Origin of the sequence: Algoriphagus taiwanensis, from assembly GCF_036245645.1 — a bacterium.
Classification (GTDB): domain Bacteria; phylum Bacteroidota; class Bacteroidia; order Cytophagales; family Cyclobacteriaceae; genus Algoriphagus; species Algoriphagus taiwanensis.
The window spans coordinates 288,358-346,028 of sequence record NZ_BTPE01000004.1 but is presented as its reverse complement, the minus strand read 5'-3'; the positions used below and the strand labels follow the sequence as shown (position 1 = coordinate 346,028).

52 protein-coding genes and 1 tRNA gene (1 of these 53 running past the window's edge) are annotated in these 57,671 nt (G+C 44.6%); 21 read left to right on the top strand and 32 right to left on the bottom strand.

The features are described 5' to 3' along the window. Positions 1–160, top strand: partial view of a Dabb family protein gene (locus tag AAA938_RS07855; RefSeq protein ID WP_338228079.1) — the 3' portion only. The gene continues 233 nt to the left of window position 1, outside the view; 160 of the gene's 393 nt are visible here — the last part of the coding sequence; its start codon lies beyond the left edge, outside the window; its stop codon occupies positions 158–160. Positions 161–204: 44 nt separating this feature from the next. Further along, positions 205–1,524: a S41 family peptidase gene (locus AAA938_RS07850; protein WP_338228078.1), complete on the top strand. Its 1,320-nt coding sequence runs from the start codon at positions 205–207 to the stop codon at positions 1,522–1,524. Between the two features lie 38 nt (positions 1,525–1,562). On the opposite strand, the gene hisIE is transcribed toward AAA938_RS07850, so the two are convergent. From hisIE to AAA938_RS07820, 6 genes are all read right to left on the bottom strand, one after another. Further along, entirely contained in the window at positions 1,563–2,171 is a 609-nt protein-coding gene (gene hisIE, locus AAA938_RS07845; RefSeq protein ID WP_338228137.1) for a bifunctional phosphoribosyl-AMP cyclohydrolase/phosphoribosyl-ATP diphosphatase HisIE, read from the bottom strand. Positions 2,172–2,357: 186 nt separating this feature from the next. Continuing rightward, the gene (gene hisF / locus AAA938_RS07840; protein ID WP_338228077.1) at positions 2,358–3,113 is read right to left on the bottom strand and encodes an imidazole glycerol phosphate synthase subunit HisF; all 756 of its coding nucleotides are present in this window, start codon (positions 3,111–3,113) and stop codon (positions 2,358–2,360) included. 182 nt (positions 3,114–3,295) lie between these two features. After that, positions 3,296–4,009: a 1-(5-phosphoribosyl)-5-[(5-phosphoribosylamino)methylideneamino]imidazole-4-carboxamide isomerase gene (hisA, locus tag AAA938_RS07835; RefSeq protein WP_338228076.1), complete on the bottom strand. Its 714-nt coding sequence runs from the start codon at positions 4,007–4,009 to the stop codon at positions 3,296–3,298. 172 nt (positions 4,010–4,181) lie between these two features. Continuing rightward, the gene (gene hisH / locus AAA938_RS07830; protein WP_338228075.1) at positions 4,182–4,778 is read right to left on the bottom strand and encodes an imidazole glycerol phosphate synthase subunit HisH; all 597 of its coding nucleotides are present in this window, start codon (positions 4,776–4,778) and stop codon (positions 4,182–4,184) included. Positions 4,779–4,855: 77 nt separating this feature from the next. Then, on the bottom strand, positions 4,856–5,641 hold the full coding sequence (locus tag AAA938_RS07825) for a phenylalanine 4-monooxygenase (RefSeq protein ID WP_338228074.1): 786 nt from the start codon (positions 5,639–5,641) through the stop codon (positions 4,856–4,858). 257 nt (positions 5,642–5,898) lie between these two features. Next, on the bottom strand, positions 5,899–6,075 hold the full coding sequence (locus AAA938_RS07820; RefSeq protein ID WP_338228073.1) for a hypothetical protein: 177 nt from the start codon (positions 6,073–6,075) through the stop codon (positions 5,899–5,901). Between the two features lie 219 nt (positions 6,076–6,294). Here AAA938_RS07820 and AAA938_RS07815 point away from each other — a divergent pair, with 219 nt between their 5' ends. Both AAA938_RS07815 and AAA938_RS07810 read left to right on the top strand, forming a co-directional pair. After that, positions 6,295–6,549, top strand: coding sequence for a hypothetical protein (locus AAA938_RS07815; protein ID WP_338228072.1), 255 nt, complete (start codon positions 6,295–6,297; stop codon positions 6,547–6,549). A gap of 61 nt (positions 6,550–6,610) precedes the next feature. Continuing rightward, positions 6,611–7,777 carry a 6-bladed beta-propeller gene (locus AAA938_RS07810; RefSeq protein WP_338228071.1) on the top strand — a complete coding sequence of 389 codons (1,167 nt, stop codon included), beginning with the start codon at positions 6,611–6,613 and terminating at the stop codon, positions 7,775–7,777. 95 nt (positions 7,778–7,872) lie between these two features. Here AAA938_RS07810 and aroF read toward each other — a convergent pair whose 3' ends face one another. The 9 genes from aroF to AAA938_RS07765 form a co-directional block, all read right to left on the bottom strand. Continuing rightward, positions 7,873–8,892: a 3-deoxy-7-phosphoheptulonate synthase gene (gene aroF, locus AAA938_RS07805; RefSeq protein WP_338228070.1), complete on the bottom strand. Its 1,020-nt coding sequence runs from the start codon at positions 8,890–8,892 to the stop codon at positions 7,873–7,875. A gap of 147 nt (positions 8,893–9,039) precedes the next feature. After that, positions 9,040–9,813, bottom strand: coding sequence for a tryptophan synthase subunit alpha (trpA, locus tag AAA938_RS07800; RefSeq protein WP_338228069.1), 774 nt, complete (start codon positions 9,811–9,813; stop codon positions 9,040–9,042). 89 nt (positions 9,814–9,902) lie between these two features. Continuing rightward, entirely contained in the window at positions 9,903–11,081 is a 1,179-nt protein-coding gene (trpB, locus tag AAA938_RS07795) for a tryptophan synthase subunit beta (RefSeq protein WP_338228068.1), read from the bottom strand. A 21-nt stretch (positions 11,082–11,102) separates the two neighbouring features. Further along, a complete protein-coding gene (locus tag AAA938_RS07790; RefSeq protein WP_338228067.1) occupies positions 11,103–11,744 on the bottom strand; it encodes a phosphoribosylanthranilate isomerase in 642 nt (213 codons plus the stop codon). After that, positions 11,744–12,565, bottom strand: coding sequence for an indole-3-glycerol phosphate synthase TrpC (gene trpC / locus AAA938_RS07785; RefSeq protein ID WP_338228066.1), 822 nt, complete (start codon positions 12,563–12,565; stop codon positions 11,744–11,746). The genes AAA938_RS07790 and trpC overlap by 1 nt, the downstream gene beginning before the upstream one ends. A gap of 9 nt (positions 12,566–12,574) precedes the next feature. Continuing rightward, positions 12,575–13,585, bottom strand: a complete 1,011-nt coding sequence (gene trpD / locus AAA938_RS07780) for an anthranilate phosphoribosyltransferase (protein WP_338228065.1) — start codon at positions 13,583–13,585, stop codon at positions 12,575–12,577. Between the two features lie 29 nt (positions 13,586–13,614). Then, positions 13,615–14,181 (bottom strand): anthranilate synthase component II, encoded by a 567-nt coding sequence (locus AAA938_RS07775; RefSeq protein ID WP_338228064.1) that lies wholly within the window; start codon positions 14,179–14,181, stop codon positions 13,615–13,617. Positions 14,182–14,221: 40 nt separating this feature from the next. After that, the gene (locus AAA938_RS07770) at positions 14,222–14,617 is read right to left on the bottom strand and encodes a four helix bundle protein (RefSeq protein ID WP_338228063.1); all 396 of its coding nucleotides are present in this window, start codon (positions 14,615–14,617) and stop codon (positions 14,222–14,224) included. 34 nt (positions 14,618–14,651) lie between these two features. After that, positions 14,652–16,064, bottom strand: coding sequence for an anthranilate synthase component I family protein (locus tag AAA938_RS07765; RefSeq protein ID WP_338228062.1), 1,413 nt, complete (start codon positions 16,062–16,064; stop codon positions 14,652–14,654). A gap of 329 nt (positions 16,065–16,393) precedes the next feature. Between AAA938_RS07765 and AAA938_RS07760 the strand changes: the two genes are divergently transcribed. Both AAA938_RS07760 and AAA938_RS07755 read left to right on the top strand, forming a co-directional pair. Next, complete coding sequence (locus AAA938_RS07760; RefSeq protein WP_338228061.1) at positions 16,394–16,951, top strand: hypothetical protein; 558 nt, start codon at positions 16,394–16,396, stop codon at positions 16,949–16,951. A gap of 25 nt (positions 16,952–16,976) precedes the next feature. Further along, positions 16,977–17,210 (top strand): hypothetical protein, encoded by a 234-nt coding sequence (locus AAA938_RS07755; protein ID WP_338228060.1) that lies wholly within the window; start codon positions 16,977–16,979, stop codon positions 17,208–17,210. On the opposite strand, the gene AAA938_RS07750 is transcribed toward AAA938_RS07755, so the two are convergent. The 4 genes from AAA938_RS07750 to tsaD are packed head-to-tail and all read right to left on the bottom strand — an operon-like array spanning position 17,207 to position 19,968. Continuing rightward, on the bottom strand, positions 17,207–17,719 hold the full coding sequence (locus AAA938_RS07750) for an HNH endonuclease (protein ID WP_338228059.1): 513 nt from the start codon (positions 17,717–17,719) through the stop codon (positions 17,207–17,209). The two genes, AAA938_RS07755 and AAA938_RS07750, sit on opposite strands and share 4 nt — an antisense overlap. A gap of 3 nt (positions 17,720–17,722) precedes the next feature. Next, positions 17,723–18,520, bottom strand: a complete 798-nt coding sequence (locus AAA938_RS07745) for a hypothetical protein (RefSeq protein WP_338228058.1) — start codon at positions 18,518–18,520, stop codon at positions 17,723–17,725. After that, positions 18,483–18,953, bottom strand: a complete 471-nt coding sequence (gene smpB, locus AAA938_RS07740) for an SsrA-binding protein SmpB (RefSeq protein ID WP_338228057.1) — start codon at positions 18,951–18,953, stop codon at positions 18,483–18,485. The genes AAA938_RS07745 and smpB overlap by 38 nt, the downstream gene beginning before the upstream one ends. A gap of 1 nt (position 18,954) precedes the next feature. Then, positions 18,955–19,968 carry a tRNA (adenosine(37)-N6)-threonylcarbamoyltransferase complex transferase subunit TsaD gene (gene tsaD, locus AAA938_RS07735; protein WP_338228056.1) on the bottom strand — a complete coding sequence of 338 codons (1,014 nt, stop codon included), beginning with the start codon at positions 19,966–19,968 and terminating at the stop codon, positions 18,955–18,957. A 29-nt stretch (positions 19,969–19,997) separates the two neighbouring features. Between tsaD and AAA938_RS07730 the strand changes: the two genes are divergently transcribed. From AAA938_RS07730 to AAA938_RS07715, 4 genes are read left to right on the top strand one after another with little or no spacing between them, the layout of a single operon-like run. Beyond that, the gene (locus AAA938_RS07730; RefSeq protein ID WP_338228055.1) at positions 19,998–24,572 is read left to right on the top strand and encodes a translocation/assembly module TamB domain-containing protein; all 4,575 of its coding nucleotides are present in this window, start codon (positions 19,998–20,000) and stop codon (positions 24,570–24,572) included. A 41-nt stretch (positions 24,573–24,613) separates the two neighbouring features. Further along, the gene (locus tag AAA938_RS07725) at positions 24,614–25,912 is read left to right on the top strand and encodes a cryptochrome/photolyase family protein (protein WP_338228054.1); all 1,299 of its coding nucleotides are present in this window, start codon (positions 24,614–24,616) and stop codon (positions 25,910–25,912) included. Further along, positions 25,909–26,859, top strand: a complete 951-nt coding sequence (locus AAA938_RS07720; protein ID WP_338228053.1) for a Smr/MutS family protein — start codon at positions 25,909–25,911, stop codon at positions 26,857–26,859. Before AAA938_RS07725 ends, AAA938_RS07720 begins: the two co-directional genes overlap by 4 nt. A 3-nt stretch (positions 26,860–26,862) precedes the next feature. Further along, positions 26,863–27,696, top strand: coding sequence for a hypothetical protein (locus AAA938_RS07715; RefSeq protein WP_338228052.1), 834 nt, complete (start codon positions 26,863–26,865; stop codon positions 27,694–27,696). Here AAA938_RS07715 and AAA938_RS07710 read toward each other — a convergent pair whose 3' ends face one another. Then, positions 27,697–28,842 (bottom strand): cystathionine gamma-synthase, encoded by a 1,146-nt coding sequence (locus AAA938_RS07710; protein ID WP_338228051.1) that lies wholly within the window; start codon positions 28,840–28,842, stop codon positions 27,697–27,699. A gap of 216 nt (positions 28,843–29,058) precedes the next feature. Here AAA938_RS07710 and AAA938_RS07705 point away from each other — a divergent pair, with 216 nt between their 5' ends. After that, positions 29,059–29,754 (top strand): TVP38/TMEM64 family protein, encoded by a 696-nt coding sequence (locus tag AAA938_RS07705; protein ID WP_338228050.1) that lies wholly within the window; start codon positions 29,059–29,061, stop codon positions 29,752–29,754. On the opposite strand, the gene porU2 is transcribed toward AAA938_RS07705, so the two are convergent. Both porU2 and AAA938_RS07695 read right to left on the bottom strand, forming a co-directional pair. Next, positions 29,751–34,775: a putative type IX secretion system sortase PorU2 gene (gene porU2, locus AAA938_RS07700; protein WP_338228049.1), complete on the bottom strand. Its 5,025-nt coding sequence runs from the start codon at positions 34,773–34,775 to the stop codon at positions 29,751–29,753. The two genes, AAA938_RS07705 and porU2, sit on opposite strands and share 4 nt — an antisense overlap. After that, positions 34,772–35,890: a putative type IX sorting system protein PorV2 gene (locus AAA938_RS07695; protein ID WP_420915734.1), complete on the bottom strand. Its 1,119-nt coding sequence runs from the start codon at positions 35,888–35,890 to the stop codon at positions 34,772–34,774. Before AAA938_RS07695 ends, porU2 begins: the two co-directional genes overlap by 4 nt. A gap of 363 nt (positions 35,891–36,253) precedes the next feature. Here AAA938_RS07695 and AAA938_RS07690 point away from each other — a divergent pair, with 363 nt between their 5' ends. The 4 genes from AAA938_RS07690 (at position 36,254) to AAA938_RS07675 (ending at position 40,547) form a co-directional block, all read left to right on the top strand. Beyond that, a complete protein-coding gene (locus AAA938_RS07690) occupies positions 36,254–36,583 on the top strand; it encodes a PadR family transcriptional regulator (RefSeq protein WP_338223989.1) in 330 nt (109 codons plus the stop codon). Between the two features lie 30 nt (positions 36,584–36,613). Beyond that, positions 36,614–38,569 carry a PspC domain-containing protein gene (locus AAA938_RS07685; RefSeq protein WP_338228048.1) on the top strand — a complete coding sequence of 652 codons (1,956 nt, stop codon included), beginning with the start codon at positions 36,614–36,616 and terminating at the stop codon, positions 38,567–38,569. Between the two features lie 79 nt (positions 38,570–38,648). Continuing rightward, positions 38,649–40,046: an MBL fold metallo-hydrolase RNA specificity domain-containing protein gene (locus tag AAA938_RS07680; protein WP_338228047.1), complete on the top strand. Its 1,398-nt coding sequence runs from the start codon at positions 38,649–38,651 to the stop codon at positions 40,044–40,046. A 24-nt stretch (positions 40,047–40,070) separates the two neighbouring features. Next, positions 40,071–40,547: a carboxypeptidase regulatory-like domain-containing protein gene (locus AAA938_RS07675; RefSeq protein WP_338228046.1), complete on the top strand. Its 477-nt coding sequence runs from the start codon at positions 40,071–40,073 to the stop codon at positions 40,545–40,547. 50 nt (positions 40,548–40,597) lie between these two features. Here AAA938_RS07675 and AAA938_RS07670 read toward each other — a convergent pair whose 3' ends face one another. From AAA938_RS07670 to AAA938_RS07650, 5 genes are all read right to left on the bottom strand, one after another. Then, positions 40,598–43,132 (bottom strand): ATP-dependent Clp protease ATP-binding subunit, encoded by a 2,535-nt coding sequence (locus tag AAA938_RS07670; protein WP_338228045.1) that lies wholly within the window; start codon positions 43,130–43,132, stop codon positions 40,598–40,600. 81 nt (positions 43,133–43,213) lie between these two features. Continuing rightward, positions 43,214–43,837, bottom strand: coding sequence for a WbqC family protein (locus AAA938_RS07665; protein ID WP_338228044.1), 624 nt, complete (start codon positions 43,835–43,837; stop codon positions 43,214–43,216). A gap of 139 nt (positions 43,838–43,976) precedes the next feature. Next, on the bottom strand, positions 43,977–44,603 hold the full coding sequence (locus AAA938_RS07660) for an L-threonylcarbamoyladenylate synthase (protein ID WP_338228043.1): 627 nt from the start codon (positions 44,601–44,603) through the stop codon (positions 43,977–43,979). 5 nt (positions 44,604–44,608) lie between these two features. After that, a complete protein-coding gene (locus AAA938_RS07655) occupies positions 44,609–45,025 on the bottom strand; it encodes a (deoxy)nucleoside triphosphate pyrophosphohydrolase (protein WP_338228042.1) in 417 nt (138 codons plus the stop codon). 33 nt (positions 45,026–45,058) lie between these two features. Next, positions 45,059–46,159, bottom strand: coding sequence for a peroxiredoxin family protein (locus AAA938_RS07650; protein WP_338228041.1), 1,101 nt, complete (start codon positions 46,157–46,159; stop codon positions 45,059–45,061). Between the two features lie 220 nt (positions 46,160–46,379). Here AAA938_RS07650 and mltG point away from each other — a divergent pair, with 220 nt between their 5' ends. The 4 genes from mltG (at position 46,380) to AAA938_RS07630 (ending at position 48,996) form a co-directional block, all read left to right on the top strand. Then, positions 46,380–47,423 carry an endolytic transglycosylase MltG gene (mltG, locus tag AAA938_RS07645; protein ID WP_338228040.1) on the top strand — a complete coding sequence of 348 codons (1,044 nt, stop codon included), beginning with the start codon at positions 46,380–46,382 and terminating at the stop codon, positions 47,421–47,423. A gap of 1 nt (position 47,424) precedes the next feature. Further along, positions 47,425–47,829, top strand: a complete 405-nt coding sequence (locus AAA938_RS07640) for an acyl-CoA thioesterase (RefSeq protein ID WP_338228039.1) — start codon at positions 47,425–47,427, stop codon at positions 47,827–47,829. Positions 47,830–47,834: 5 nt separating this feature from the next. Next, positions 47,835–48,809 carry a YihY/virulence factor BrkB family protein gene (locus AAA938_RS07635; protein ID WP_338228038.1) on the top strand — a complete coding sequence of 325 codons (975 nt, stop codon included), beginning with the start codon at positions 47,835–47,837 and terminating at the stop codon, positions 48,807–48,809. A 102-nt stretch (positions 48,810–48,911) separates the two neighbouring features. Beyond that, positions 48,912–48,996, top strand: a tRNA-Ser gene (locus tag AAA938_RS07630). Between the two features lie 223 nt (positions 48,997–49,219). On the opposite strand, the gene AAA938_RS07625 is transcribed toward AAA938_RS07630, so the two are convergent. From AAA938_RS07625 to AAA938_RS07610, 4 genes are read right to left on the bottom strand one after another with little or no spacing between them, the layout of a single operon-like run. Further along, positions 49,220–49,780 (bottom strand): hypothetical protein, encoded by a 561-nt coding sequence (locus tag AAA938_RS07625; RefSeq protein ID WP_338228037.1) that lies wholly within the window; start codon positions 49,778–49,780, stop codon positions 49,220–49,222. 10 nt (positions 49,781–49,790) lie between these two features. Next, positions 49,791–50,438 carry a hypothetical protein gene (locus AAA938_RS07620; protein WP_338228036.1) on the bottom strand — a complete coding sequence of 216 codons (648 nt, stop codon included), beginning with the start codon at positions 50,436–50,438 and terminating at the stop codon, positions 49,791–49,793. Positions 50,439–50,450: 12 nt separating this feature from the next. Then, a complete protein-coding gene (locus AAA938_RS07615) occupies positions 50,451–51,749 on the bottom strand; it encodes a hypothetical protein (RefSeq protein ID WP_338228035.1) in 1,299 nt (432 codons plus the stop codon). A 22-nt stretch (positions 51,750–51,771) separates the two neighbouring features. Continuing rightward, on the bottom strand, positions 51,772–53,166 hold the full coding sequence (locus tag AAA938_RS07610; RefSeq protein WP_338228034.1) for an OmpA family protein: 1,395 nt from the start codon (positions 53,164–53,166) through the stop codon (positions 51,772–51,774). 70 nt (positions 53,167–53,236) lie between these two features. Here AAA938_RS07610 and AAA938_RS07605 point away from each other — a divergent pair, with 70 nt between their 5' ends. Both AAA938_RS07605 and AAA938_RS07600 read left to right on the top strand, forming a co-directional pair. After that, the gene (locus tag AAA938_RS07605) at positions 53,237–53,788 is read left to right on the top strand and encodes an RNA polymerase sigma factor (protein ID WP_338228033.1); all 552 of its coding nucleotides are present in this window, start codon (positions 53,237–53,239) and stop codon (positions 53,786–53,788) included. Further along, on the top strand, positions 53,781–54,497 hold the full coding sequence (locus AAA938_RS07600) for a tetratricopeptide repeat protein (protein ID WP_338228032.1): 717 nt from the start codon (positions 53,781–53,783) through the stop codon (positions 54,495–54,497). The genes AAA938_RS07605 and AAA938_RS07600 overlap by 8 nt, the downstream gene beginning before the upstream one ends. On the opposite strand, the gene AAA938_RS07595 is transcribed toward AAA938_RS07600, so the two are convergent. Beyond that, on the bottom strand, positions 54,477–57,536 hold the full coding sequence (locus AAA938_RS07595; RefSeq protein WP_338228031.1) for a CHAT domain-containing protein: 3,060 nt from the start codon (positions 57,534–57,536) through the stop codon (positions 54,477–54,479). The genes AAA938_RS07600 and AAA938_RS07595 overlap by 21 nt on opposite strands. Positions 57,537–57,671: the final 135 nt, after the last annotated feature.

Below are 57,671 nucleotides of genomic sequence, written 5' to 3'. Positions count from 1 at the left end.
AAGAGATGTAGTGGATCATAGTTTCCACGTTTCTTGTACGCTTTTTTTCGATTCTCTCGAGGCCCAGGCTGCCTATCAAACAGACCCTTTACATTTGGAGTTTATCCAAAAATATTCTGCAATGTGGAAGACAGTTAAGGTTTACGATATAGCCATCTAAACCTTTTTCACACTTTACTTCGTTAATCGAACAAATTACATCTTATGAAAAAGCTCAATTGGTTATTTGTATGGGTTTTGTTGGGGGTTTGGGCTTGTGATACCGAAGAAGCTCCGACACCGGTTGTTCCTGGACAGGAAGTAAAAAAGGCCATTGTGGATGTCATGCGAGAGTGGTATTTCTGGAATCTGGAATTACCCACTTCGGTTGATTTAGCCCAATATGAAAGCAATGAAGATCTTCTGGATGCCATTATTTTCAAGCCTCTGGATAGGTTTTCTTATTTGACTACTCAGCAAGCATTCAACAATTCTTTCGTAGGGCGCAATGCCGGTCATGGATTTGGATTTGCCTTCACTGCTGAGGAGAGGCTATTTGTTTCCTTTGTTTTCAAGGAAGCCCCTGCAGGAAAAGACGGCTGGGAAAGAGGTTGGGAAATCATCGAAATCAACGGAAAGCCAATCGCATCTTATAAAACCTCCTCAGGAGGGTATGACTTCCAGTTAGGTCCATCTGACCCGGGCATTTCCAATTCCTTTACCTTTCGACTTCCTGACGGAACTACAACTACCCGAACCAATGTGAAAGCAGAGTATCAGTCCAATTCAGTGTTGGACAGAAGGGTTTTCGAAGAAGGAGGAAAAAAAGTGGGCTATTGGGCTTATCAGAGCTTTCGGGCAACCGCCGGACTTTCTCCAACCCGTAGTCAGGAAGTGCAGAATTCCATGGAGTTTTTCCAAAATCAGGGCATAAATGAGCTTATTATCGATCTGAGATACAATGGAGGCGGTTCTGTAGCAGTTGCCGAGCAGATTCTCAATTATCTGATCCAAAGCTCCAATACCGGAAAAGTGATGTACACCAACAAGCTCAATTCCCTGAAGTTCAGCTTAAATGAAACCGAGAATTTCAACAAAATAGGAAATCTCGCACTCAATAGGGTCATTTTCATCACCTCAAGAGGGTCTGCCTCTGCGTCCGAATTGGTTATCAACAGCCTTGAACCCTACATGGAAGTGGTGCTGATCGGGGACAATACATTCGGGAAGCCTGTAGGCTCATTTCCGCTCTCCCGCTATAGCCGAACTTTAGAAACCAACAATGTCGAGTTAGTCCCCATCACTTTTGCAATCGCAAACTCCCAGGGAAAAGCCGAGTATTTTGAAGGTTTCCCCGCTAATTTCAGAGTGGGTGACAGTCCCGAATTCAATTGGGGAGATCCACGTGATCTTCGACTTGCAGCCGCCTTACAATATATCCAGGATGGTGGAGTCAGTGGAAGATGGGCCAATACATACTACAAGCCCGTTTGGGAAATGATTGACGGATTTAAAGGCTTGGAACAGGAGTTTCCTGCCTATTGAAAAAATATAGAGGCTCAAGCCCGGACAAAAATCCGGGCTTATTTTTTATGTCGCTGAATCAACACCTCCATCACTTCATCGAGTTCGTAACCTTTGGCTTCCAACAGGACGAGGTAGTGAAAAAGCAAATCGGCCGCCTCTCCCAAGAAAAGCTCCTTATTGTCATCCTTGGCTTCAATGACGATTTCTACCGCTTCCTCTCCTACTTTTTGGGCGACTTTATTGATTCCTTTGGCAAAAAGGGAAGCGGTATAGGATTTATCGGAAGGGTTGTTTTTACGGTCTTTGATGATCGCGCGAAGTTGGTCGATAAAGCCGGTTTTCGAAGCATTTTCCTCTCCCCAACAAGTATCGGTTCCAGTATGACAAACAGGGCCTCTTGGATTGGCTTGGATCAAAATGGAATCTCCGTCACAATCTTCCTTCATCGACACCAACTCCATAAAATTGCCAGAAGTCTCGCCTTTAGTCCAAAGTCGGTTTTTACTTCGGGAGAAAAAAGTCACCATCCCGGTTTCCTGCGTTTTAGCCAATGCCTCGGCATTCATAAATCCCTGCATCAGGACTTTTCCGCTTAAGGCATCCTGGACAATAGCCGGAACAAGGCCGTTCATTTTTGTAAAGTCGATGTTCATGGTAATTCGAATTTTTATTTCATTTTCTGAAAAAAGATAGCTGCGCAGATAATTTTAAGATATGGCTAAAGCCAATATTTTGTATTGCCGTCAGCTTAAAGCACAATTCAGCCCCCTTTTATATTTTATCTTTTTTTCTATCTCACGAAGTATATCTCCAGTCTTATCTCGCGAAGCATATCTTTCAATCAACCTCAATTACTTTCTAATACTAATCTCCTCTCCAATCAAATAAGACTTGAGTTTAGGGATTCCGATTTCCTTGAAGTGGAAAATACTCGCTGCCAAAGCTGCATCTGCTTTTCCAAAGGTAAACACATCCCTGAAATGGGGCATATTTCCCGCTCCTCCGGAAGCAATTACAGGAATGGACAAGGCTGAGGATATCTCCGCTGTCAATTCATTAGCAAAGCCTGACTTGGTCCCATCGTGGTCCATGGAAGTAAGCAAAATCTCACCCGCTCCTCGATCGGCCACTTCCTGAGCCCAAGCTTGAGTGCGGTGCAAAGTTGGTTTTCTTCCCCCATGCGTATGGACAAAATCTATCCCATCCACATTCCGGGTATCAATCGCGACCACGACACACTGCGAACCAAATTCCTTGGCCATTTCGTCGATCACTCCGGGATTTTTTACTGCCGCGGAATTGATGGAAATCTTGTCAGCACCTGCTGCCAAAAGGACCTTCACATCTTCCACAGTGGAAATACCTCCGCCCACGGTAAATGGAATATTGATCGCCTTGGCCACTTTGGTTACGAGTTCGGCGAGGGTTTTTCTTTTATCGACGGTGGCTGTGATATCCAAAAAGACCAATTCGTCCGCGCCCTCGTCCGAGTAGATTTTCGCCAACTCCACCGGATCCCCGGCGTCTCGAAGCTGGACAAAGTTGACTCCCTTGACGGTGCGTCCGTCTTTGATGTCAAGGCAGGGGATGATTCTTTTAGTCAGCATGATTTGATTTTCAAAACTTCATTATTCAATATTCGGAGTTCGATGGTGGAAGATTTACGATTTACGAATGACGATTTACGAGATTTCAAGAATCCTCAAACTTGAAATCCAAAGGTTAGGATTTCCTTTTTAATGATTGAAGTTCAGAATAACGTCGTAAATCAAAAATCCTAAATCGTAAATTAAAAGGCTGCCAATTCCTCCAGCGTCACTCTTCCCTCGTAGTAAGCTTTTCCCACAATCGCTCCGTAAACTCCGACTTTCTCTAGCTCTTCAAGGTCTTTTACCGAGGACACTCCTCCACTGGCAATCAATTTCAACTCAGGAATTTCCTGCAAAATCTCGCGATAAAGATCCACCGAAGGCCCTTGAAGCAAGCCGTCTTTGGCTACATCGGTGCAGATCACATAGCGGATTCCTTTTTCGAAATAGCTTTTGATAAAAGGAATCAACTCCACCGAAGTGGTCTCTTCCCATCCTCCGACGGCAATTTTCTTGTTTTTGGCATCGGCGCCCAAAATGATTTTCTCCGAACCGTACTTCGTGATCCATTCATCGAATAAACCCGGATTTTTTACTGCAATACTTCCTCCCGTCACTTGCTTGGCTCCAAGGGCAAAGGCTTTTTCGATCTCCTCATCGGCTTGAATTCCTCCTCCAAAATCCACCTGAAGACTCGTTCCAGCACAAATTCGTTCCAAAACAGCTCCATTGACGATTTTTTTAGCCTTGGCGCCATCGAGATCCACCAAGTGCAATCTTGTGATTCCAGCGCCTTCAAAACGCTTGGCCATTTCGAGTGGGTCGTCATGGTATTCTTTTTTGCTGCTGTAGTCACCCTGACTGAGGCGAACGCACTTGCCTCCGATAAGGTCGATTGCTGGGATTATGAACATTTTGGATTGGTGGATTGGGAAATTAGAAGATTTGGAAATATTGACGATTTACGAGGTACGATTTACGACCTCAATATTAACCTCAATCATTTTTATTAAGAACCAACCTTTGAAGAATAGGATTGAAGTTCCTAAAGGTCTCGTAAATCAAAAATCGTACATCGTAAATTGGTTAAATGTTTAAGAAGTTAGCAAGCAACTTCTCCCCGACCGTACTGCTTTTCTCTGGGTGGGCCTGAATCGCCCAGTAATTATCCCGATGGAGAATAGCGGTAAAGTCATGAATATAATGAGTGGTAGCAATGGTAGCCTCGCTCAATTCAGCGTAGTAGCTATGAACATAATACAGAAACTTCGGATTAGGCAGATCCTTTAGCAAGACATTGTCGGCCAAATTTTCAATTTCATTCCAACCGATGTGAGGCACTTTGAATTCCTGTGAATTCTCAGGAATAAAGCGTTTCACTTTCACCGGAAAGATCCCCAAGCACTCGGTATCGTTTTCTTCGGAATGCTCACAGAGCAACTGCAAACCCAAACATACTCCTAAAAAAGGCTGCTTGATATCCTTGATGACTTGGTCGAGTTGACGGGCTTTGAGGTAGGTCATCGCCGAACTCGCTTCTCCCTGACCGGGAAAGATCACCTTGTCCGCCGCGTGGATTTCCTCCGGATCATCCGTCAGCACCGCATCTGCACCCAATCGCTCCAAGGCGTAGAGCACCGATTGGACATTGCCGGCGTTGTATTTGATTACTGCTATTTTCATCTTTAGTATCAAGACGCTAGACACAAGAATTAAGACTTAGTGTCTACGTCTTATGTCTAGCGTCTAAAGTCTTATGTCTAGCTCTTAGCTTCTTTAGCTGAAAGCATCTCCTCCAAAACCTCCTCAATCTCAGGAAGGGAATTGAAAAGCTGCTCGTAGCTGTCGATCACCCAATATTTATCCTGGAAGCGATCTTTCCAGTACTCGGTACTCATGATGTGGCGCACGTCGTAGGGGAAATGTTTGGGTTCCTCAGAAAGCGAAAACTTCGTTTCTCCTGCCGAACTCAAAATCCCTGCTCCATACACTCTCAGTTCCCCCTCCTCGCGAATCAATCCAAACTCAATCGTAAACCAGTAAATCCGACTCAGCAACTGAATCGCCCAAGGGTCCTGAATGTGCTTAAGTGCGATTCCGCTCAGTTTTTCCAGGAAATCCACATAATGCTGATTGGTCAGCAAAGGCATGTGGGCAAAGGCATCGTGAAACATATCCGGCTCCTCGAGGTAGTCCAGCTGTTCCATTTTTCGTAGCCAGGTGGAAGAAGGAAAACGCTTGTTGTTCATCAAACCGAAAAACAAATCGTCATCAATCAGGCCGGGAACTACCTGAACTGCCCATCCGGTAGTTTTCAAAAGGATCTCGTTTAGTTCCTCAAAGTTGGCAATGCGATCCGCGGTAAATTTCACCGTCTTCACCCCTTCCAAATAGGCCTTAGAGGCAGCTTTGGGAAGGTTGGGCATTTGCCTTTCGAAGAGAATCTTCCATACTTTAAAATCCTCCTCGGTGTATGCAGCGTAATCCTGCCTCATTTTTTTCAGTCTCGGGTCGGAAAAGACCCAGTCTTTGGCTTGGTTACTCATTTTCTATTTGGGTTTATAACTGTTCTTTTTACTTCTAAAACTAGAAAAGGCCTAAACCGGTTACGGAATAGGCCTTTTTATATCTTCAGCAAAAACCAAAGTCATCCCTATCCCTCATTGGAGGAAGTGATAAGAATGATGCACGTAGGTTCTTGGTGTCGGATTCATGCTTCGAATTTAAGCAGGGTTTTGGCTTAGTACAAAAGTTTTTTACAGAAGGTCAAAAGTTTTCCTTAAGCCAGACTTCTGTCCTAAAGTCATTGTTTTTGGCCTATACCTTTTCCAAATTTTTCATAAATCAAGTCTTGACTTTTGGGAGAGATCAATCCTTTGGGGATATTGAGATTCTCCTTTAAAAACCACCGGGAAAGGGTCTTGGCAGAAATCCCAAACTCTTGGGCGATTTCCTGACGGGACTTGGCTTTTCGGGACATGGGTAAAAAGTGTGAATCAGTTGGAAAATGTAAACTACATCCAATCATACAATATGGACAGTTACGAAACAAATCTAAATTGGTAAATGTTAGACTAATTTTAAGCTGATCTCAGAAGAAAAAAATTTAGAGCAATGCCCTCAAAACTAATTTGTCCGATTTTGTCCGATTTATTTAAAAAATAAGTCCACATTTTTGTCCTGAACCAAATAAAACACAATGAAAAACTTTCAATCAATTTCGGCAAAACTTGGGTTGGTTTTGGCCTTCCTTGGATTCTTCGGGTATCACTCCCTAGATGTGCAAGGCCAAGATGCAAAGATCTATGAAGCCTGTCCTGGAACAGAGATAGCCTTGCATTCTCAAGTTCAAACAGGAACATCCGTGAGTGTAGGAGAATTAGGTGTTCCCAAGTATAGGGCAATTTATACTTGCAAAGAAGGTGGTTGGTGTTGCCCTATGGAATACGCATAACTCTATCCACTAAAAAAATCCATGGCTTTCCGGCGAAAGCCATGGAAAAGTAAACATCTATATGAAAAAAACTATTTATCTAACCGCATTAACTTTACTAACCTTCTGTCAAACAAAAAAAGAGGAAACAATAACCCCATCTTTAATTACTTACTCTGTCAATCCTGCTAAAGGAATTGAAATTCCTTTAGCAGATATCGTGGCCAAGGCAGAAGTTATTCATCCGAAAGAGGATGAAATTATTGCCTATGCAAATAATCCAATTGTATTTGAGGATAAACTAATTGTGGTTGACTTTCAAAAACAAAAAAAAATTCAAGTGTTCAATACTAATGGCGATTTTCTTTTTGACATTCAAGCGACGGGAGAAGGACCAGGAAAATTTAGAACTCCAACTTTTATAAGAATAAATAATAATGGAGACCGACTATTAGTCTACTGCGCATTAACAAAAAAAATACTTCAGTTTGATTGGAAAGGTAATTTTTTAGAAGAGACCCAAGTAAATGAAATAGGTCTTATTGGTGATCTTATCGAAAAGGAAAATGAAATTATCTTCCTAAATGTGATGACTGTCGATTCTAAAAAAAGAATCGGAAAATTAAATCTACAGACCTATGCTGAAGACAAGAAAATCACATTTTTTGAAAACTATCCGGGAGAATTTATCAAAGTGTTAGAAGATAAAACCCAATACTTTTTTTCGACCGTTTCAAAAGACGAATTCTATTTTCTTGACATTTACTCCAATAATTTAGTGAAAATGGATTGGGAAGGAAATCACTCGATAATTCGATTTACTATTGAAAATAACCCATTGAAACTAGATCCCGAAAAGGTCCACAATCCCATGGATATATACGATCAAATTCATCTATCTGATGCCTATTATCTATACAATTACATTAATATAGGAAATAAGAAAATACTCTTACCCATAATTAAAGGTCCATCAATACACAGTACTATTTTGCTTGATACTGAAAAAAACAGTGTTGAATTAATTTCCAAATTTGAAAACGGACTTGACAACTTATTACCAAGTGATGGGATATCAGCCCCCGGAGATATCCACTCCAAAACAGCAATTGTTTCTTTAGATTCCGATTACGCCTATGAAAGAATCAAATCTATGGACCTAGATCAAAATGAATTTACTAAGGAGCTTAAAAAACTAAATACACCTGAGAATCAAAATCCGGTCTTTATTATCTATTATCTAAAATAATTTTTTCCTCATTTTAAATTAAAATGTTATAACTATCAGTTAGTCTGTCCTACTCCCAAAGAAGTAGGACACTTACTCAAATCTGTTACGTTTTATTACAGCAAATCGAACGTTTTTCTTTTAGCAAAAATCTCTCTGATCCAAGCGGCTAGTCTTGCACTCTGGGCAAAATCCAGTGTCTGCTGTCCGTCGGAAAAGGCTTTCTCGGGAACTTCATGGGATTCATAGATGATTCCATCCGCTCCAGCCATTACCCCTGCCAAGGCCATCTGAGGCACATAAGCCCGGATTCCAATACCGTGAGAAGGATCGACGATTACCGGAAGGTGGGATTTGGCTTTCAAAATCGGAATAGCATTCAGATCCAGCGTATTTCGGGAAGCGCGTTCGTAGGTTCGGATACCTCGTTCGCATAGGATCAGTTTTTCATTTCCTCCGGAAAACACATATTCAGCAGATTGAAGCAATTCTTCGATGGTACCAGAAATGCCTCGCTTGATCATCACAGCTTTATCCACTTTCCCTAGTTCGTCCAGAAGGTTGAAGTTTTGAGAGTTTCTCGCACCAACTTGGTAAATGTCCACGTAAGGGTACATTTCCTCGATTTGGGAAGTTTGCATCACCTCAGTGACGATCTTCACTCCTGCTTCAGAAGCGATGGAATGCCACAGTTTAAGACCGTCGATACCCATCCCTCGGAAAGCATAAGGAGATGTTCTTGGCTTGAAAACTCCACCGCGCATCATGGTAATCCCATTTTCCACGCAGTGATTGACCACTTTGCGGATTTGCTCTTCGGATTCGATCGAGCAAGGACCAGTGATGATGGCCATTTCTCCATCCTTGATAAATACTCCGTCCCCAAGATCGACGGAGGTAGGCTTGGCTTTCCACTTTTTTGACACCAGTTTGTATTCGTCCGAGACGATGTGGATATCCTGAATGCCGTCCATCTGACCGATGCGGCGTATGTCAAATTCATTTTTACCGATACCGATGATGTAGTCGCCGAGTTGGGTTTTGACCTCGGTGGTTTTGTAACCGCTCTCATTGACTTTGGAGATCAGTTTTTCTTTTTGGGAATCGGTGATATCGGGCTGAAGTTGGATAATCATAGTTAAGTACGATTTACGATTTTTGATTTACGAGGCATTTTTGGACTTCAATCTCTAAAACAAAAAGCAAAGCTTTTGGAGATAAGGATTGAGGGTCAACATGACCTCATAAATCGTAAATCAAAATTCTGAAATAGATAAGGTTTGTTATGCTTTAACACTTCTCAGGTAGTCCTGGATGTCCTGACTCAGGTTTGTAGAATCTTTTACTTTTTTGATAAAAGCCGAACCAATTATCGCTCCGTTGCTGTATTGAGAAGCGGTACTGAAGGTTTGGGCATCGGAAATACCAAAACCAATTAATCGGGGATTTTTGAGGTTCATGGCTTTCACCCGCTCGAAGTAGGCGATCTGCTCTTCTGAAATATCAGCCTTGGCTCCGGTGATCGAGTGGGAAGACACCATGTAAATAAATCCGTCGGTGTTTTCATCGATTTCGCGGATTCGCTTTTCGGAAGTCTGGGGAGAGATCAAAAAGGTATTGACCAATCCATAGGAGTCAAATAGGCTTTTGTATTCATCCAAGTACTGCTGCATCGGCAAGTCAGGCACGATGAGTCCATCCACTCCAACTTCCTTGCACTTTTTACAAAACTCCTCCATCCCAAACTGTATAATCGGATTCAGGTAGCCCATCAACACCACAGGAAGGTGTACTTTAGCCCGGAAACCCTTCAATTGTTCAAAGAGCTTCTTCATGCTCATGCCATTTTCCAGGGCAATCATATTGCTGTTTTGGATCGTAGGACCGTCAGCAATAGGATCAGAATACGGAATCCCGATTTCGATGATGTCCGCTCCCCCTGCCTCAATGGCCTCCATTACCGGAATGGTATCCTCCAGCTTGGGAAACCCAGCGGTAAAGTAGATCGAAAGCACCCGATCCTGTTTGGTATTAAATAAGTAGTGTATGCGATTCATTTCTCAGTTGTTTGATGCCCGATGTCCGATGACCGCTGTTTGACCTACTTAGGCCATCGGTCATCCGACATCCTACATCGGACTATAAATCAATAATTTCCCCACTTGATATATGTCTCCAGGTCCTTGTCTCCTCTTCCGGAGAGATTGATCACGATCACCTCGTCTTTTCGATATTCGATCATGTTCAGGGCATGGATGGCGTGGGCAGTCTCGATCGCAGGGATAATTCCTTCTGTTCGGCTGAGAAGAATCCCGGCTTTCATGGCGTCTTCATCTTCAACAGCTACAAACTCCGCTCTTCCAATGTCAAACAGGTGCGCATGAACCGGCCCGATTCCCGGATAGTCCAGACCAGCAGAAATGGAATGTGGCTCGACGACTTGTCCATCTTCGGTTTGCATGAGAATGGTCTTAGAACCATGCAAAATCCCTGGAGTCCCCAACACAGTAGTCGCAGCGGATTTCCCCGAACTGATACCCAAACCTGCCGCTTCTGCTGCGATTAGGCGCACTTCAGGCGTATTGTAATAGTGGTAAAAAGCTCCCGCAGCGTTAGAACCTCCACCCACACAGGCGATGACAGCGTCTGGATTTTCGCGACCTTCTTTTTCTTTTAATTGCCACTTCATCTCCTCTGAGATGACGGACTGAAATCTAGCGACCATCTCCGGATAGGGATGAGGACCTACTACTGAACCGATGATGTAATGGGTATCCACCGGATTATTGATCCAGGCACGCATAGCTTCATTGGTCGCGTCTTTGAGGGTCTTGGAGCCGGAAGTCGCTGGCACGACTTTGGCGCCGAGGATTCTCATTCGTTCCACATTGGGACGCTGACGCTGAATGTCCAACTCGCCCATGTAGACCGTGCAATCCATTCCCATCAGGGCACAAACCGTCGCAGTCGCTACCCCATGTTGGCCGGCACCCGTTTCGGCGATAATGCGTTTTTTGCCCAGTCTTTTGGCCAAAAGAATCTGCCCTACGGTATTATTGACTTTATGCGCACCGGTATGGCAAAGGTCCTCCCGCTTAAGGTAGATTTTCGCCCCGAATTGCTCGGAAAGACGAGTGGCAAAATAAAGCGGAGTCGGGCGGCCTACGAAGTCCCTGAGCAAAGTCTGAAACTCCTGCTGAAACTCCGGACTGGCTACGATCTCCTCATAATTTTCTCTCAGCTCTTCGATATTCGGATGAAGCATCTCGGGGATATATGCCCCTCCAAACTTCCCGTAAAAGCCTTTTTCATCTACACGTATCATCGGTTCCTAGATATAAGGTTATTAGTTTTGAGTGCCTGCATGAATCAGGCGACTTTTAAAATTCTTCAGTTTTTCAATGTTTTTTAGACCGGGAGCCTCCTCAAATTTGGAGTTGATATCCACGCCTTGGAGTTGGGGGATTTGCTTTCGCAAAGCCAAAACCTCATCGGCACTTTCTTCATCCAGTCCTCCACTCAGCAGAAAGCCTTTGTCGAAGGGATAGGTTTTGAGAATTTCCCAGTCAAACTTTCTTCCCGAGCCTCCATGCGCTGCAGTGGCTGTATCGAAAAGAAACTTGCTCACATAAGGCAGGTAATCTTCCAGACTTTGCCAATCAATCTCTGCTCCGACAGAGATCACTTTCCAGAGTTCCGCTTCGGTTTTTTTAGCCAGACTTTTCACTATATCAGGCGACTCACTTCCATGTAGCTGAATGGCAGAAAGGCCAAATTGGTCCACTTTTCTCAGGATTTCAGCTTCTGTTTCATTGACAAAAACCCCGACTTTTTTCACCGGAAGCTCCTTCAAGTCAGCCGCTTTTTCATCTGTCACATAGCGGGGCGATTTGGGATAAAAGATCAATCCCATCCAATCCGGATTCACTTCCGAAATCAAACTTCGGATATTTTCCGGCTCTCGCATGCCACAGACTTTGATTTCCATCAGGCTTGGCTTAGCTCGGATTCCAAGGCTTTCAGCTTTCCAAATTCCTTGATGAAATTATAAGCGGCCTGCTCAGGACGGCTGGATTTCATGAAGTTTTCCCCGATCAGGAAACCATCAAAACCCGCTTTTTTCAACTCAACCAAGGTTTTTGGTTCGGATATCCCGCTTTCTGATACCTTCACAAAGGTCGAGGGAATACGATCTACCAAACCTAAAGAAGTATCGATTGAAACCTCAAAGGTCTTTAGGTTACGGTTATTCACTCCTACCAAATCCAGGGCATCACAAAGACTTCGGTCAAGTTCTTCCCCGTCGTGGACCTCCATAAGTACTTCCAGCCCGAGACTTTTGGCGAAGTAGGCCAAAGACTTCAATTTCTCCGGTTCCAAAGCTGCCGCAATCAGCAAAATACAATCGGCACCGATAGATTTTGCTTCGATGATTTGGTATTCGTCCACCACAAAATCCTTACGGAGGATTGGGCAGAAATTGAATTTTCGGGCAATTTTCAGATCCTCATTGGTACCTCCGAAGTATTCCTTATCAGTCAGGATGGAAAGCGCAGATGCCCCAGCCTGCATGTATCCGATACTGACTTGCTCCACGGAAGCCGAAGCATTGATCCAACCCTTGGACGGGGACTTCCGCTTGAATTCGGCGATTATTCCTGACTTTTCCGGATGACTTACATATTTTTTCATGGACACCACCGGCCCGGAGAAGTAGATGCTTTTTTCCAGCAGTTTGACAGGAATTAGACTCTTTTTCTCGTCTACTTCCTTGTATTTATCAGCAATGATTTTTTCCAGAATATTCATAAGTACTTTTTAAGCGAGTGAAACGGTCGTTTGTGGATTGACCAAACCATTAAATACTTTAAGTGCCTTGCCGCTAAGCAACACTTCCTCGGCTTCCAAAACCGCATCGGCAAAGCTCAATCCTTCTCGAGCTGTCACCAGAGCCGCCGCAGCATTAGCAATAACGACTTGGTTTTGAGCTTTTTCCCCTTTTCCCTTCAATATGTTTTCAAAGATTTTTGCTGACTCCTCCACTGTAGCGCCTCCTTTGATGCTTTCAGCAGAAAGCCTAGAAAGTCCGATAGTTTCAGGATTATATAATTTCTCACCCGAGTTTGAAATCATCTTAAACGGACCCGTGAGAGAAATCTCATCGTATCCATCCAGTGCGTGAAGGATTGAAAATTTTCCGTCGGTTTCTTGGTATAAATACCCGTACAAACGAGCCAATTCTAAGCTAAATACGCCGACCAGTTGCTTTCTTGGAAAGCTTGGATTTACCATAGGACCGAGCATATTGAAAAAGGTCTTCACGCCGAGTTCCTTTCGGATCGGCGCCACATTTTTCATGGCCGGATGGAAAAGTGGCGCATGCAGGAAGCAAAGTCCCGCTTCGTCCAGAGAGCGTCTTATTTCATCCAGATCATTGGTAAACTGATACCCAAAGTATTGGAGCAAATTGGAAGAACCACAAATCGAAGAAACCCCCGTATTTCCGTGTTTAGCTACATTTTGCCCTGCACCAGCTACGATAAAGGACGAAAGCGTGGAAATATTGAAGGTATCCTTACCGTCACCCCCGGTGCCGCAAAGGTCCATGGCATCGTATTCGTCGATTTCAACAGGAATACACAACTCCAGCATCGCCTCACGGAAGCCCCGAAGCTCCTCTACGGTAATGCTTCTCATCAGGTAAACCGTCATAAAAGCAGCAATTTGGCTCGTATTGTAGCCTCCGGTGGCGATATTTTTGAGCACTTCACGAGCCTGTTCTTGCGAAAGAGTCTGATGTGCGATCAATTGATTGAGAATTTCTTTCATGGGTGATAGTGGGTGGGTGAACTTCAAATTTAAGAATCTAACCAGTTTTGCATGATTTTGACACCATTTTCGGTCAAAATACTTTCCGGATGGAATTGAACTCCTCGGACATCAAACTGTTTGTGTCGGACGGCCATGATTTGTTTATCCGGAGTTCTGCCGATCACTTCCAAATCCGGGGAAGGAGTGGACTCATCGATCACCCAAGAGTGATATCGGCCGATTTTGAATGTATTCGGAACGTCTTTGAACAACAAATCATCCTGCACCGTCACCTCGGAAGCTACTCCGTGAAGTACTTCAGAAAGGTTGATCAGGCTACCGCCAAAAGCCTCTCCTATCGCCTGATGCCCCAGGCAAACTCCGAAAATGGATTTGGTCGAAGCATACTCCTTTAACAACTCAGGCATTATTCCCGCTTCTGACGGGATGCCAGGTCCAGGTGAAAGAAGGATTTTATCGTAGTTGGAGGCATCTTCAAGACTGATTTTGTCATTCCTAAAGACATCCATTTGCGCTCCAAACCCCAACTGCCGGACGATATAGACCAGGTTGTAGGTGAAGGAGTCGTAATTATCGAGTACCAGTATTTTCATATTTGAAATTTCAAGATTGTAAAATTGAAAGATTGAAAGATTACGCTCCTCCTTGCCTTTTTCGGTTCTTTTCGAAGTCTCGTAGATATTTGATCAGACCTTTTACCTCACTGGAGAAAAGGACCAAGTCATTGTAGTTAAATTCATAGACCTCCTTTTCAATTTTTCCGGCTCTCATCATTAGAAAAAGCTGACTTCTTAGTTCTCCTGCTGAACCTTTGGCTATTTTTAAGTATCGAATGAACTGTTTATTTCTATTGTATTCGAAACCTTCCGCGATGTTATTGGAAATTGAAATAGCTGCACCAACAAGCTGATCTTTAGCACGATAATCCTTCAACACCTTTTCGGAATCGACCAATTCGTAAATTCTGACTCCGATCTCAATGGCATGCTGCCATACCGGCAAATCTTCAAAGCGCTCGTACTTGGCCATAATTTTTCAATTTTTAAATCTTCCAATTTTTCAATTAAATATTCTCGGCCGCCCGCAAAGCAACTCTCAACGCCTCCAGCTTATTTGCCACTTCCTGCAACTCGGAAGGAATCGAGCTTTTGGCCACTACTCCTGCTCCAGCCTGGAATCTCAGGTGATTGTTTTCCGAGACAAAGGATCGGATTAAAATTGCATGATTAAAGTCTCCATTGAAACCCAGGTAGCCAATTGCACCTCCATAGAATTGACGGCTGACGTTTTCCAGTTCGTCAATGAGTTCCATCGCCCGGTATTTCGGCGCTCCGGAGAGGGTCCCTGCCGGAAAGGTGTCTGCTACCAACTGAAGCGGATTGGCTCCCTCAGCCAGTTGACCGGTGACTTTGGAAACCAAGTGAATCACATGAGAGTAGTATTGGATTTCTTTGAAGACCTCCACTTCTACCACATCAGAGGATCGAGAAAGGTCATTTCTAGCCAAATCCACCAGCATCACGTGCTCTGAGTTTTCTTTGGGATCGTCGAAAAGCTTTTTGGCCAATTCTGCATCCTCGACATCATTGCCCGTTCTACGGAAAGTTCCTGCAATTGGGAAGATGGTTGCTTTGCGGTTTTTGACCACAATCTGTGCCTCGGGCGAACTTCCAAAAACCTTGAAGGACCCATAATCAAAGTAGAAAAGATAGGGAGAAGGATTGACCGATCTGAGTGCCCGATACACATTGAATTCATCCCCTTTGAATTCGGTCGAAAACCTTCTTGAAAGCACAATTTGGAACACATCCCCCCGAAAGCAATACTCTCTGCCTTGATTGAGTATTTTCAAAAACTCCTCATCGGAATAGTTGGAAACTTCCTCTCCTACTCGCTTGAAGCTGTATGCAGGAATATTTTTATTGTTGAGCAAGGTTTCTATCTCAGCAAGGTATTCGGGATTGTTAGCCCCAGCCACCCGATGTTCGAAGAGATGGAGCTCATTTTTGTAGTGATCCACCACGATGATATTCTGGTACATCGCATAGTGCATCATCGGGATTTCATTGGGTGTGGTTTTGCTCAGTTTGATGTCTTCAAACCACCCCACCGTATCGTATTGGATATAGCCAAAAAGCCCGTTGGTACTGAACTTGAACTTGTCCGGAGTCGGGTCAAACTTGTTTCCAAAAGCCCTGAGGCAGTCCATCAGGCGCTTCTGTGCGGTCACAGGATAGCTCAATTCCTTGCCGTCCGGAAGCTTTTCGGTGACTTGTCCGGCATTGAAATCAAAAGTGGCAATGGGATTAAAGCAGATATAGGAATAGCTGTTTTCCTGACCGTGGTAATCGGAAGATTCCAAGAGGATCGGGTTGGCAAAGCGATCTCTAATCTGCAGATAAATGCTCACGGGAGTGATCGTGTCAGCCAGTCGCTTTCGGTAAGTGGTGAGAATAGGATACTTAATGTGGTTCATCAGTGGTTATTTTTTTTCATAAAAAAAGGCTTACCGGGAAATCCAGTAAGCCTTCTGTGATATGTGCTGCGCAAAATTTAGGCAACGGCTTTCTGAGCTTTCCCTTGGAAAGAGCTTGAATGCCACCACCAGTATTTGTTTGCGATTGTTTTCATAAGGATGCGACAAATTTAGAAAGGGATTGGAAAAGACAAAGCATCGTTTCGGGTTTTTCAAAAAAAATAATTTTTCGCTATCATTTTGATAAATGAGCGGATCAGAATAGGATTCAAAACAATTGAACCTCAACCAAATGATTTCGTTAAGGCTATCAACTAACAGCCACTCCCATGAAAACTCGTTCTCTTTTTCTGCTTTTCGGATTGATGATCCTTTCCTTACAAGCCAACTCTCAGTCTGCCGCTTCTTGGGAATTGCCCATGATTGAAGTGAAATTCCAAGAAAGCGGAGGTGAAAACACGTTGTTGAAAGTGGACCCTGGATTTCAATATGCGGATCTTCATCAAGGCAACAGGACTACCCGCATGTTTTATCATAAAAATTATGGGATAATCAAAAACGCCAGAATCATAGACCAAAACTCCAAGCAACAGATCGCAAGAGGAAAAGGAAGTTACTTTTGGGGAAATGCCAGATTTGAATTTGAAAGTGGAGAAGTTTTCAAATTAAAAAGAAAACGTAGCCAAAATGGACATGAAATCATAGGACCATATGGGCCACTTTTCCTTGTTGAAAACTTTGGGATCAAGCCCATTAAAACCCTAAACGAGCGGGACTTTATTGCCCAGTCATTTTTTGTTTTTGACCAGATTAAAACCACCCAAAAACCACCTTCAGATTTGATTTATCTTGCACAGCCTGTGACTATGCGAAGCAGAGGTAATTGATTTTATTACCTTTGGAAAAAAAAGAATGGCCAAGGCAATAGCACAGTATTTCAAGCGGGTATTTGACGATTATCAGGTTTTGGTCATGGTAAATCCCGGAGATTGGACGGGAACAGAACTGATTGTTCATCCGGATGGAAAAATAGAAAAAACGGCAATAGAAGCCGATGAGGAGATATTTGAAGACTTGGAGGCCGATGGGTTTCAATCCTGCAGTCCTTTGGAATTTCAGCTTTTATTAGCCAAAAGCCAGTCTTAAGCTTTGACCGAAGATACCGAAAGAAAAGGCAACCACTCCTCAGCCTGTCTTTCTGCATACTCCGCCAAAAAATAGGATAAGGAAGGTTTGAAAGGCTCGGTTTTCAAAACCATCCCCGCTTGCTCAGGTGTTTTGTCCCCCTTATTCACATTGCAGCGATTACAGGCAGTCACCAAATTGGTCCAAGAGGTTTTTCCCCCTTTGGAGCGGGGAATAATATGATCAATAGTCAGATGACGTCGGCTTCCACAATATTGGCATTCCCCGTTGTCTCTTCGAAAAAGATTATTTCTGTTCAGCAGTACCCCGCGATAAGGTACATTTTTGTACTGACTGAGACGGATTACTGCTGGGTATTCAAAACTTCTGCTCACCGTACGGATTTCCAAAAGCTGGTAGGTCGAGAGGACATTCGCTTTTTCCAGCAAAACCAAGACAATAGCCTTCTGAGGACTGACCACAGCCACCGGAGAATGATCCAAATTGAGAACTAACACCCGCTTATCCATACCTTAACTTACTACTGATCTCGCGTCAAAAACGACTTGTTCACTGCTATTGTTTCTCAGAAAATCTTCCCATTCGTCCATATCTGAGATTTTGAGTTTATTGTCCATCCACAGGATTTCCTCAGCCCCCAGAAAAAGCCCAAAGTGGGATTTTTGCTTTTCCAAATCCCTGAAAATAAATAGATCTCCCGGTACAGCCTGCTCGGGTGTCACACTTTTTCCCGGAATCTTCCCGGAAATCCAATTGTAGCCTGCTATCCCAAAAATCAGGGCGAATCCCTGCTCTTCGTCCAAACCAAAAAGACTCCGACCACCTGACTGGAAAGGCGCATTCAAGAAACGGGTACCGATCTCGAGAAGCTCTTCTCTGCTCGCCTTGTTGGCATGCGCGCGATAATTTCCCGTGAATCCGATATGGTCCTGCCAGTTGAACAATTCAAACTCGGAAAAATGAAGCCGGCTTCCGGGAAGCAGATAGAGGTTGGCTCCCAAATACTCAATCACCGCAATTGGACTGGTGACAATCTGAAAATCCTGATCCAAAAAGTTTTGGTATTCCGCACCGGTGATTTCCTTGATCAAAGGAGCCCAAACCCAGCCTCCCATGCCAGTGTCCTCATGGTAAATTCTGATCCAATTTCTGTCTGAAGTAAGGCCTACGATCTGATAACACTCCCCAAAAAGCAACTGAGTGACTAAAGCTGAATCAAAAGTGGGCTGCCTGTAAACCGGTAGAATGGTCTGCCTGCAAATCCCAAACGCATCAATCAAAGGCCATTCGTTGGAGCTCTCTTTTTGCATCTTTTTCCTTCAGGTCCTGTCTTTTATCATGGAGTTTCTTTCCTCGAGCCAAGGCAATTTCCAATTTGGCTTTGCCTCGGTCATTGATAAATATACGAACGGGAATGATTGCAAGGCCCTTTTCAGCCGACTTAGTTTCCAGCTTTTCCAATTCTTTTTTGTTCAGGAGGAGTTTTCTTTCTCTCACTGCCTCATGATTATAGCTTGCCGCCATGCTGTAGGGTGCGATATGCATTTGCCGGATATACAATTCCCCCTGATGAAATACACAGTAGGCTTCGGTCAAGGAGACCTTGCCCTCTCGGATGGATTTGATCTCAGTGCCTTTCAGCATCAATCCAGCCACATAGGTATCTATGAACTCAAATTCAAAGCTCGCCTTCTTGTTTTTGATGTTGACAGATTTCTCGAATCGATTGGGCTTTGATGACATATCAAAATTTCATTTTGGCAAGGGGAGTAATGTCCAATCCGACAAATTCTCCCTTGAGGTACTTGTAGTGGGCCGCCATGGCAATCATGGCCGCATTATCGGTGCAGTATTCGAATTTAGGCACAAAAAGTTTCCAACCCCGTTTTTTGGAAAGCTCTTCCAAAGCTGCTCGAAGTCCCGAATTGGCAGATACACCTCCTGCGATGGCAATCTCTTTCACCCCGGTCTGCTTGACAGCCTCTTTGAGCTTGACCAACAGCATTTCGATTAGGGTATATTGAATGCTGGCGCAAAGGTCAGCCAGATTTTTTTCGATAAAATCAGGATCTTGGGCCAGCTGATCTCTTAGAAAATAAAGGACTGCGGTTTTGATTCCCGAAAAAGAATAGTTCAAACCGGGCATTCTGGTAATAGGAAATGCGAAGGCCTTTGGATTTCCTTCTTTGGCATAGCTGTCAATCAAAGGACCGCCGGGATACGGAAGGCCAAGTAGCTTGGCTGTTTTGTCAAAAGCCTCTCCCACTGCATCATCCTGAGTTTGTCCGATCACTTCCATGTCGAGATGATCTCTGACCAAAACGAGCTGGGTATGTCCTCCGCTCACGGTAAGACAGAGAAAAGGAAAACCAGGCTTGGGATCATCAATAAAATGAGCCAACACATGGGCCTGCATATGGTTGATATCGATCAGAGGAATATTCAAAGATCGGGCAAAAGCCTTAGCAAAACTTACCCCCACCAGCAAAGCCCCCATCAATCCTGGCCCTCTGGTAAATGCCACAGCGGATAGCTGATCTTTGGAAATGCCCGAAGTAGAAATGGCCTCTTGGACGACAGGAATGAGGTTTTCTTGATGGGCTCTCGAGGCCAATTCGGGAACTACACCGCCATATTTTTCGTGGACTGATTGTGTGGCCACAATATTATTAAGTACTTTGCCATTTAAGATAATAGAGGCAGAAGTCTCGTCACACGAGGATTCAATTGCTAGTATAGAGATATCGTTGGTACCCATTGGAAAAGAGCCCGAAAGTTACGGATTTTTTGCACAAAGCCTTCCGCTTGCTGTCTTGGGTGATATTCTCTACCCTCTTGCTTTTTATTTTTCTAGCCTTGGCACTGCAGGTTACTTCTGTGCAAAACTGGGCTATCGACCGGGTTACTTCCTTCCTGAATTCAGATTCTGAATTTACCACCGAAATCGGCAAAATTAAGCTCAATTGGTGGGACGCCCTGGATCTGGAAGAGGTCAAAATCTACGATTCCAGAGACAGTCTCATGATCGGGGTGGATCGGGCCCATGCGGATTTTGCTCTTCTCAGCCTCCTTCCTCCCGGGGATATAGAAGTAGATTTAATTCGACTGGAAAAAGCCAAAATTCACCTATTCACCCATTCCGGAGATAGTATCATTAACATCAACCAGTGGGTCAATGAATTGAGTGAAAGATTTGGCTCCTCCAAACCGAGTTCTAAACCGATCAGCCTGAAATTCAAAACCATCGAACTCCGACAATCCGAATTTTTTCTGGTTGATTTCAATTCAGAACCCATTGAGCAAGGCTTGGATTATGCAAGGCTTCAATTTGATGAAATCACGGCCAATGCCGAAAACTTCACCTTAAATGGCTCTACCATTGGAATTGACATCAAAACGCTGACGGGCAAGGAGATCAATTCCGGACTTAATATCCGCGAGCTCAAAACCCAACTTACCTACGACCCTGCCTTTTTGGAGCTCGATAGACTTTCCCTGAAAACAGATAAAAGCAACATCCAAGACTTTCTGAGATTGGATCTGATCGGCCCTGAAGGATTTTCAGATTTTTTAAACCAAGTCAAAATCACCGCAAAGATGAACGAGACTAAGGTTCACCTTTCCGATTTGAGGCTTTTTGTTCCCGATTTTCCCGAAATAGAAGATGCTATTTTTCTGAGCGGAACTGTATTAGGCCCTGTATCAGAAATCAAATCCGATGAATTTTTACTTCGCCTGGGAGAAAAAACAGCCATTTTCGGTTCCTTCCTTCTGGATGGTTTACCTGATTTTGAAAAAACCTACCTCAATCTTTCGCTTAAAAATTCTGTAATCTCTTCCAGAGATCTGGCCCCTTATCTTCCCACGGATATCGAAAAACAAATCAACAAGTTTAATCTGATCCGATTCGACACGGATTTTCAAGGAGTGCCTACCCGTTTTGTCACCAATGGATCATTCAAAACCAGCATAGGTAACCTCGAGGGCAGGATCACCTACGACATGGTGAATAACCTACCCTACATTGTATCAAGAGTAAAAGTCCAGAATTTGGATTTGGGAATTTTGGCAGAAAACCGGGAGCTACTCCAAAAGGTAAGTTTGGAGGGAAATGTGGATTTGAAAGGCAATTCGATCGAAAATCTATTGGTGGACATGAAAGCCTCCATCAGTCAGCTTGGGGTCAACTCCTACAATTTTACGGGGATCCGTACCGACGCCACTTATGGATTAAATCTCTTCCGGGGAAATCTTGATATCGACGACCCCAACCTCATGGCGCAGATAGATGGGTACCTCAATCTCGAGGAAGGAGTGGATTCCATCAGACTGGTAGCCAACTTGGACACGCTGAATCTCGATCAGATCAATCTATCCGAAAAGCCTGCCTTCATTGCAGGAAAAATGGATATCAATACCAAGGGAGTCACTTTGGATGAGATTACCGGGATTGCCAAGTTTAACGATATGAAGTTTGGGTACGAGGACCGGTTACTGGATTTTGGAGGCGCTTATTTTCAGTCTCTTTTTGCAGGAGGAACCCGGACCATTTCTTTCAACTCTGACTATATGGTGGCCGCAGCCTCCGGGCAATTCAATCTGGGCCAAATGCTTCAGGATTTGGAAATCTTAGGGCAGCAATATTTGGCTATAGTATTGAATGAACCTCAACCCACCGCGGACTTAGAAAAGAACTTTTCCGAGCCTTATAATCTGGATCTCAATGTGCGGATGCCAGATATCAATCCTATTATCCAACTTTTCCAGCCGGATTTTAGCATTTCAAAGAATACGATTCTCGAAGGAGCCTTTTACCAAACCTCTGAAAATACGGTGTTTAACTTCTTCACAAGCATTGACACCTTATCCTACCAAGACAAGACGGCATTAGGAACCAATATTGACTTCAACACCTCCAAAATCATCAACAGCGAGGATATTTTGGCCTCTTTCTATATCTATTCCAAAGAGCAAAAGATAGGTGAACAATTGGCCTTCAATAATCTGGGATTCGAGGCGATCTGGAATCAAACCAATCTTGACCTGGAGTTTAGTCTGGATCAAGACTCTACCCAAAGTAAGGCAAGAATCGAGGCGGAGACCAAGTTCTCAAGCTCTGGCACAGAAATTCGTTTCAAACCCTCCCTTCTTCGGGTACTGAACAGAGATTGGGAATTTGATCCGACCAACCGGGTAGCGATAGCCCAGGGAGAAATCACCTTTGAAAACCTGAAAATTTTCAAAGATGAACAGCTATTGGGAGTGGAAGGAAAAATAAGCTCAGACCCTGAAGAAACCCTTCGGATCGATATCCAAAGTGTAAGTCTCGATCTGCTCAATACCGTGACACCCTATGAGTTTGAAGGCACTACCACGGGACAGCTACTTCTCTCCAATCTTCAGAATCAGGCAAATTTTAGAGGAAAAATTTCCATCGCCGATACAGAAATCAATCAGTTTCCAATTGGCAACCTCGAGGCCAGCGCTAGTTTGAGCGAGTCCGAATTAATCTTGGACTTGGTCAATGACATCAATGGAGTGGAGAAAATCACCGCCAATGGAACCATCGGTTTGGATAGCAAAAATCTCGATTTGGAGGCCCGCTTGGATGAGGCCAATCTGGTGATTTTTGAGCCCTTTTTATCTCAATACATCACCAACCTTGGAGGTAATATGACCGGAAATCTCCAACTCAGGGGGACCATGGATTTGCCGGAACTCATTGGTACAGGCAGGCTGAATCAGGCCAAATTCCGAGTCAACTATCTTAATACAAGCTATCAAATGGACGGAAGCGTCCTGTTCCAGCCCACCCTGATCAGCTTTAGGGATTTGGTGCTGAGGGATATCAATGGCAGCAGGGCTACTTTCACAGGGGGGATTAGACACAATGGCTTCAGTGACTTCAATCTCGATATCACTTCCCGTTTGAACAACTTTCAGGTCTTGAACACCACTGCCAGAGAAAGCGAAATGTTCTATGGAACAGCCTTTGCGACCGGTTCTTTGGAAGTGAAAGGAAGCACAAGCAACCTCAATATCAACGCCTCAGTCACCTCCCAACCCAATACCCGGGTCTTTATTCCTTTGGTCAGCAGCAATGATCAATATCAGGAAGACTTCATTCAGATCATCAATATCCAAGATACCGTCCGGATCAATGCACTGGCGGAAGATGTCAATAGACTGGATATCCAAAATGTAAGGATGAATTTCAACCTGGATGTGACCCCTGACGCTTATGTTGAAATCATCATTGATCCCAAAACGGGGGAAAGTATCCAAGGTAGAGGACGTGGAGTTTTGGCCATGAATGTGGACACCCAAGGCAACTTTGGTCTCTCTGGCAACTACGAAATCACGGAGGGACTTTACAATTTCTCTTTGTATAATGTGGTCAAAAAGCAGTTTATCATCCAGCCTGGCGGTAGAATCACCTGGTTTGGGGACCCTCTGGAAGGAATCATGAATCTGAGAGCGGTCTATGAAGAAAATGTAAATCTGCAACCTCTGGCAAGCACAACATCTCTGCAAGAAAACAGTCAAATGAGAAGGCGTTTTCCATTGAAAGTCCTGATGGATCTTGAGGGAGAGCTCCTATCCCCGGATATTCGGTTCAGTTTTGATTTTTCCGAATTCCCGTCTTCGGGGGACGTGCAGACCACCATTTCCGCATTTCAAAACCGGGTAGCAGCGGATGAGCAGGAAATGAACCGACAAGTGGTATCCGTAATTATCAGCCGCAGCTTCTCTCCCGAAGGTGAATTTACAGGGGTGGCAACCATTTCCTCCAGTCTCAGTAGCTTGGTCTCTTCCCAGCTGAACAACCTCATCGGTAGCTTGGACAAAAACCTTGAGATCAACATCGACTTGGCTACTCTGGACCAAAATGCATTGGAAAATTTCCAACTGAGCGTGGCCTACACGTTCTTGGATGGTCGACTTCGGGTATCAAGGGACGGGGGATTTACAGATAATCAGGGCAATGCCAATGCGGCCTCCATTATCGGAGACTGGCAGGCAGAATATCTGATCACAGAGGACGGAGTCTATCGTCTGAGAATCTTCAACCGAAACAACTTCAACACCTTTACCTCTCTCTCTTTGACTCAGAACGTCCTCACCTATGGAGCTTCTCTGACCCAAAACGTTTCATTCAACTCATTCTCCGAGCTGTTCAACATCATATTCAAGAAGAAAAACAGGAATAATTTGACCAATGACTCTGATGATTTCCTCAGAAGAGATTATCAGCCGGATGAAGACTGGAAGCCAATTGATTTGGAAAAACTTCCTCCCTTCAGCTCTCCTACCAAATCGGATTCTATCCGGGTCATCATTCCTTCAAAGGAAAATCTCTGAAACAATTCCTGCTTTAGATCTATTCTTCAGAAAAAAGAACGATGAAAAAAACCACCCTTTTTTGGTTTCGCCGAGACCTTAGACTGGAAGACAATACTGGACTCTTTTATGCCTTGCAGCAGGAAGAAAGTGTGCTTCCTCTTTTCATTTTTGACCGGAATATTCTGGATCTGTTGGAAGACAAAAAAGACGCAAGGGTAGAATTTATCCATAGAGAAATCCTGGATATCAAAGCGCAACTTGAGAAAAAAGGCAGTTCGATGCTCGTCCGATACGGAAAACCGGAAGAGATTTTCCCAGAACTTTTGGAGGAATACGACATCCAATCCGTCTATACCAACAGGGACTACGAACCCTACGCCAAAGAGAGGGATAAGCAAATCGAAAAGCTTTTGAAGGAAAAATCCGTCTCTTTCTTTGCCTTCAAGGATCAGGTCATCTTCGAGCCGGGTGAAATTCTCAACGGCTCCGGTGAATTCTACAAGGTATTTACTCCATTCAGCAAGACTTGGCTGGAAAAATTCAAGGAAAGTCAGGTGGAACCTCTGGGAGAACCAAAGTGGAAAAACCTCCAAAAGATCGATCCACTGAAGGAAATAACTTTGGGAGAAATGGGCTTTGAGAAATCAGAAATCGAAATCCCCTCTCGGGTAGCCGACAAGGATATTATCAGCCACTACGATCAAACTCGGAACTTCCCCGCCAAAGACGGAACTTCCCGCCTGGGAATTCATCTCCGTTTTGGCACGATCTCTATCCGAAAACTCGCCAAAATCGCCTTCAATCTCAACGAGACCTATCTCAATGAATTGATTTGGAGAGAGTTTTACATGATGATTTTGGGCTACAACCCGCAAGTAGTGGATCAGGCTTTCAAGCCTGCCTACGACCAAATCCCTTGGAGAAACAATGAGACGGAGTTTGAAGCATGGTGTGAAGGCAAGACAGGCTATCCCATAGTGGATGCCGGAATGCGGGAGCTCAATATCACCGGCTACATGCACAACCGGGTAAGGATGATCGTGGCTTCCTTCTTGACCAAGCATCTCCTGATCGACTGGAGATGGGGAGAAGCCTACTTTGCCAAAAAACTGCTCGACTTCGAACTGGCATCCAACAACGGTGGCTGGCAATGGGCAGCTGGGACAGGCACCGACGCCCAGCCTTACTTCCGGGTATTCAATCCCGAATCCCAAACGGAAAAGTTTGACAAAGACCTCAAATACATCAAAAAATGGGTACCGGAATTAGGAACTTCCTCCTATCCCAAACCGATTGTAGATCATAAATTTGCCCGACAAAGAGCAATAGACACGTATAAAAAAGCCCTAGATCAATGAATATTGGAGACCGAGTCAGGTTGCTTCACGGAAAAGAAGAAGGAGTAATCCGGAGAATTTCCTCAAGTGGAAAAATTGAAGTGGAAATCGAAGATGGATTTCTGATTCCCGCCCTCAAATCAGAGGTAGTCCTGATTGCCGCCACGGAAAAGAATTATTTCGGGGAAGTAGCCAATCCAGACCAGGACTCATTCACTCCCGCTCCAATCTCAGCCCCCAAGGATCAAGGGCTTTACTTGGCATTTTTACCCCTTAATGATCAAAATCTCAGTCTCTACCTGATCAACGACAGCAAGCAGACCTACCTCTCCCATGCTTCGGAAGTCTATGGGGATAATCACCGTACCCTATATACAGGCACGCTCAATTCTGGCGAAGCCAAAAAGATTGACGAGCGCCTTCTTAAGGAAATGGATGAATGGCCCGCCTTTCTGCTGCGTTTTATCCCGATCCAAAACCAACTGGAAAAAGCCATCCCGGCCTTTGAGCGACAGCTCAAAATGAAACCTACTCAGTTTTTTAAGCACCTGAGCAAGGCTCCCCTATTGGACAAAACAGTCTACCTCTTTGCTCTAGAGCAGACCACCAAAGAGCTGGACATTCGCAGCCTGAACTCCGAGCTCAGCCAAATCAACCCCAGTCCTGCACCCTCTTCGGTCCAAAAACCCTCCCGATCCATAGACCTGCATATCGAGGAACTTCACCCCCAGCCCGAAAAACTGAGTAATTCGGAGAAAATGCGGATTCAGCTGGAAGTTTTTGAAGCCAAACTCAATCAAGCCATCGCTTCGGGAATGGATGAGATCACCTTTATTCATGGCTTGGGAAATGGGGTTTTGAGAAAAGAAATTCACAAGCGACTGAGCCAATTAGGAAATATTAAGTACTTTCAGGACACCCAGAAAGATCAATGGGGCTATGGCGCCACCCTGGTGAGAATTTCCTAAAACATGTCCGTCAAAACATCGCCGGTTTTTCAATATTTTGAGCAACAGCATGCTGAGGCGAAGGCTCTTTTCCTTGCCTTGGGAAAGCAAATCAAGACCAAAAAAGCAGTAGAGCTACTCTCCAAACTGGAGTTTTTGGAGCTTTACTCCGACTTGATGGCGAAAATTCATTTTGAAAACGAGGACTTGGGTGTCAGCCTTTTTTCTCCCTTCAAGCGGCTGAAAAAAGCACTTAGAAAAATCCATCACCTCAAATTGGTCGAGAGAAATATCCAAAGCCGAGAAGGACAGCATCATCAGCGAATGGAAAGTTTCTCCACCTACATCTTAACGGAAAAGCGCAATGTCCAAAAAGAAGCCTTTGACTTAGCCATCGGAAGTACCTTAAAGATATGGGATGATTTTCTTGTCAAAACCCATCAAAGCAGCAAAGGGATCAAACCTCTGATGATTTCAACAGCTATTAATCAACTTGCCAATGAGGAACTGGGCTACTTGCAGGAGGATATTGAAGTTCCTTTAAAAACCCAGACCTTCCCGGAGCTTTTTGAAAGCCTGCGTAAAATCATAATGCTGGAAAACCTGCTGATTCACCTGGGATTCAACCCCATTTTTGTATCCCAGATTCATGGAGAAATCCAGGCATTGAAAGAAAGTCTGAAGCCTTGGTACGCCAATCACCTGACTCTGCAGGCTTTGTCCCATTTTTTGGCAGAAAAGGAAAACCCTTCCAAAAAATACCTGGAATGGGCCAAAGAGCTTAAAGCTGAAAAGAAAAGCCTGTCTTCCCAAATAGAAAAACAGGCTGTTCGCTTGATGGAGAAATTAGCCGTCTGATTAGATTTTGGCTAGGGCTTGAGCGATATCGCTCATCAAATCCTCGGCATCTTCCACCCCTACACTCAGCCGGATCAAGGAATCGACCAAGCCTACTTTTTCCCGCTCAGCTTTCGGAATCGAAGCATGAGTCATGCTCGCAGGGTGACCGCAGAGGGATTCTACCCCACCGAGAGATTCTGCCAATGAGAATAAATGAAGGTTTTCCATGACCTTTTTGGCATCTTCCAGACGGTTTCCTACCAAAGTGAAGGAAATCATTCCTCCAAAGGATCTCATTTGCCTTTTTGCCACCTCATGGTTAGGATGATCCTCAAAACCCGGCCAGTAGACCTTTTCCACTTTAGGGTGATTTTTTAGAAAGGCGGCAATGGTTTTCCCGTTTTGGGAATGTCTTTCCATTCTCAGATGGAGCGTTTTGATTCCTCTGAGCACCAAAAAGCAGTCCTGAGGACCGGGAGTGGCACCACAGGCATTTTGTAGAAATACCAATCGGGAGGCCAATTCATCGTCATTGACCACCAATGCTCCCATGACCACGTCAGAGTGTCCTCCCAGATACTTGGTCACGGAATGCATCACGATATCTGCACCCAAATCCAGTGGATTTTGAATAAAAGGAGAAGCGAAAGTATTATCGACTGCCAAGAGTAAACCATGCTTTTTGGAAAAGGCTGCCATGGCCTCCAAGTCAATGATATTCATCATGGGATTGGTGGGCGTTTCCACCCAAACCATTTTGGTTTTCTCGTTGACATAGGCCGAAAGCTGCTCAGGATCAGCCATCGATACGAAATGGAATTTGATCCCGTACTTTTCAAATACCTTGGTAAAAAGCCGGTAAGTGCCTCCATAGAGATCATTGGTGGAGATAATCTCATCACCGGGACTGAAAAGCTTAATGACAGAATCAATAGCTCCCAAGCCTGAGGAAAAGCAAATCCCGTGTTTCCCGTTTTCCAAAGCAGCCAAGCTGTCTTGAAGAGCAGTACGGGTAGGGTTGTGGGTACGGCTGTACTCATAGCCTAAATGATCTCCCGGAGACTTCTGCACATAGGTAGAGGTCTGGTAGATCGGGGTCATGATTGCCCCTGTGGAAGGGTCCGGACTTACTCCGGCGTGTATGGCTTTGGTACCAAATTTCATAAGTCTTTATTTGATTTTATTGGGTTTATATTAAGCCGGGAGAAAACCATCCGAGTTGCTTGAACATGTATCCCCTTGGGATTGCACTGGATCAATCAAGATTGCAAGTCTGAGCTGAGGGATAGTCGCCTGAAAATTAAATCAGGTGAAAATCCGATTTAGCATGCTAAACTTGCCAAGAATTCGATCAGACACCCCGGCAATAGGCCATCAAAGATGACAAAAAAGGTGAGCATTTTCAAGGTTTTGGGAAGGTACTTCAAGACCCACCCTCTCTCCGTGATTGGATGGGTTTGGGTAAGTATACTACCCGCCATTGGCTCTCTGATACTTCTTTCACAATACTACTTATTGGAGCAGATCCCTATCCATTCCCTCTCCAACCAGCTTTTTGCCTTGTCCGGGATTGCTCTTGTATTAGGATTGGCCCTACTCCCTACTACGTTGACAGCCACGGCAGTCGGCTTCTTTTGGGGCTGGCTGGGATTTCCGGTTCTCGTAGGAGGCTATATCCTGGCCAATTTTATCGGGTATGGATTGGGGAAATTATTGAATGAGGACTTTATGGAAATTCTTTACTTCCATCAGCCAAAGCTGGAAAAAGATATAGAAAAACGGCTCACCAATTCCCCAAGCCTGATTTTTTTCGTTCGATTGAGCCCGGTCATTCCTTTTGCTATTTCCAATTTTGTGTTTGCCTCTCTTCGGATTCCGCTAAGGAAGGTGATTACTTTTGGAATACCCGGTATGCTTCCTCGCACGTTTATCGCATTCGCAACCGGACTTATAGGAAATTCATTTTTGGGAGCTCAAGAGTCCATGAATCATCCTCTGCAATTCGGAATAGTTTTCTTGCTATTGATTATTAGCTTTTGGGGGATTTACCACACCTGGACTAAGGCAAAAGCCTAGCGCAGAAGGTACATTTTGCCATATCCCTTGGTAAATCCTCGATCACCTGCAGTAGGCCTATGCTCTACAAATTGGCCATTGATCCGTACCAAAACCCTATAAATATACACTCCGTTGGCCAGCTGATCTCCAAACTCATCACGCCCATCCCAGGCATATTCGGTAATGTTATTCCCAATCCGAATCGGACCCAATTCATCTTGCAGGATCTCCCTCACCACACGCCCTGTGACAGTCATAATCTGGATTTTGATCTCATCAGGCACCTCAGCACCTGTCACAGTGAAGACAAACCTCACCGAGGTACTGAAAGGATTGGGATAAGGATAGAAATTGGTAATGGTAGATTCATTGACCACCTCAAAAGTAATCTCATAAGGCTGAGCGGAGTCCTCATTGGTGATGCGCAGGGTATAGATTCCATCTTCCAAAGGCCCGGGCAGAAGGGACACTCTGAAATCCTCATTTTCTGAAGCCGGAGACCAAGTCAAATTGGGATTGGAGAAGTTGATGCGCTGAAACTGGCAACCTTCGCAGTTTTGCTTGAGGAAGATTTCCATTCCCACAGTATCTGATTTATAGATCAGGGTTTGGTCATTTTTCAGCAAAGCAGTGATTAGCACATTTGGGGAGACCAAATCCCCGTCCATAATATATATCCCATCAAAGTTCACATCCAAAAGCGAGGTGGAATTATCTGCCTCCACAATGAAGGTCTTACCCAAGTCAATGAGATTGTTTCTGAAAGTCTGCTCCTGAAGAATTCTGGGATTGGCAAAGACCTCCAGGGAGGTTTCCCCCGCCCGTCCCAAGCTATTGAAGTCTACCCCAAACTCCAGAGACTCCCCTGCCTTGAGCGCAGGGAATTTTTTGGTGAATTTCTCCACCCGCTTGGTCGTCATATTAGTCAATGTCCAATCCACCCGAATAGAGTCCAGAAAATCATAAACGGAGGCATTTTTGAAAATAAAATCCACTTGGGTCTGCTGACCTTCTCGAAGCGAAATAGGCTCACCGGGATTTTTCTGAATCAAAACCCCTTCAGGCACTCCATCATAATTGACCTGCCAGCGATCCAGCTGTGCCGGGGCGGTGGAGTTAGGATCATCCATTCGGTACTTCAGCCTGAGATAAGGATACTGCTGTGGATTGATGAAAGAAAGATCTATCTGTGGGTCACGAATCGAGCCAAGCAGAATTTCTTCTGTGCCATCCTCCTTCACACCCAAAACATCGAAGTAGGTATTCTCCTCATTGACCCAGGTCCTGGTATTGACATTCTGGAAAAACCGCTCCCAATTGGATGAAGGACCGATTCTTGGCGTCAAAATCACACCCTGAGTAATGTATCCTTCCAAGCCGGTCTCAAAGCTCAAAGTCTGCTGATTGGCTGGCACCTCAAAGGCCGCATTGCCCACAATCTCAATGGCCTCTCCTGCTCTCATTCCTTTTCGGCCGTAAAGAATATAGGGATCCCCATTTTTCAATGCTCTCAGTGTGGCCTCACTCGCCCCAAACTGACGGAGACTTTGATAAGCCCGATCCGGCCAATCTCCAAAATTGACATTCCCTACGGAAAAGATGATGACAAAATCCTGATCTTTTACCGCCCGTACGTAATCCTGCAAAATCGTATTGGCCGGGTCGGTAATCCAGGAATTACGAATGCTCTGAATCATCTGAGGCACTCTTCCGCATGCTCTACCGTCCAGAATATCAAAGCCGGGAATAGGAATTGCCAAGTAGGGAAGCAGGGATTTGTAATCAAAGGACACTAAGCCCAAGGAGCCATTGGGACAAAGCCGGCTATTGGCATTGTTGGCATTATCAATGATTTGCGGTATCTGATTCAGGTAAAATTGAGTATTTCTGAAACTCAGGGAATCCACTCCCGCTCCCACCGTAAACACCTCAATCTCGGCCGTCTGCTTGAGGTATTCCCAAGTTCTGGTAGCTTCCGGCAGGGCCAGATTATCCAGCTGATTGATCCTCAACTGATCTTCATTCCTTTGGGTCCAGCCATTTGGAGCGTTTGGAATAAAGGAGAAACTGGTCGTAGTCCATTCATCGGTCTCCCCGGCGGCAGGTTCCTGATACCTTGATCTCCAGAAATAAGTGGTAGAATCATTTCCTGCACTCAAGCGAACAGGCCACTCGGCGAGGCCTGATGTCGTCACCCTCAGTTCCTGCCTGAAAGGCGAATCGAACCTTGCAGTCGTATCCATTTGGAGGATAATGGTGCGGTTTTGGGTGAGTTTTCCTGGGGCCTGAGCTATCAGAGAGACTTCATTTTCTGAAACTATACCGAAGTCGGTGGGGAAAAGATGGAGGGTTCCACTGAGCGGTATAAATGATGTAAAGGAAATGGAATTGTTTAGGAAGGTCATTTCATCCACTTCCTGAGTGGTATTGACGGAGATGGAAAATTCATTTTCTCCTGCGGCTTCCAAGTCAAAATTGGGAATGGAAAAAACTAGAGTATCTATCCGCGATACTGAAGAAATCCTGACCGGATCAAATTCAAAAATAGTCCCATCGGGCAGCTTTCTGCTCACTTGATACTGAATCGAATCCGAGTTGGTGATGCCAATGTTTCTGAGTACAAAAGTCAACTTGAGACTATCTGAAATCGCCGAGAGCGGGCTATCGTCAAATGTCCCGATTTCCACCTCTTCTGTGTCCAAGGAATAATCCGGCTTATTGGCAGGAAAAAGCTTGGCGCCCGGGTCACCGAGTATTACCATTTGCTCCATGTGGGAGTAGCTCAGAGGAGCGGTGCCATAGCGCTGCACGTATCTGGATTCAGCAGCTTGCTTGATTTCACCGACTGTTCGCCAGATTTTGGAACTGTCTGCAAAAGCATAGGTATAGAACTCATCCGAATACCTCCTCAAAAACACATCTACTCCAATCGAAGAATTGGCCATGACGTGAGAGGCTCCTTTTTCCGGAGTGATTACCCAATCTTCACCTTGGGTGTATACTGTGCTGAAAGCAGATCCATAATCACATCCGTTGAAGAGCATCAAGGGGTATTTGCCTTTATTCGCATAGCCCAAGGTGGGGTCCGATACAAAGCCGATTTCGATATCAATGACTGTAGGCGCGCCGTGACCGAAAAAGGTCAGCATACTTTTTCCCGAATTTAAATCCCCGGTAATATCTATTACCTCCACGACTGAGTTGGACCTCTTCCGATAGGTTTTTACCTGTCCTCCCAAAAATGGTCCTTCTGCAACTGCCTTAAACCCATTGAGGAAATTGAAATATCGCTCCAGTTCAAACTCTGATAGCCCTCCACTGAGATGGACCAACTCCTTTTGCCAAGGCTCTGTCGCCCCTAAAAGGTCTTTTTCAATAGCCTTATTTAGGTAATCCTCCAATTGCTGAGAATTCTTGGCGGGAATTCTCCCAATGGCCAAGGCGGGAGAGAGTGGGTTTTGAGGGTCCAATCCCAATGTGTAAACATTATCGGAAAAAGGGAATCCACCCACAGGTACCAAATCCTGAAAAGGAAATGCTTGGGGAGCTTTTCTGTAAAAAACATTCTGCCCATTCAGCCTCGCCTGAGAGAAGATAGCCAAAGCTCTCCCCGCCAACAGCATATGTGTGGGCCGATGAACCGGATAGTAAGCTCTCAAAAACTCATAAAGAGCCACTGCAGACTGCTCGCCATAAGCGAACTGATCGTACAAATCCTCCATTCTTACCGTCAAGGTATCAAACCCACCTCCCTGGGCCGAGGCCCGGTGGATAGCATAGGACTTTAGCGGGTTGGAGTATTGAGCACTAGGCTTCTCTAGCTCGCGATGCCCAACCAGTATGTAGTCTGCCTTTTGCGCCAAATAATTCCTGAACCTAAGCGGCTTCATTTTCTCCACTTGAAAGACCCTCGATTCCTGCTGCAGATAGATTTTGCTTTCTTTGGTAAGGACTCCAGCCTGCAGTCTCTGGGTCGTCGAGGAGGAGGTGGAGAGGATTTTCTCAGGAGAAAAAATATCCGAAGCCTCTACGGCTACATAGGGTTCCTGCACAGAATTGAGGGTCAATTGGGCATTTCCTTCAGGAAAGAAAAGAACTTCTGAAGGAAAATTTCCTTGAGGGACTGTTCTTGTGTAGGTAATCTTTGCGTAGGCGATAGAGATATTGTCTGCTGCTTCTTGCCCGGAAGGGGTTATGCGGACAACCAAAGTTCCGTTGGAATTGAAATCAGAGCGATTAAGGCTCAGGGTGAGTTGGGGATAATTGAATCCCAAAAAGCTGGTAGAAGTAAGGTTTCGCTGGGAGGATGAGGTGGGCCCAGCAGTGATGACGGCAAGATGATTGTTTTCCGACCTGCCGACAAGACCAATTTCCAGCTGAGCATTGACTACTCCTGGCAAAGCCCCCAAATCAGAAAACACCAGCTCCCGAGTACTCCCCTTGGTGATGATTCCACTCATCCACCCCTGACCTAGATCATAGCTGGACAAGCGAAAGCCAAACTGATAGGCCTGACCCAAAGAATAATTTTCTGAAAATACTTGAAGTCTTTCTGTTTGGAAGACTGTCGCTTGAGGCCCGTTTTGAGTTGGAGCAGCTCTGAGGGACATTCTCTTTCCGGGTGTACCAGGGGTAATTGTGAGGAAAAATGCAGTGGAATCTGTGTACGTGTTGTAATAGGGGTTGGGAATTGACTCAAATTTGGTGTACAGCTTCTTATCCAATTCTGCATCATTTCTTCGGCCTACAAATTCGATGTAGTCCCCGCTTCCCAAATTCCCGTCTTCTTCACCTAGGATATAAATCCCCACTTCTTTTCCCCGATGATACATTCGGATGTTTCTGGGATCCGTGGAGTTCAGATTGATTCCGGCTGCAGATAAGACCTCAGGATTTATCCTATAGATCCCATCCTCGGCCACGGCTATTTTATAATAAGTCTGGGAATAGGAGTACCAAGGGGTCTCCTGTGCTTTGGATACAGGAAGAAAGCCAAAAACCAATAACAAAATGAACAGCGCTCTAAGTAGGTTTTTCATTCCCAAGCTTTAAATTTTTTTGATCCAGGCTGCAATTTCTCCAAACTCACCCGCAGACTGAAGATATGAGAATATGGACTTTCTGACACATCACCCAAATCCGATAGGGCATAATCGATCTGAAAGAGCTCACTGATCAGCACCCCTACCCCTACACTAGGAAGAAAATTCATGGATTCGTTCCCTTGAAAATCCTTGATGTATTGGAAATTACTCATCCCTCCTCGAAGAAATGCTGTATTCTTAAAACCCAACTCCAACCCAAACCGGGGATCTATACTCAGCGCATCACTTGAAATCAGGGTATTTCTAGCTCCGTCAAAGGTAGTTTCCAGGTCTAAAGCAGTCAGCAAGTGAAATGATTCTCCCAAATTCCAATCGTAGGCAATACTTGCAATTGCTTTGGGAAGGGTAATTTCCACCGTATTGACTGGGATTTCATTATTGGTTTGGGAATAAATATCTCTTACTTGGTCTGCATCGTGGGTCCAGGCATTGTAAGTGGTGGTGATATCCCGAATCATCAAACCCAATGTTAGCCTCTTCTGAATATAGAGTGCCCCCAAATCCAAACCAAAACCCCAAGCCTGAGCGAATTTGCCTACATTTCGGTGAATGACCTTGGCATTGGCTCCTACTTTCCACTTATCTGAAAAGTCCCGGGCAAAGCTCAAAAGAAGTGCATAATCAGCAGCATTGAAAAACTGGATATTGTCGTAATTCAAGGCCCCATTGGCATCGTAGAGAAATCGCGTATCCGGGATATCATCCACTCCGAAACGGATAAGAGAGACACCGATTTGGTTTTGGTCTCCGAGTGGAGTACTAAACCCCAAATAATCGTATTGGGCGATTCCGGCGAAATATTCGGCATGCATGAGCGAGGCTTCATACTGATGCCTAAGTCCGGTAAGTGCCGCAGGATTCCAATAGGAGGCGGTTACATCCCGGACTGCACCTACTTGTGCTCCGCCCATTCCCAAAGCCCTTGCACCTACACCGATACTCAAAAATTCATTGGAATACTTCGGAGTAAGGCTTTGTCCATAGACCTCCCACCCAAAAAAGATTGGGATTAAAGCAATGGAATAAATGAGAAGCCGAGTCCGGTTTATTTTCACAACTACAAAATAACTCAAATTCTAACCCCACAAGCAAGGCAGGATATTCATTTGTAGGAAATGTCCAGAATTGTCCATTTACGCACACTTAAATGTAGCAATCCTGAACAACAAGACAAGTGTAATTTTTCATATGTTAATTCCTGCGATTTTTTGAAAAAATTTCTTATTTCTCCGAAAAACAGCCTCCTGAGATTCCTTTCCAACTTTTTGAACCCAAGATGATATAAAAAACAGATGGCGACCGCAAGGAATTAGGCAATACAAGGTAGCTTGGAAAAGATTGGTATCATTTTTCAACAAGAATGAGGAAATGAAAAAAGTCTTTCGAAAAAAACACCAACTAACCGCTCACCCATGAATGTCGCCAACACACAGATTCAGATGCGCAAAGGACTCCTTGAGTATTGCGTCCTGCATATCATCTCCCGGGGGGAGGTCTATACCACAGACTTGATCGAAGAGCTGACTCAGGCTCAGATGATCGTAGTGGAAGGCACACTCTATCCCCTGCTCAATCGACTCAAAACCGCCGAACTGGTCAACTACCGTTGGGTGGAATCAGAGTCAGGACCGCCCAGAAAATACTATTCCATCACGGAGGAAGGAAGAAAATTTCTGGAAACGCTCTCCGAAACCTGGAAATCCCTGGTCAATTCCACCCTGGAAATCACCTCAAAAAATTGATCAGCGACTAATCACCACAACTCGAATCCCATGAAAAAGACGATAAGCATCAACATCAGCGGCATCCTCTTCCACATTGAAGAGGACGGGTACGATACCCTCAGAAAATATCTGGACGCCATCAACAGCCACTTCTCCGGCTATAAAGACAGCAAGGAAATCATTTCGGATATCGAAAACCGAATCGCGGAAATTTTCCTTTCCAACCTGAAAAACAACAAACAGGTCATCACCGCCGAAAATGTGGACAAACTCATTGAAAAAATGGGGACGATCGCAGATTTCTCTTCCATCGAAGAAGAAATGGCCGAAGACCAAGGCGAAGAAAAAACCGCTCAGGAGGATTTTTACAAATATGTGACCCCTCCCGGCACCACCGGAGGAGGATACAAAAAGCTCAAAAGGCTGGAAACCAAAAAAATCCTCGGTGGGGTTTGTGCCGGAATCGCCAACTATTTCACCGTCGATCCGCTTTGGATACGACTTATCGCTATCCTTTTGCTTTTCAGCGGAAATGTCAATTTCAATTTTGGGCTATTTGACATTCTTCCTTTTGACAATTTCCGATTCAATCTAGGCTTGGGCTTTTTCGCCATAGTAGCCTACATCGTGCTTTGGATAATTCTGCCCGTTTCCTATGAATTGGTAGAAGACAAAAACATCAAAAAGCTGTACAGAAACCCTGACGACAAGGTATTGGGAGGGGTATCTAGTGGTCTGGCTGCATATTTCGGTGTAGATGTACTCTACATGAGATTGGCCTTTGTGCTCCTCGCCTTTGCTGGCGGTTCGGGTATTTTGATTTATCTCATTCTTTGGATCATTACGCCGGTAGCAAGCTCCATCACCGAGCGAATCAAAATGAAAGGGGGAGAAATCACGCTGGACAGCATAGATTCTACCCTCAAAGAAACCATCAACCCTGTCCCTCCTCAACCTGAGTCCACCGCAAGAAAAATCCTGATGGCTCCATTCCGGGTGCTTGGTAAGGTCATCGATGCTGTCGGTTCGGCTTTGGGTCCCTTGGGGAGATTTCTTGCCCACGTCATTCGGGTCGTGTTCGGATTGATTATTTTCTTCATCGGCCTTGCTTTGACCATTGCTCCATTGATTGCATTATTCGCCTACTTTGGAGTGAGTGATGCAGATTACCGAGTTTGGTTGGAAAACTTCCCCGTAGAACTCTTCACTGGCCTAGTTCCTGTTTGGTTGGTGGTAGCTTCCTTGGGACTGGTATTTATTCCCGGGATTATCATCTTGCTTTTAGGCCTGAGTGTGCTTGCGCAAAAGAATCTCATCGGTGGTCGATTTGGATTAGTGGCTTTGGGATTGTGGCTGCTTTGCATCGGTATCGCCGCATTCCAGATCCCTAAAATCGTGGTCCAATTCAAAGAAGAAAATACGCATGAAATCACTTCTGCACTTCCTGTGAGCGAAGGAACCTTGATCCTGAAAGCTCTGGATGTGGATGACGAGGACATTTTCAACAAGGCAAACTTGAAACTTGTGGGAAGTCCTGACTCTGCAGTTGTGCTAGTCCAGGAGAATACTTCAAGAGGAAAAACCAAAGCGGAAGCTTTGGAAAATGCCAAAAACCTGGTCTATTCTTATTCGGTACAAGACTCGGTGGTCACCTTTGATGAAGGATACGATCTGAGTCAGCTGGAAACCTTCCGAGATCAGCGATTGAACCTTACGCTGAAGATTCCATACGACCGTCCTTTCATTATGGAAAGATCACTTCTGGAAATCCTAAGAAGCACACTCTATGTCAATGGATATCGCTCCTCCGACGTGAGACCTGAGGCAGTATGGGTATTCAATGAAGCTGGATTGATCTGTCTGACTTGTCCAAATAAAGGAGACAACGACTCAGACTGGGATGATTGGGAAGAAGAAAAAGCCAAAACTGATTCTCTGACCCGAGCTACCTTGGACAGTGTAAGTAGAGCAAAATTCAAAGACTCCTATTTCATGAAGGACTAAACCCAACCTTAATCTTTGACAAAAAAAGGCACATTTCAGTGCCTTTTTTTGTACCTTCTGGAATAAAAAAGGAATTCAAATGGATGTCAAAGTCAAGTTTTTGGGAGGTTCAGGATCTGTCACAGGATCTAAATACCTGGTCGATCTGGGAGAGTTTGAGTTTCTGGTGGATTGTGGACTTTTCCAAGGCCCAAGAGACCTGAGAGAAAGAAACTGGGACAAATTCCCCATGCCTGTAGAAGCCTTGGAGGCAATCATCCTTACTCATGGGCATCTAGACCATGTGGGATACTTGCCGAAAATAGTCAAACAGGGATTCAAAGGCCCCATCTATTGTACCGAAGCCACAGCTGAATTGGCAAAAATCTTACTTCTTGATTCAGGTAAACTTCAGGAAGAAGAAGCCGAATTCGCCAAAAAGAAAGGGTATTCCCGTCACGAAGACCCGCAGCCTCTCTATACCGTAGAAGATGCTGAGGCAGTATTCCCTCTCTTGGTCCCGCAGTCTTTCGAAAAGACCTTTTCCATTTCAAAAAATGTCCAAGTCACCTACTATCATGCCGGACATATTCTAGGAGCAGCCATCGCAAAAGTGGTGATTCAAGGTGATTCTCAAAGTAAGAAATTGATCTTCTCGGGAGACTTGGGCAGATATCATGACCCTGTCCTATATCCTCCTACTTCCATTCCTAAAGCTGATGTACTTTGGATCGAGTCGACTTATGGAGACCGAAAAGCACCTCAAATAAGGCCGGAAGCTGAATTAGGATCAGCAATCAACGATACGTTTGACCGGGGAGGACTGGTCATAATTCCCTCCTTTGCCATTGGCCGAACTCAACTGGTCTTATACCACCTGTATCAGTTGATGGAGAAAAAGAAAATTCCGAAAGTCCCGATTTTTCTCGATAGCCCGATGGCAATTGATGCTACCAAATTGTATCTGGACTTTCATACAGATCATAGACTGACCGCCATGTTGGAGGAAAATGAGCATCCTTTCAAGCATCCTCAGCTTCATTACTTACAAAAACAACAACAATCCATGACGCTTAATGAATACCGAGGGAATGCAATTATCATTTCTGCAAGTGGAATGGCGACCGGAGGCAGGGTACTTCATCATCTTTTCCATCATCTCCCTTCTGAGAAAAATGGAGTAATTCTGGTCGGCTATCAGGCCGAAGGCACACGAGGGAGAAGATTATTGGATGGGGAGCCGGAGATCCGAATTTATGGTCAGGAGGTGCCAGTCAAGGCAAAAATCTACCAAATCGAAGGACTTTCAGCCCATGCAGACCAAGATGAACTGATGGAATGGGCAGAAGGATTCTGTGAAGTACCAAAGATGACCTTCATTGTCCATGGGGAAAAAGAAAGCGCCGAAGTGCTTTCCCAAAAACTGACCAACGAATTGGGCTGGCACACCTTAATCCCTCAATATCTTGAATCCGTGGTGCTATTTGAGGGTATTTGATTGAATATGACTTTCTCTTCAATTATGATGAGCTACAGACTATCCTCCTTTTTGCCACTCATTTTGGCAACGACCCTATTTTCGTTCCTATATTCCTGTAAGCCTTACCAACCCGAAGGTCAGGGCATTACCGGAACGATTACTTGGGTCGAAGGAAACCTGATGCCCAGAATATCCGAATCCGGAGATGACGCCCCAAAAAAACCTGAAGGCATACAAAGGAAACTGGAAGTGTATCCTTTGGTCAAAATCAGTGATATGAAAATGGAAGATGGGCTTTTTGTCTCTTTAGCAGTGAAACCCATTGCCCAAGTTGAAACAGATGCTAATGGAAAATATAGCCTTCAGCTTTCTCCCGGGAGGTATTCAGTCTTCACAGTAGAAGAAGGAGGTCTATTTGCCAATATTTTTGATGGAGAAGGAAATGCCATGCCGGTCACCGTGAAAGAAGGAGAATGGACCTTAGTGGATATCCAGATCAACTACAAGGCTGTATATTAAAAAAGCCCTGAAAACAGCGTCTTCAGGGCTTGATTTGGGAAGAAGGCAGTTTAATCTGCCTTTTCTTTTTTCTTTACCACTATGGTCAGCTCAGTTCCTTCACCTGAATAGTCCGCAGTAATTACGTCCCCTTCAGAAAGGTCACCTTTGAGGATTTCCTCGGCGATGGCATCCTCCAGATATTTTTGAATCGCACGGTTCAGCGGTCTGGCGCCGTATTGCTGATCGTAACCTTTCTCGGCCAAGAAGTCTTTGGCTTTATCGGTAAGTTCGATTTGATAACCCAATTCGGTGATTCTGTGGAATAATTTACCCAAGCTGATATCAATGATTTTGAAGATATCTTCTTTTCCAAGAGAATTAAACACAACCACATCATCCAATCGGTTGAGGAATTCAGGACTGAAAGCCTTTTTCAAAGCAGACTGAATGGTGGACTTCATGATTTCGTCCATATTCTCCTGCTTGGCACGGTTGGCAAATCCAATTCCTGCACCAAAGTCTTTCAAGTCTCTAACCCCGATATTGGAGGTCATGATAATGATCGTATTTCGGAAGTCAACTCTTCTGCCCAATCCGTCAGTCAAAATCCCATCATCCAACACCTGAAGAAGAATATTGAACACATCCGGGTGAGCTTTCTCGATTTCATCCAAAAGGACCACAGAGTAGGGCTTTCTTCTGACTTTTTCGGTCAATTGGCCACCTTCTTCATAGCCCACGTAGCCTGGAGGCGCTCCTACCAATCTGGATACGGAGAATTTCTCCATATACTCAGACATATCGATTCGGATGAGTGAGTCTTCTTTATCAAACAGGTAAGTGGCCAAAGTCTTAGCCAATTCAGTCTTACCCACCCCTGTTGGGCCTAGGAAAATAAACGAACCGATCGGCTTCTTGGGATCTTTCAAACCAACCCGTGTTCTCTGGATGGCTTTGGTCAGCTTTTTAATGGCCTCATCCTGACCAATTACTTTTCCTTTGAGCTCTTCACCCATGTTGAGGAGTTTATTTCCTTCATTTTGGGCGATTCTCTTGGCAGGAATACCGGTCATCATCGCGATTACTTCGGCAACGTTGTCTTCCTCTACGGTAAATCGTTTGGATTTACTTTCATCCTCCCACTTAGCTTTGGCGATTTCGAGTTGCTCCAACAGCTTCTTCTCCTTATCCCGGAGTTGAGCTGCTTCTTCGTATTTCTGGGATTTGACTACCCGGTTTTTCTCTGTCTTGATGTTTTCAACTTCTGCTTCAAGCTTGAGAATTTCTTCAGGTACATGAATGTTGTTGATATGCACCCGTGCACCCGCTTCATCAAGAATATCGATAGCCTTGTCTGGAAGGAATCGGTCGGAAATGTATCGATCCGAAAGCTTAACGCAAGCGTCAATTGCCTCCGGCGTGTAAATTACATTGTGGTGATCCTCGTACTTATCCTTGATGTTATTCAAGATCTGAATGGTCTCTTCAGGAGAGGTCGCATCGACCATCACCATCTGGAATCTTCGGGCAAGTGCTCCGTCTTTCTCAATGTATTGTCGGTATTCATCCAAGGTCGTAGCTCCGATACATTGGATTTCACCTCTTGCCAAAGCCGGCTTAAACATATTGGAAGCATCCAAAGAACCTGAGGCCCCACCCGCTCCTACGATAGTATGCAACTCATCGATGAAGAGGATGACATTGGGAGACTTCTCCAATTCATTCATAACCGCCTTCATTCGCTCTTCAAACTGTCCCCGATACTTGGTACCTGCCACCAATGAAGCGAGGTCCAAAGTAACCACGCGCTTATTGAAAAGCACCCGGGAGACTTTTTTCTGAACGATTCTCAAAGCTAGACCTTCTGCAATGGCAGTTTTACCGACACCTGGCTCACCGATCAGAATAGGATTATTTTTCTTTCTTCTGGAAAGGATCTGAGCTACTCGCTCGATTTCCTTCTCTCTACCAATGATGGGATCCAGTTTATCCTCTTCGGCCATTTTGGTTAAGTCCCTTCCGAAATTATCCAAAACCGGAGTTCTTGATTTTTCGGAACCGGGCTTAGACCCACTTCCTGACCCTGGACCTGAAGATCCAAACAATTTGGATCCATCGTCATCCCCATCCTCAGCCTCTGCCTTGGATCTTGGGGCAGCGCCCGGGTCAGATTGCATTTCCAGCATGTCTTTGATCGTGTCGTATCCTACTTCAAACTTGTTGAGGATTTGAGTGGCGATATTGTCTTCATCCCTAAGGATAGAAAGCAGCAAATGCTCAGTACCTATCAATTGGCTTTTGAAAATCTTAGCCTCGAGATAAGTTATCTTCAATACTTTCTCGGACTGCCGGGTCAGGGGAATATTTGCCATGTTCTTCACATTGTGGTTGGCAGTTCCCTTTACCGCTCGTTCAATTGCGTTGCGCAACTCGTCCAGAGGTACGCCCAATTTCTTAAGAATGGAAACAGCTACACCTTCTCCTTCACGAATCATCCCAAGCAAGAGGTGCTCTGTGCCGATGTAATCATGGCCCAATCGCAGGGCTTCCTCCCGGCTGAGAGAGATCACCTCTTTGACTCTATTTGAAAATTTTGCTTCCATTTAATTCCTTTCTGATTGTATAATAAATCTGTACGTATGTTACCGAATTTGTTTTAAAAACACAATCATTTTAACGATTGTTCATTCTTTTTTTGCGGAGCTTTTGAGAACATTTCCAGCCTCAGGTCCCATACAAAACAACAAATCCAGAATGCTCAGGTTGGGCTCAAAGTCCAAGCCAAAAAGCTGGGGATAGGCTATCGGCTGATAGAAATTTCTTTCCGAAAAAGGCCTTGAAGGCGCTATATGACGCCTTTGGTCTTCTATTTCAAGTGAAAGCGCAGAGGTATCACCCACCGATACTTTGACAGGCCACTGCAAAAGCTTAAGACATATTGTCAGCAATCTGGAATTGAATTCCCAAAGACTTTCCGGTTGATTTTCGAATACAGGTTGGAAATAAGGAAAGAAAAATTCAAAAAATGGCGCTTTGCCATAGGCACTTTGGATTCCCCTGAGGTGAACTGCCTGCCATTTTTGGGAATTGTCGATTTTGATTTGATCCAAAGGCAACCTAGGACGCCTTCCTTGAATGGGAATGCTAAGGGTCTCTACTTTGTTTGCCAGCAAAATCCGGGTTCTATTGTAATAGGACTGCCTTTGGTACTGGTCTTTGAGAAAAAGAAGAATCTCCTCAGCATCAATTATCGCACTGAACCATTCTAGTGTCGGCAGGTAATGAAGATCGACGGCAATTCTTTTCAAGGTTGAGGGATTGGTTAATAGTTTTTCGGTGTTCGTAGTGGGAAGTAGGATAGGGTTATTGGTTATCTTTTGTCAGGCTGAGCGAAGTCGAAGCCTTGTCTCTTGCTTCTTGTTTCTTGCTTCTTGTTCCTTTTCTCTATTAAAGAATTTCCTCCAAGTTTCCAAGTCCTTCACGAATCAGAACTACCTCGTCCCCGGTACAATCCAAAATGGTAGAGGGCACATTTGAACCATAGCCCCCGTCGATAACCACATCCACGAGGTTTTGATACTTCTCAAAAATCAATTCCGGATCGGTGCTGTACTCGATGATTTCATCCTCATCATGAATGGAGGTGGAAAGGATGGGTTGACCAAGTTCCTCCACAATAGCCCGGGGCACTCCATGGTTGGGAACCCGGATACCTACTGTTTTTTTGTTGCTATGAAGGATTTTTGGCACTTGGGAGCTGGCTTCCAAAATAAAGGTAAAGGGTCCTGGAAGGCCTTTTTTCATCATCTTGAAAACCGGCTTGGTGATCACCCGAGTGTACTGAGAAATATTGCTCAGGTCGGCACATACAAAGGAAAAGTTGTGCTTCTTAGGGTTGATGCCTTTGATTTTGCAGATCTTTTCCACGGCTTTTTGGTTGGTGATGTCGCATCCCAAGCCATACACGGTATCGGTTGGATAAATGATTATCCCGCCGTTTCGTAAGATATCCACAATTTGTCGGACTCGTCGAGGGTCCGGATTTTCTTCGTAAAGCCTGATAAACTCGGCCATGGTTGTTACCTTTCTTTTGAATCTACAAGCTTAACCCATTTTTCGATTAATTCGTGCACAATGGGTAAATCCGCCGGGGCCCAATCCAAAGAAATCAGGTCTTTTTTCCCCAACCAAATCATTTGATCATGCTCTGCCAGATGGAATTGCCCTCCTGTCCAATATGCCACCATGGGAATAAGTCGGATGGTTTTGCCGGGATAAGTAAAATCGGCTGGGCTCAATTTTTCGAAAATCTCAATCTCGATGGACAGCTCCTCCTGAATCTCCCTCTTCAGGCACTCCTCTGGACTTTCGTCTTCCTCCACTTTTCCACCGGGAAATTCCCATTTGCCCGGCAAATCCATGGTTTGAGACCTTCGGGTAGCGAGAACTTTCCCCTCCGAGAAAATGAGTGCACAAGTGACGGGGATGATTTTCATTTGTTCAAAAAACTAGCAAAAACCATCTTTTCATTACTTGTTTGCATTCAAAAGTTGAATCAACTGATCGGAATACCCTTCGTTTACCAACTCAATCTCACCCTTTTCATCAATTAGGTAAAAGGTGGGGTATCCTTTCACTCCATAAGTCATGGCTACTTCCTGAGCATCAATTAAAGCTGGAAAAGGTATTCCCACTCTAGCCTGATATTTTTCCATTTTTGTCTGCTCATCCACGGGATTGACATAAAGCGGAACGACATTTTCGCCAAATGAAAAAGACTGCTTTTTAAACTCATCGATTGCGATCTTACACCAGCCACAGTGGATCATAGAAAAATCCAAGAGCACTTTTTTCCCCTGAAAATCACTCAATTTTACCCATTTCCCCTGCATATCTTGAAGTTTGAAATCCGGTGCTGTATCACCCACTTTTAGGAGATTTGACACTATCGTTTTTTCATCTTCTACTTTTGAAATATAACCTTTTGGGAAAGTGGGCTGCAAAGGGTCTTCACCTTGATAAAAGGTATAATTAGAATAAAAAACTTCAATCAGCTGATTTCTTTTGCCGTCGTGATAAAGTCTCCGTGAAAGAAACTCTGGTAGGGAATTGGCAGGATTGATAAACAGATGATTTTCTAGATAAATTTTCTTCTCGGAAATCACCGTATCCATTTCCAACCAAACAAAATCCATCAGGGTTTTCCTGCTTATCACTGTATCTTTTCTGTAGGTAAATGGCTCTTGGACCAGCAAATGGATTGGGCTAAATGACCTGTAAGCATTTCCCCGAAGTAAGTCTGTTTGATTTTCCCATACAGTCACTTCCTTTTTTTTGTGATCTACTCCATAAGAAACGTTTTCTACAAACCAGAATTCTACATCCTCCTTTTTTCCAAAAAAGTCATACCCTAATTCCGCATTTGGATTCTTCTGAAAGAATGACTCACGAAAAATAGTATCGACATCCCCTAAGTTAGGATCTTCCCAAAGCATCATTTGATTAAACCCAATTTGTTTGGCCTCTAGGATTTTATCTTTGGAATTTTGAAATACTTCCTCTGGTGAATGGGTCTTTTCGCACCCAAAACCAAAAGCCGCAAGTGAGCAAATAAACAACTCTTTTTTCATACCTAATTTTTAAAATCAAATCATGATCACCCAAAATAATAGAACCCTTAGTATTTGTAAGTCAGAAAATGGAATATTCTACCTTAAAGCAAGAATTACAACTTCGGGAGACCAACTTTGAAATTAACCTATGGGCCGTAAATCAAAAATCCCAAATCGTAAATTCAAGGCAAGCCCAACTTTTTAATTCCCCCGGTTTTATTTCCTATTTTTGCCGCGTATGCAACTCGAAAAGCGTAAAAAATTACTTCTGATCGCCTTGGTTTCTATTTCCGTATTGGCGATTTCTATGACCTTTTATTTCTATCAGGTCTTCTATAGCCCAAACACCCTTCCTGAAAAGGATCAACCCTATTATCTGAAAATTCCAACCGGATCGGTTTTTAAAACGGTTGTCAATCAACTCTATGAGGATCAGGTGATCAATGACGCACTGAGCTTCAGTTTTGTGGCCAAAGTACTGGATTATCAGGATGCTGTCAAACCTGGACTCTACCAAATCGATCCAAAAATGAGCAACCTGCAACTCGTAAGGAGGCTTAGGTCTGGCGATCAGGTCCCGGTAAAGGTCACGTTCAATACCATCAGAACCAAGGAAGAACTGGCAGAAAAAATCACAGCCAATCTTGAGGTATCTCCAGAGCAGTTTCTGGAACTGGTGCAGGACTCGGTCTACATCCGAAAGTTTGATTTTGAGGAGGAGACCATTCTTTCCATGTTTATCCCCAACACCTATGAACTTTGGTGGAATACCAGTGCCGAAGGACTTTTTGACCGGATGTACAAGGAATATCAGTCATTTTGGACGGAAGAAAGAAAACAAAAAGCTCAAGCCATAGGCCTTACTCAAAAAGAGGTGAGCACGCTTGCCTCCATCGTACAGGCCGAAAGCCAAAAGGCGGACGAACGAGCCAAAATAGCTGGGGTATATCTCAACCGTATCAAAATCGGAATGGCGCTGCAAGCGGACCCTACATTGGTCTATGCCACCGGGGATTTTACGCTGAAGCGGATTCTGAACATCCACAAAGAAATCGACAGTCCTTACAATACCTATAAGTACACGGGACTACCTCCGGGACCGATTAATCTACCGGATATCAACTCCTTAAATGCAGTCCTCAATGCAGAAAAACACCAATACATGTATTTCTGCGCCAAGGAGGATTTTTCTGGTTATCATGCTTTCGCGGTCACTTACAATGAACACCTGGCCAATGCCCGCCGATATCAGGCCGCATTGAATGCAGCAAAAATATTTTAGCATGTTCCAAGCCGAAACCCAAATCCGAGTCCGCTACGCAGAAACTGACCAAATGGGCTATGTCTACTACGGCAACTATGCCATGTACTTCGAAGTAGCCCGGGTAGAAGCCATGCGATCGGCTGGTTTCTCTTACCGCAAAATGGAAGAGGACGGGGTGATGATGCCGGTTTTGGAAAGCCATTTTCGCTACCTCAAACCCGGAAAGTACGATGAACTTTTGACCATCAAAACGACCATCCCCCAACTTCCAGGAGTCCGAATTCGCTTTGAATATCAGGTACTTAATGAAAATAAGGAACTGATTACAGAAGGCTGGACTACATTGGCTTTCCTGAAAAAAGATTCCCATCAGCCGACTCGACCACCGGGAATTTTGTTAGATTTATTGAAACGCTATTTTTAAGAAAGGTGGTCAAAGAGAAAATTTTCAAATACAGAATACGACTGCAGCTCAAAGCCAGAAAACTGAAAAAAATCCACTTTGGGCATCCGGACAAAAATCTTTATGATGTCACCCGTATTTTTATCCAACAACTCAAAAAAGATGATATCAACGAGCGAGCAGGGTCTATGGCATTCAGTTACACCTTGGCTTTGTTCCCTCTCCTCCTGTTTATTTTGAATCTGATTCCCTATATCCAGGATATTTATCCCTTGGTAACCACGGAAAATATCCTTGCCTTCGTCAAGGGAATTATTCCTTTGGGAATCTACCAAAACATTGAAACGACCCTGATGGATATCGTCTCCAAACCTCGTCAAAGTCTCCTGTCCTTCGGTTTCTTTTTTGCGCTCTTTGCATCTACTCAGGGTGTGGTATCCATGATGGATTCCTTTAATTCGGTCTATCGTACCAAAGAAAATCGAGGTTTTTTCGGAACTAGACTGATTGCAATCAGTATTGTTTTTGCCCTGGTGCTTACCATCATTGCTGCCAGTCTGGTGATGATTTTGGGTGAAATTCTGATCAACCGACTGGATGAGCTTCATGTATTCAACAGCAGCTTCATGTACTTTTTATTCAATAGCTTAAAGTTCTTTATCCTTTTGGCTGTTTTCTTTATCACCTCAGCCTTTATTTTCCGGTTTGCCCCTGCGGTGCACGATAAATGGAATTTTTTCTCCATCGGAGCCCAGCTTTCCGGTTTTTTGATCACACTAGGCTTTTATGGATTCATTTTTTACCTGGAAAACTTTGCCAGCTACAATAAACTGTATGGCTCGATAGGAACCCTGATTGCACTCATGCTTTGGCTTTACCTCACATCAGTGATTGTACTCGTAAGCTTTGAAGTCAATGTGAGTTTGGATTTGGCAGAAGAAAAGCAGAAACAAAGAGAAAGCCGAAGAAAAGTGCTTGCCGATGATCTACAAGAAAAATAAACAGGATATAATCAGGCACTTAGGAGAAAAAGAAAAAAAGGACTTGCCCGCAAAAGGTAAAGGATATACTTTTGCACACTCGATCGATAAAGGTCGTGAATTAGAGGAGTGGCAGAGTGGTCGATTGCGGCGGTCTTGAAAACCGTTGTACCGCGAGGTACCGGGGGTTCGAATCCCTCCTCCTCTGCATTTAAAAGCCAGACTTTTGTCTGGCTTTATTTGTTTCGAGGCCTTGGGTCCAACCCAGTAACCTAGCCTCTCGCTAAATCAGTCCACCGGACTTATTATTCCTGCTCGTTCCTCTCCTCCTCTGCAAAAAAGCCAGACTTTTGTCTGGCTTTATTTGCTTTTAACCCAATCTAAATCTTTTTACGAATCAAAAGTCTACCTCGAATCCTATATTTTTAGGATTAGTGAGACTTGAGCCAATGCCTGTAATACTTCTCCAGCATAGGCTGAAGTTCATCACGATCCCGTGTGTTGTAATGGTCAGCCATTATCGCCACTACATGGTCATCGCCGACCACTGTGATTCCAGACACCTTGCGGTTTTCCCGCTCCACCCAAGCTGCTTCCTTACCCAGTCCCTTTACCCTCAGTTCTTCCGGGACTTTTTCAAAATCACGCAAAATGCCAGCTGCCATGATTTTATAAGTAGAAGGGGTAGACATCATTTGAACCATAATCCCGAATTTTTGCCCGTCATTTTCTGCAAACATCAGGCAAGTCCCTTTGCTTACGTTCATGGAAGACATATCCATCAATTGATAGGAATCGGGTACTTCAAATATTTTTCTGAAGATGTCCTCATCCATCCCGGCACAGGCATCCCAATCTCCCAAGGCTTTGTTCTGATAGTCTATTGCTTGTTCGGGGAGGTTTTCAGAAGTGGTATTTTCCGTACCTGACCCGCAGGCCATAAGGGACAAGCTGAATATGACGATTGAAAGTTTTAAAATTTCTGATTTCATGGCTTGTAGATTAATCGATTTGAATAAAATAGGTGGAAGGCTGTGAGTTGCCGCGATCATTTGGCCCTTGGAGCGTCACTTCCACTTCGTATTGAGATTTGGGGATTCGACCGACCTGCCTGCGAATAAAGCCCTGCTTTTCGGTCTTGGAAATGGGCTTTAGGTTGCCGCTGGACTTGCCGGAAGTAGTCCCGCCGGATTTGCCATCCTGAGGCGATTTGGGTGCGGGGAGATTTCCTCCCTTGGCTTCGGGGTCATCGATCCTACCCACCTGACGGCGAATGAACCCCTGCTTTTCCCAAGTATTAATCATGGATTCTTCCAAGCCTTGAGAAAAAAGATCCAGCTCGGAAAATCGCTGATTCAGTGTCACGGGTATACGTTCAGATTCAAAAACCACCTTTCCGCCCTGTTTTACTTTGTAAACCAACAGGCCTTGAACCTGTCTGTCACCCAATTGGCGCAGCACATCCCGGTCTAGATTCAGAACTGGCTTTTGACTCCGGATCTCTTCCAGAATCCGATCAGCATCCCCCTCTCCTGACCGGACGGATAAGGATTCTTTTTTTGCCAAGGCAAAAGGTGCTTGGGCATATCCAAGGTTTATTCCCAGGATAAAAATGAGCCCTGATAGATGAATTGATAGGTATTTTTTCATAGTAGAAATAGGTTAGTCGACTAATTCAAGGGTGTAGGTATAGCGAAATCTGACGTGATCTTTGTCATCATACATTTCTCCTTCTCCACGGACATAGCGCTTGCCGCCAGCTGTTTCCAGCCAGAATGTTTCATCCGAATTCGGCAGGCGCTTTCGTCCTCCACTCGCGTTGGGATAGTCAGCTGCTTGAGTCTGAGCGGATAAGTATTTGATGATTTCAGCCAAGTTGCTGGATCGATCTGCCCACATGTCCGCAGCCAGTAGATTTGGTCCCCAAGCAAATCGCATGGAAGTGGTGAGCTTCATAGTGGAAGACTGGATTTCAGTGGTGGAAAAGGGGATATTCCAGATCACAAACTTGTCGAGGTTCCGTTTTTGACCTTCCGGCCAAGTGCTGGAGAAGCTCCCCAACCATCCAAACCAAGTAAAATTGCTCTTTGCTCGAGTTCGGTTTTCGCGAACGTGGCTGATTTGCTCTTCCCTAGGCTTTGGGCCAGAAATAAGCGCGGATATACCCAAACTTCCTCGTTGGTTTCGTCCCACTCGTGCCTTGGTGAGGGTGACATCGTTGTAAGTCATTTTTAGGCGGTACAGATTGGGAGAAGCCTTCGGAATGGGCTTGGTTGCTTCAGCCTTGTTTTGGGCTTCTATCCGCTTGGCTTCTGCCTCTCGAGCAGCCTGCCAGCGAGCGATAGAGCCTACACCACTGACTGCCATCTTGACATTTTCAGGGCCAAAAAGTTCTGAAAAGAGGATAAATTCGCCTTTTATGGGTGGATCTGCACGTTTTCCTGTAGGGTCCAATCGGGCCAGTTCCACGTCAGCAGTGAGAAAATTCATTTGGATGGTTTTGGCTTTTCCATAGAAAACACGTCCGTTGTCCTGTATGCCATTGATCATCCCTTGAGCCGACATGACTACATGGTTGCCGTTTTTGTCTGCAAAGGTCAGCAGTTCTTTTTGGGTTTTGTTTCCGTCCCAAGGAAGAGCATTATCCTTAGTTAGCACACGAAAATCCTCTCCGGGCGCCATGAATCCGGAAAAGGAAGCATTGTCTCCGTTAATCAGGATATCAAACCGACCTGAGCTTTTCTGGGCAGCATTGACAAAAGTCCCGGCAGCTCTCCTTCCTCCGGGATATACTTTGCCAAAGAATATCCATTGGTCATGGGCTCCGTAGATATAGCCCCCTGCCTGAATAATCGACAAATCCCCTTTATCCGAATTCCAGACCCCTGCCCAGAGATTGCCTTGGGCAAAGGACGAGAAGGTCAAAAGGAGCCCAATCCAAAAGAATAGATACTTTATCATAGGTTGTGATTTAAATTGATGTTTAGTTTCTCCCCTCCCCAAATACTTTCACCATCAGCTGCTCTTCATAGTCAGGGACTACTTGGAGATTGATGATATCCACTCGTCGATTTTTGGCACGTCCTTCAGGGGTATCGTTGGGGTAGAGCGGGTAGCGCTGTCCATAGCCACGGGAAGCGAGCTGATTGGTATCTACTCCGAATTCCTTCACTAAGGCTTTGCGTACAGCCGAAGCCCTCTGCTCAGACAGGAGGCGATTTTGTTCCTTATCCCCTGTGGTGTCGGTATGGCCTGCAATGGAAAAACTGCCTCCGTTGGCCTGGATGAAATCAGCAATTTGTTTCAGCGTGGGATAAGATTCAGGCCGAATCACTGCACTTCCCGGGTCAAAATAGATCCCTGTAGCCTCAAAGACTCCTTCTGCCAGTTTATTTTTGATGATGGGAGGAGCATCGGCAAAGCGAAGATTGGAGAAGTAGAAAAACTCGTCCTCATTGGCATTATTGGAATAAAATTTCAGCGAGCGGAACGGGGAGTGATCTGGCTGAGCTTGGACGATGTCAAATACTTTCTCCTCATCCAGATAGAGCCGCACCCGGTTTTTATTTTTCCAAAGCGACACCCGGATCACATCACCCCGCTCCAGGTTTTCCTTGCTTAGCATGGGTATCGGGGTATTCACGAATTCATTGTATTGACTATCCTTCCACCTTTTCTCCAGATTTTTGTGATCGGCATTGAAGCCCATGTTGACCAAGTGATTGCCTGCGCGCCTATTGCCCAGCTGAATGGTTGGCGACTCCAAATCATTCAATACCACCAAAAACTGACGAGTGCCCGGGGCAAACTTCTGGGCATCCACATCCAAGATCAGATCAAATTCCAGCGTGAAGTTTTCCGGCAACTCTCCCAGGTCTATCGGGGTGAAAGAATTTTCTCCCTTACCCAGTTGGATCCATTTTCCTTCAAAACCATTTATTTCTACCAGCTCAAGCACAATCGAACTAACCCACCCTTCCGGCATGTCACCCAAGGCATCCCCCGAAAAATCTGACGCGTAGAGGATATCCGAACCCAGGATAAAGTCAAATTTGGAGTAGGCTTGCAGACTTTTGGGGCCGGGATCGTCAAAAGATTCTTCCATATCCTCCGGAAACACCGGGTCTGCATTCTCTTCCCAAACTTCCTCTGGATTAGATTCGGGGTTTTTCTTTTTGACCCGAATGCTGAAAAGGGAATCAATAGCCTGCTCGGTGGTTTGTTCCGTCTTTTCTTCAGTCTTTCTTTCGACAGTTCTTTTGGCTGCTTCTTCGGCTCTTTTTTTGAGATCTTTGATAAATTGAGCCCTAAGCCCAAAATCTGACAAAAATCCCATTCCGATAAATAGCAGAAGAAAAAATACGTATCGCTTCATCATTTGATAGTTTTGTTTTTAGCTTAGTGGGTAGAGCGATAGAAAACATTAACCACCCGGAGAAAAAATTTTTATGATAGATCCTAAATGGGTCAAGGCGTTGACAGGAGACGAACTAGGTCTGAAAGAGCTCTATTCTACCTTCAGAACTCCCTTTTTATCTTTTCTGAGAAAAACGGGAATAAATGAAGATGAGGCGCTCTCTATTTTTCATGATACGCTGATCACTTTAAGGAAAAAAGCGATCCAGGGCAAACTGTCGGAAGTGAAGCATCAATTCAAGACCTACCTTTTTGCAATAGGAAAATACAAGGCCTATGACCTGATCCAAAAAGAAGGCAAAAGGGGGTGGATGTCCATTTCTGAATTTCCTGAGATTGAGGATTGGGAAGATGCTGAAGACAAAGAGGACCTGGACGAAAACCTAAACCTGATCCAAAAGGGAATTCGACAATTGGGAAATTCATGCCAGAGAATGTTAACATTATTCTACATTCAGGGACTAAAAATCAAAGAAATCCAGGAAAAGGAAGGCTATGAAAATGAAAATACAGTCAGAGCTCAAAAAAGCCGTTGCTTGAAATCATTGAAAATCTGGCTTGAAAAACAAAAAACCAATGAGTGACCGAGACCTACAGATCGAGCGCTATCTTCAAGGAGAAATGAGTGAAGCTGAAAAAGTACAGTTCGAACAGCTAATCGCTCAAGATTCTGAACTTGGGGAGGAAGTCTCATTTCAGCTTGGCGTGCAAAAGGCCCTGTGGAATGAGGACGAAAACTCCTTCCGGTCCGAGCTGAATCGACTGGAAAAAAGTCATCAAATCAACCTGAAAAGAAGGAGATTTTGGGTAGCGGCTGCCAGTATAGCTCTCCTTGCGTGCATTGCCGGGCTTTGGCTGTTTTTGCCAAAAGACCAAAATGAATTGTTTCAGGCTTACTTTTCTCCCCAGCCCAATATCTATCAACCTATTACCAGAAGCACCGGAGAATCCTCTACCATAAACCAAGGCCTCATTGCTTATGAAAAAGGAGAATGGAAAGAAGCTCTTCGGCACTTTTCCGAACTCGATAAAAGTGAAAAGCCCGAATTCGTCATCCTCTATGAAGGAAACTGCCTCTTGGCACTTGGAGATTTTTCCACGGCAAAGCAAGCTCTTGACCCGCTTTTGAACTCCCAAGATGGCACACTTCGCCACCGGGCAGGATGGTATTGGGCTTTGGCCCAGCTGAAATTGGGCCAAAAGAAGGAAGCAAAGTCACAGTTGGAACAACTGACCGAGGAAGAGGGACCTTTTCAGGAAAAAAGTAAGGAACTAATTCGATTGCTCCCTTAGCCTTTTTTGTCTCCAAATCATTCCGACAGCCAGGATAATCAAGATCATACTGATCCAAATCCATGCAAAAGATTTGGAATAGACGGGTTCAGAATCTCCAAGTATGACAAACCCCGCCCAAAAGTACGGATCGGCCAAGGCAGGATCATTCACCTGACTCAAATAGTCCAATTTGGCTAAGCGAAGAGCTTCGTCCTTTCGATTGCCCTCTTTGAGACGCTGGTAAAAAGCTTCCATCAAAATCCCGGTTTCCCTATCCGGAACTTCCCAAAGACTCATGACTGTACTTTGAGTCCCCGCCACCATAAAAGAGTAAGCCAAACTGAGCAATCCATTACCAAATTGCTCATCCCCCACCCCCGAATTGCAGGCACTCAGCACGGCCAGTTCTGCGTCCAGTGGCATTTCGAATATCTCTAAGGCAGTAAGGGTCTCCTCTTCCTCATCCCCAAACCACAGTCTACTGAAATTGGGTGAAATCCCATCCAATTCTCCATGGACTGCCAGATGAATCAGGCCTGCCCTCGGGGCTTTATTCAAGAAATTGGCTTTGGAAGCTGCAGAGTCAAAGTAGGCTTCTCCTCCTGTCAAACGGCTCAATTGGGTCACCTCTTCCCTGTTACCAGGCAGAGACCTTAACTTGTAGGAGGGCGCAAAACCCATCCAGTCTTTTTCTAAATGATCAATCGGTCTCTTTTGCAGGACCTGGAAGCTAGGGATATATCGGACGGTAGTATTTTCTATCAATGGCTTTTGATCCTTTAGCTTAAAAACCTCAAAAGGCACCTGACAAAGCAAACCATCAGGTACCACTGTAAGGGATTGGTAGGAAGAAGAAAAGCCCGGAATCCAATCCTCTACCCATAAATCGGGTAAAGACCCCGATCTCACGGGATTTTTGATCTGACCTACCCAAGAGGTGAGGTCCAAAATCCTGTCAGCGCTATGATCCAGATACCCAAAACTTGACCCTTTAGAATCTCCAATCCAATAAAAAATGGATTCCTCCCCAAGAAAAAAAGAAATCAATCCTTGCCCCTCCTTGAGATCGCTTAATATCCTCTGGATCACATCGGAGTCAAGGCCTGACTCTTTTGGTGACTTCATTTTGGATTCGATAGTAGAAAGAAGATTAAGAAGGCTATCCTCCTCCTCATACCAATCCAAAAGCTTGGATTTGTCGGAGTTTTGGCCCTGCTGAATACCTGCGATTTTGATCCTTACTTCTGCCAGAGATTGCCTGGTGATCTGCCAAGACCTTTTATCTTTCTCTTCCCACATCTTGACCAACTCCTCACCTCTGCCTTGTTCATAAACCACCTTCCTTTGGATCTCCATCAGCCTGATGGCCAAATCACCCCAGACCTTCGACTTATCTTTCTCCTTTCCTTGAAATGTCCAGGCCAAAAAAAGCGATTCCTCGATCAATGGCTTTACTTCAGTCAGCACGGAGACAGAATTGATCAGGCCGGTTTGATCTCTTTTCAGAGTCTCCACCTGAGAAATAACTTCGTTCAAAAAGGTTGAAGCTGCATTTTGATCTTGAGTACCCGTCTGCAAAAAAACAGCCTTTAGCCGCATAGCCTCCAAAAGCAATCCACGGGAAGATTTTAATCTTACCAACTCTTCTATCAACTGATCCAAAGAACGCTCCCAACTCACATGATTACTTCGACCCTCCTTTTGCTCCAATTCCAAATGGAGCAGCTTGGATTCTGCCTGAAGTGAGGCTGCATCCTTGAATTTTGAATTAAGAATATGATCCAACTCCGAAAGGTAGATCCTGGCCGATGGGAAATTTCCCTGAGTCATAGCCAAACGGATCAAGCCTTTCAAAGCCTCAATCTTAAAAATATCCCTACCCAACTCATCAGCCAAACTCAAGGCTTGATCAAACGCAGCTTTTGCGCCTACCACATCTCCCAATTGGCTCAGATACAGGCCCAACTGATTAAATCCCTGTGCTTTTGATCTCCTTACGTCGGTATTCTTTGTCCGCCTTTCTCTTTCGAGAATTTCCAAAGCTTGCTTTGCGAGCTTGACTGACTCTTCAGACTTTTTCCGGTGATGAAGGACCAATGCCAACTGAAGTTTGGAAGAGGCCATTTGGGTGGAAGATTCCTGACCGATTGCCTGAAAATGCCCCACAGATCTTCTGGCTTGAAATTCTGCCTGGCTGAGATCTCCCATTTTTAAGGCGGCAAGAGACAACATTTTGTAATCATCTCCCAAATAAAAACTGGAATCACCACCGTCTTTTCGATCACTGTCCAAAGCCTGCTTGAAATAGGGCAAGGCCCGAAATGGGTCTCCTAGCCTGTCCAGATATAGAATCCCAAGATTATAAGAATTGGCGGCAATAGTACTGTAAGGTTTCTGATCCAAGAGTCCCAAAAGCTGAGTAGAAGATTCATAAGCCTCAGCAGATGCCGAAAACTGCTCCAAAGCATCCCAGACCACCCCTTGCACTGTTCTATTGCTGGATGATACGAGCAAAAACCCCATTTCTGAAAAAATCTGATCTGCTTGCTTCAAGGCGGTCAGTGCTTCCTGATACCTGTTGAGGTCAAAATAGGTCCTTCCCAGCCGATCCAATGATAGCCCGTAGACGCGTCTGCTTTGAGGGAAATTCGAAAGTCGATTAACTAGAGATTGCAAATGCGCCAAATCCTGCTTTCCGGTCAAGGCCACTTGAGAAGAATAATCAAAGTAGCTCCATTCGGCTTGAAGCAAATTTCTGTTGGGGCTTTGGGAAAAGAGTTCAAGGTAGGAAGGGCCTTTTTCTAAAAGTTCACGGTAGCGTCGGCCAAAAAATGTTAGCTCAGTCCAGGCCCGAAATGCCTGAGTTAGCTGGGTTTCCGAACCAAGTCCTCCAATCAAAACCTTCTCCATAAAGTCGGAAGCAGCTTTTCGGTTATAGGAAAAGTTGGTTTTCTTACCCCGATCTATTGAATCCAAATAGGCATCAAATGCTTGGGAAAAACCCTCCATCTGAACACAGAAAAGCAAAATAAAAAGACTACTCAACCATCTTTGCATACCAAAAATCCACTAAATCCACGCTTGTGCAAAATAGCAAAATTGGGATTATGAGCAGATTTTTTTCTGCGTCTCCCGGCTAAATTAGGTCTGAAAAATCAGAGGGTAATCCAAAAAAGAGAAGGATTGGAAAGA

Bases quoted from the DNA above. Each gene is read 5' to 3' on its own strand.
- AAA938_RS07715 (WP_338228052.1), top strand. From the start codon at position 26,863: ATGTCCGTCAAAACATCGCCGGTTTTTCAATATTTTGAGCAACAGCAT.
- trpB (WP_338228068.1), bottom strand. From the start codon at position 11,081: ATGATACGTGTAGATGAAAAAGGCTTTTACGGGAAGTTTGGAGGGGCA.
- AAA938_RS07640 (WP_338228039.1), top strand. From the start codon at position 47,425: ATGTTCCAAGCCGAAACCCAAATCCGAGTCCGCTACGCAGAAACTGAC.
- AAA938_RS07670 (WP_338228045.1), bottom strand. From the start codon at position 43,132: ATGGAAGCAAAATTTTCAAATAGAGTCAAAGAGGTGATCTCTCTCAGC.
- AAA938_RS07655 (WP_338228042.1), bottom strand. From the start codon at position 45,025: ATGAAAATCATCCCCGTCACTTGTGCACTCATTTTCTCGGAGGGGAAA.
- AAA938_RS07650 (WP_338228041.1), bottom strand. From the start codon at position 46,159: ATGAAAAAAGAGTTGTTTATTTGCTCACTTGCGGCTTTTGGTTTTGGG.
- trpD (WP_338228065.1), bottom strand. From the start codon at position 13,585: ATGAAAGAAATTCTCAATCAATTGATCGCACATCAGACTCTTTCGCAA.
- AAA938_RS07820 (WP_338228073.1), bottom strand. From the start codon at position 6,075: ATGTCCCGAAAAGCCAAGTCCCGTCAGGAAATCGCCCAAGAGTTTGGG.
- AAA938_RS07600 (WP_338228032.1), top strand. From the start codon at position 53,781: ATGAGTGACCGAGACCTACAGATCGAGCGCTATCTTCAAGGAGAAATG.
- AAA938_RS07690 (WP_338223989.1), top strand. From the start codon at position 36,254: ATGAATGTCGCCAACACACAGATTCAGATGCGCAAAGGACTCCTTGAG.
- porU2 (WP_338228049.1), bottom strand. From the start codon at position 34,775: ATGAAAAACCTACTTAGAGCGCTGTTCATTTTGTTATTGGTTTTTGGC.
- AAA938_RS07660 (WP_338228043.1), bottom strand. From the start codon at position 44,603: ATGGCCGAGTTTATCAGGCTTTACGAAGAAAATCCGGACCCTCGACGA.
- AAA938_RS07850 (WP_338228078.1), top strand. From the start codon at position 205: ATGAAAAAGCTCAATTGGTTATTTGTATGGGTTTTGTTGGGGGTTTGG.
- AAA938_RS07675 (WP_338228046.1), top strand. From the start codon at position 40,071: ATGATGAGCTACAGACTATCCTCCTTTTTGCCACTCATTTTGGCAACG.
- AAA938_RS07765 (WP_338228062.1), bottom strand. From the start codon at position 16,064: ATGAACCACATTAAGTATCCTATTCTCACCACTTACCGAAAGCGACTG.
- AAA938_RS07625 (WP_338228037.1), bottom strand. From the start codon at position 49,780: ATGAAATCAGAAATTTTAAAACTTTCAATCGTCATATTCAGCTTGTCC.
- AAA938_RS07790 (WP_338228067.1), bottom strand. From the start codon at position 11,744: ATGGAAATCAAAGTCTGTGGCATGCGAGAGCCGGAAAATATCCGAAGT.
- AAA938_RS07620 (WP_338228036.1), bottom strand. From the start codon at position 50,438: ATGAAAAAATACCTATCAATTCATCTATCAGGGCTCATTTTTATCCTG.
- AAA938_RS07680 (WP_338228047.1), top strand. From the start codon at position 38,649: ATGGATGTCAAAGTCAAGTTTTTGGGAGGTTCAGGATCTGTCACAGGA.
- smpB (WP_338228057.1), bottom strand. From the start codon at position 18,953: ATGTCATCAAAGCCCAATCGATTCGAGAAATCTGTCAACATCAAAAAC.
- AAA938_RS07810 (WP_338228071.1), top strand. From the start codon at position 6,611: ATGAAAAAAACTATTTATCTAACCGCATTAACTTTACTAACCTTCTGT.
- hisF (WP_338228077.1), bottom strand. From the start codon at position 3,113: ATGCTGACTAAAAGAATCATCCCCTGCCTTGACATCAAAGACGGACGC.
- AAA938_RS07825 (WP_338228074.1), bottom strand. From the start codon at position 5,641: ATGAGTAACCAAGCCAAAGACTGGGTCTTTTCCGACCCGAGACTGAAA.
- trpC (WP_338228066.1), bottom strand. From the start codon at position 12,565: ATGAATATTCTGGAAAAAATCATTGCTGATAAATACAAGGAAGTAGAC.
- AAA938_RS07750 (WP_338228059.1), bottom strand. From the start codon at position 17,719: ATGGATAAGCGGGTGTTAGTTCTCAATTTGGATCATTCTCCGGTGGCT.
- AAA938_RS07815 (WP_338228072.1), top strand. From the start codon at position 6,295: ATGAAAAACTTTCAATCAATTTCGGCAAAACTTGGGTTGGTTTTGGCC.
- hisA (WP_338228076.1), bottom strand. From the start codon at position 4,009: ATGTTCATAATCCCAGCAATCGACCTTATCGGAGGCAAGTGCGTTCGC.
- AAA938_RS07775 (WP_338228064.1), bottom strand. From the start codon at position 14,181: ATGAAAATACTGGTACTCGATAATTACGACTCCTTCACCTACAACCTG.
- AAA938_RS07605 (WP_338228033.1), top strand. From the start codon at position 53,237: ATGATAGATCCTAAATGGGTCAAGGCGTTGACAGGAGACGAACTAGGT.
- AAA938_RS07720 (WP_338228053.1), top strand. From the start codon at position 25,909: ATGAATATTGGAGACCGAGTCAGGTTGCTTCACGGAAAAGAAGAAGGA.
- AAA938_RS07760 (WP_338228061.1), top strand. From the start codon at position 16,394: ATGAAAACTCGTTCTCTTTTTCTGCTTTTCGGATTGATGATCCTTTCC.
- AAA938_RS07770 (WP_338228063.1), bottom strand. From the start codon at position 14,617: ATGGCCAAGTACGAGCGCTTTGAAGATTTGCCGGTATGGCAGCATGCC.
- AAA938_RS07610 (WP_338228034.1), bottom strand. From the start codon at position 53,166: ATGATGAAGCGATACGTATTTTTTCTTCTGCTATTTATCGGAATGGGA.
- AAA938_RS07710 (WP_338228051.1), bottom strand. From the start codon at position 28,842: ATGAAATTTGGTACCAAAGCCATACACGCCGGAGTAAGTCCGGACCCT.
- AAA938_RS07615 (WP_338228035.1), bottom strand. From the start codon at position 51,749: ATGATAAAGTATCTATTCTTTTGGATTGGGCTCCTTTTGACCTTCTCG.
- AAA938_RS07705 (WP_338228050.1), top strand. From the start codon at position 29,059: ATGACAAAAAAGGTGAGCATTTTCAAGGTTTTGGGAAGGTACTTCAAG.
- AAA938_RS07725 (WP_338228054.1), top strand. From the start codon at position 24,614: ATGAAAAAAACCACCCTTTTTTGGTTTCGCCGAGACCTTAGACTGGAA.
- tsaD (WP_338228056.1), bottom strand. From the start codon at position 19,968: ATGGGTACCAACGATATCTCTATACTAGCAATTGAATCCTCGTGTGAC.
- AAA938_RS07685 (WP_338228048.1), top strand. From the start codon at position 36,614: ATGAAAAAGACGATAAGCATCAACATCAGCGGCATCCTCTTCCACATT.
- AAA938_RS07595 (WP_338228031.1), bottom strand. From the start codon at position 57,536: ATGCAAAGATGGTTGAGTAGTCTTTTTATTTTGCTTTTCTGTGTTCAG.
- aroF (WP_338228070.1), bottom strand. From the start codon at position 8,892: ATGATTATCCAACTTCAGCCCGATATCACCGATTCCCAAAAAGAAAAA.
- hisH (WP_338228075.1), bottom strand. From the start codon at position 4,778: ATGAAAATAGCAGTAATCAAATACAACGCCGGCAATGTCCAATCGGTG.
- AAA938_RS07745 (WP_338228058.1), bottom strand. From the start codon at position 18,520: ATGCAAAAAGAGAGCTCCAACGAATGGCCTTTGATTGATGCGTTTGGG.
- AAA938_RS07755 (WP_338228060.1), top strand. From the start codon at position 16,977: ATGGCCAAGGCAATAGCACAGTATTTCAAGCGGGTATTTGACGATTAT.
- trpA (WP_338228069.1), bottom strand. From the start codon at position 9,813: ATGAATCGCATACACTACTTATTTAATACCAAACAGGATCGGGTGCTT.
- mltG (WP_338228040.1), top strand. From the start codon at position 46,380: ATGCAACTCGAAAAGCGTAAAAAATTACTTCTGATCGCCTTGGTTTCT.